Annotated in this window: 50 protein-coding genes; 17 read left to right on the plus strand and 33 right to left on the minus strand. The window is 63.0% G+C overall.

The genetic code is table 11. The features are described 5' to 3' along the window. The 6 genes from hisD to WCY17_RS11110 all read right to left on the minus strand — a co-directional run. Positions 1-1,020, minus strand: a 1,020-nt coding sequence (hisD, locus tag WCY17_RS11085; protein ID WP_372702253.1) for a histidinol dehydrogenase, incomplete at its 3' end; no start/stop codon positions are given. 75 nt (positions 1,021-1,095) lie between these two features. Further along, positions 1,096-1,848, minus strand: a complete 753-nt coding sequence (locus WCY17_RS11090; protein WP_372702254.1) for an ABC transporter permease — start codon at positions 1,846-1,848, stop codon at positions 1,096-1,098. Continuing rightward, the gene (locus tag WCY17_RS11095; protein ID WP_372702255.1) at positions 1,848-2,606 is read right to left on the minus strand and encodes an ABC transporter ATP-binding protein; all 759 of its coding nucleotides are present in this window, start codon (positions 2,604-2,606) and stop codon (positions 1,848-1,850) included. The genes WCY17_RS11090 and WCY17_RS11095 overlap by 1 nt, the downstream gene beginning before the upstream one ends. 27 nt (positions 2,607-2,633) lie before the next feature. Next, positions 2,634-3,650, minus strand: a complete 1,017-nt coding sequence (locus tag WCY17_RS11100) for an ABC transporter substrate-binding protein (RefSeq protein ID WP_372702256.1) — start codon at positions 3,648-3,650, stop codon at positions 2,634-2,636. 55 nt (positions 3,651-3,705) lie between these two features. After that, on the minus strand, positions 3,706-4,290 hold the full coding sequence (locus WCY17_RS11105; RefSeq protein WP_372702257.1) for a UbiX family flavin prenyltransferase: 585 nt from the start codon (positions 4,288-4,290) through the stop codon (positions 3,706-3,708). Then, positions 4,277-5,614, minus strand: coding sequence for a UbiD family decarboxylase (locus tag WCY17_RS11110; RefSeq protein ID WP_372702258.1), 1,338 nt, complete (start codon positions 5,612-5,614; stop codon positions 4,277-4,279). The genes WCY17_RS11105 and WCY17_RS11110 overlap by 14 nt, the downstream gene beginning before the upstream one ends. A 172-nt stretch (positions 5,615-5,786) precedes the next feature. Here WCY17_RS11110 and WCY17_RS11115 point away from each other — a divergent pair, with 172 nt between their 5' ends. The 5 genes from WCY17_RS11115 to WCY17_RS11135 all read left to right on the plus strand — a co-directional run bounded on the left by WCY17_RS11115 (position 5,787) and on the right by WCY17_RS11135 (position 12,281). Beyond that, a complete protein-coding gene (locus WCY17_RS11115) occupies positions 5,787-6,359 on the plus strand; it encodes a TIGR02444 family protein (RefSeq protein WP_372702259.1) in 573 nt (190 codons plus the stop codon). A gap of 347 nt (positions 6,360-6,706) precedes the next feature. Then, the gene (locus WCY17_RS11120) at positions 6,707-8,809 is read left to right on the plus strand and encodes a hydantoinase/oxoprolinase family protein (protein WP_372702260.1); all 2,103 of its coding nucleotides are present in this window, start codon (positions 6,707-6,709) and stop codon (positions 8,807-8,809) included. 12 nt (positions 8,810-8,821) lie between these two features. Next, the gene (locus tag WCY17_RS11125) at positions 8,822-10,528 is read left to right on the plus strand and encodes a hydantoinase B/oxoprolinase family protein (protein ID WP_372702261.1); all 1,707 of its coding nucleotides are present in this window, start codon (positions 8,822-8,824) and stop codon (positions 10,526-10,528) included. 6 nt (positions 10,529-10,534) lie between these two features. Beyond that, positions 10,535-11,335 (plus strand): putative hydro-lyase, encoded by an 801-nt coding sequence (locus WCY17_RS11130; protein ID WP_372702262.1) that lies wholly within the window; start codon positions 10,535-10,537, stop codon positions 11,333-11,335. 31 nt (positions 11,336-11,366) lie between these two features. Further along, positions 11,367-12,281, plus strand: a complete 915-nt coding sequence (locus WCY17_RS11135) for a branched-chain amino acid transaminase (RefSeq protein WP_372702263.1) — start codon at positions 11,367-11,369, stop codon at positions 12,279-12,281. On the opposite strand, the gene WCY17_RS11140 is transcribed toward WCY17_RS11135, so the two are convergent. After that, the gene (locus WCY17_RS11140; RefSeq protein ID WP_372702264.1) at positions 12,271-12,444 is read right to left on the minus strand and encodes a hypothetical protein; all 174 of its coding nucleotides are present in this window, start codon (positions 12,442-12,444) and stop codon (positions 12,271-12,273) included. The two genes, WCY17_RS11135 and WCY17_RS11140, sit on opposite strands and share 11 nt — an antisense overlap. Here WCY17_RS11140 and WCY17_RS11145 point away from each other — a divergent pair. The 4 genes from WCY17_RS11145 to WCY17_RS11160 all read left to right on the plus strand — a co-directional run bounded on the left by WCY17_RS11145 (position 12,443) and on the right by WCY17_RS11160 (position 16,402). Then, positions 12,443-12,934 (plus strand): TRAP transporter small permease subunit, encoded by a 492-nt coding sequence (locus WCY17_RS11145; RefSeq protein ID WP_372702265.1) that lies wholly within the window; start codon positions 12,443-12,445, stop codon positions 12,932-12,934. The genes WCY17_RS11140 and WCY17_RS11145 overlap by 2 nt on opposite strands. Before the next feature lie 48 nt (positions 12,935-12,982). Continuing rightward, positions 12,983-14,275: a TRAP transporter large permease gene (locus tag WCY17_RS11150; protein WP_372702266.1), complete on the plus strand. Its 1,293-nt coding sequence runs from the start codon at positions 12,983-12,985 to the stop codon at positions 14,273-14,275. A 51-nt stretch (positions 14,276-14,326) separates the two neighbouring features. Further along, positions 14,327-15,385 carry a TRAP transporter substrate-binding protein gene (locus WCY17_RS11155; protein ID WP_372702267.1) on the plus strand — a complete coding sequence of 353 codons (1,059 nt, stop codon included), beginning with the start codon at positions 14,327-14,329 and terminating at the stop codon, positions 15,383-15,385. 186 nt (positions 15,386-15,571) lie between these two features. Then, positions 15,572-16,402, plus strand: a complete 831-nt coding sequence (locus WCY17_RS11160) for a GntR family transcriptional regulator (protein WP_372702268.1) — start codon at positions 15,572-15,574, stop codon at positions 16,400-16,402. Between the two features lie 13 nt (positions 16,403-16,415). Here the strand turns inward: WCY17_RS11160 and WCY17_RS11165 are convergent, their stop codons facing one another. The 7 genes from WCY17_RS11165 to WCY17_RS11195 all read right to left on the minus strand — a co-directional run bounded on the left by WCY17_RS11165 (position 16,416) and on the right by WCY17_RS11195 (position 25,574). Beyond that, positions 16,416-18,164, minus strand: coding sequence for a thiamine pyrophosphate-binding protein (locus WCY17_RS11165; protein WP_372702269.1), 1,749 nt, complete (start codon positions 18,162-18,164; stop codon positions 16,416-16,418). After that, positions 18,130-19,281 (minus strand): acyl-CoA dehydrogenase family protein, encoded by a 1,152-nt coding sequence (locus tag WCY17_RS11170; RefSeq protein WP_372702270.1) that lies wholly within the window; start codon positions 19,279-19,281, stop codon positions 18,130-18,132. The genes WCY17_RS11165 and WCY17_RS11170 overlap by 35 nt, the downstream gene beginning before the upstream one ends. 23 nt (positions 19,282-19,304) lie before the next feature. Continuing rightward, a complete protein-coding gene (locus WCY17_RS11175; protein ID WP_372702271.1) occupies positions 19,305-19,820 on the minus strand; it encodes a MaoC family dehydratase in 516 nt (171 codons plus the stop codon). Then, positions 19,799-20,653, minus strand: coding sequence for a CoA ester lyase (locus tag WCY17_RS11180; protein ID WP_372702272.1), 855 nt, complete (start codon positions 20,651-20,653; stop codon positions 19,799-19,801). Before WCY17_RS11180 ends, WCY17_RS11175 begins: the two co-directional genes overlap by 22 nt. Positions 20,654-20,677: 24 nt before the next feature. Next, positions 20,678-21,913 carry a CaiB/BaiF CoA transferase family protein gene (locus WCY17_RS11185; protein WP_372702273.1) on the minus strand — a complete coding sequence of 412 codons (1,236 nt, stop codon included), beginning with the start codon at positions 21,911-21,913 and terminating at the stop codon, positions 20,678-20,680. Beyond that, the gene (locus tag WCY17_RS11190; protein ID WP_372702274.1) at positions 21,910-23,379 is read right to left on the minus strand and encodes an MmgE/PrpD family protein; all 1,470 of its coding nucleotides are present in this window, start codon (positions 23,377-23,379) and stop codon (positions 21,910-21,912) included. The genes WCY17_RS11185 and WCY17_RS11190 overlap by 4 nt, the downstream gene beginning before the upstream one ends. Positions 23,380-23,924: 545 nt before the next feature. Continuing rightward, the gene (locus WCY17_RS11195) at positions 23,925-25,574 is read right to left on the minus strand and encodes an AMP-binding protein (protein ID WP_372702275.1); all 1,650 of its coding nucleotides are present in this window, start codon (positions 25,572-25,574) and stop codon (positions 23,925-23,927) included. A 135-nt stretch (positions 25,575-25,709) separates the two neighbouring features. Between WCY17_RS11195 and WCY17_RS11200 the strand changes: the two genes are divergently transcribed. The 3 genes from WCY17_RS11200 to dctP all read left to right on the plus strand — a co-directional run bounded on the left by WCY17_RS11200 (position 25,710) and on the right by dctP (position 28,683). Next, positions 25,710-26,207, plus strand: coding sequence for a TRAP transporter small permease subunit (locus WCY17_RS11200; RefSeq protein ID WP_372702276.1), 498 nt, complete (start codon positions 25,710-25,712; stop codon positions 26,205-26,207). After that, positions 26,197-27,519: a TRAP transporter large permease subunit gene (locus WCY17_RS11205; RefSeq protein WP_372702277.1), complete on the plus strand. Its 1,323-nt coding sequence runs from the start codon at positions 26,197-26,199 to the stop codon at positions 27,517-27,519. The genes WCY17_RS11200 and WCY17_RS11205 overlap by 11 nt, the downstream gene beginning before the upstream one ends. Positions 27,520-27,588: 69 nt before the next feature. After that, positions 27,589-28,683, plus strand: a complete 1,095-nt coding sequence (dctP, locus tag WCY17_RS11210) for a TRAP transporter substrate-binding protein DctP (RefSeq protein WP_372702278.1) — start codon at positions 27,589-27,591, stop codon at positions 28,681-28,683. Here dctP and WCY17_RS11215 read toward each other — a convergent pair. From WCY17_RS11215 to WCY17_RS11305, 19 genes are all read right to left on the minus strand, one after another. Continuing rightward, positions 28,664-29,653: an NAD(P)H-dependent flavin oxidoreductase gene (locus tag WCY17_RS11215; protein WP_372702279.1), complete on the minus strand. Its 990-nt coding sequence runs from the start codon at positions 29,651-29,653 to the stop codon at positions 28,664-28,666. The genes dctP and WCY17_RS11215 overlap by 20 nt on opposite strands. A gap of 89 nt (positions 29,654-29,742) precedes the next feature. Continuing rightward, positions 29,743-30,468 carry an ABC transporter ATP-binding protein gene (locus tag WCY17_RS11220; protein WP_372702280.1) on the minus strand — a complete coding sequence of 242 codons (726 nt, stop codon included), beginning with the start codon at positions 30,466-30,468 and terminating at the stop codon, positions 29,743-29,745. Between the two features lie 6 nt (positions 30,469-30,474). Then, entirely contained in the window at positions 30,475-31,233 is a 759-nt protein-coding gene (locus tag WCY17_RS11225) for an ABC transporter ATP-binding protein (RefSeq protein WP_372702281.1), read from the minus strand. 83 nt (positions 31,234-31,316) lie between these two features. Continuing rightward, positions 31,317-32,258, minus strand: a complete 942-nt coding sequence (locus WCY17_RS11230; protein WP_372702282.1) for a branched-chain amino acid ABC transporter permease — start codon at positions 32,256-32,258, stop codon at positions 31,317-31,319. Between the two features lie 20 nt (positions 32,259-32,278). Further along, a complete protein-coding gene (locus tag WCY17_RS11235) occupies positions 32,279-33,178 on the minus strand; it encodes a branched-chain amino acid ABC transporter permease (protein ID WP_372702283.1) in 900 nt (299 codons plus the stop codon). Between the two features lie 207 nt (positions 33,179-33,385). Beyond that, complete coding sequence (locus WCY17_RS11240) at positions 33,386-34,675, minus strand: ABC transporter substrate-binding protein (RefSeq protein WP_372702284.1); 1,290 nt, start codon at positions 34,673-34,675, stop codon at positions 33,386-33,388. A 168-nt stretch (positions 34,676-34,843) separates the two neighbouring features. After that, a complete protein-coding gene (locus tag WCY17_RS11245) occupies positions 34,844-35,866 on the minus strand; it encodes a carbon-nitrogen hydrolase family protein (protein WP_372702285.1) in 1,023 nt (340 codons plus the stop codon). 99 nt (positions 35,867-35,965) lie between these two features. Further along, on the minus strand, positions 35,966-36,646 hold the full coding sequence (hisG, locus tag WCY17_RS11250; protein WP_372702299.1) for an ATP phosphoribosyltransferase: 681 nt from the start codon (positions 36,644-36,646) through the stop codon (positions 35,966-35,968). Positions 36,647-36,768: 122 nt separating this feature from the next. After that, positions 36,769-38,019, minus strand: coding sequence for a UDP-N-acetylglucosamine 1-carboxyvinyltransferase (gene murA / locus WCY17_RS11255; RefSeq protein ID WP_372702286.1), 1,251 nt, complete (start codon positions 38,017-38,019; stop codon positions 36,769-36,771). Positions 38,020-38,049: 30 nt separating this feature from the next. After that, the gene (locus WCY17_RS11260) at positions 38,050-38,295 is read right to left on the minus strand and encodes a BolA family protein (RefSeq protein ID WP_372702287.1); all 246 of its coding nucleotides are present in this window, start codon (positions 38,293-38,295) and stop codon (positions 38,050-38,052) included. A 3-nt stretch (positions 38,296-38,298) separates the two neighbouring features. Continuing rightward, positions 38,299-39,087, minus strand: a complete 789-nt coding sequence (locus WCY17_RS11265; RefSeq protein ID WP_372702300.1) for an ABC transporter permease — start codon at positions 39,085-39,087, stop codon at positions 38,299-38,301. Continuing rightward, on the minus strand, positions 39,087-39,878 hold the full coding sequence (locus WCY17_RS11270) for an ABC transporter ATP-binding protein (protein WP_372702288.1): 792 nt from the start codon (positions 39,876-39,878) through the stop codon (positions 39,087-39,089). The genes WCY17_RS11265 and WCY17_RS11270 overlap by 1 nt, the downstream gene beginning before the upstream one ends. Positions 39,879-39,974: 96 nt before the next feature. Continuing rightward, positions 39,975-40,616, minus strand: a complete 642-nt coding sequence (locus WCY17_RS11275; protein ID WP_372702289.1) for a phospholipid-binding protein MlaC — start codon at positions 40,614-40,616, stop codon at positions 39,975-39,977. Positions 40,617-40,675: 59 nt separating this feature from the next. Next, the gene (locus tag WCY17_RS11280; RefSeq protein WP_372702301.1) at positions 40,676-41,476 is read right to left on the minus strand and encodes a VacJ family lipoprotein; all 801 of its coding nucleotides are present in this window, start codon (positions 41,474-41,476) and stop codon (positions 40,676-40,678) included. 265 nt (positions 41,477-41,741) lie between these two features. Beyond that, a complete protein-coding gene (mlaD, locus tag WCY17_RS11285; protein WP_372702290.1) occupies positions 41,742-42,206 on the minus strand; it encodes an outer membrane lipid asymmetry maintenance protein MlaD in 465 nt (154 codons plus the stop codon). 87 nt (positions 42,207-42,293) lie between these two features. Continuing rightward, positions 42,294-43,082 carry a lipid asymmetry maintenance ABC transporter permease subunit MlaE gene (gene mlaE / locus WCY17_RS11290; RefSeq protein ID WP_372702302.1) on the minus strand — a complete coding sequence of 263 codons (789 nt, stop codon included), beginning with the start codon at positions 43,080-43,082 and terminating at the stop codon, positions 42,294-42,296. A gap of 29 nt (positions 43,083-43,111) precedes the next feature. After that, positions 43,112-43,933, minus strand: coding sequence for an ABC transporter ATP-binding protein (locus tag WCY17_RS11295; RefSeq protein WP_372702291.1), 822 nt, complete (start codon positions 43,931-43,933; stop codon positions 43,112-43,114). A 90-nt stretch (positions 43,934-44,023) separates the two neighbouring features. Continuing rightward, the gene (locus WCY17_RS11300; RefSeq protein ID WP_372702292.1) at positions 44,024-44,947 is read right to left on the minus strand and encodes an ABC transporter ATP-binding protein; all 924 of its coding nucleotides are present in this window, start codon (positions 44,945-44,947) and stop codon (positions 44,024-44,026) included. A gap of 13 nt (positions 44,948-44,960) precedes the next feature. Further along, on the minus strand, positions 44,961-46,184 hold the full coding sequence (locus WCY17_RS11305) for a FecCD family ABC transporter permease (protein WP_372702293.1): 1,224 nt from the start codon (positions 46,182-46,184) through the stop codon (positions 44,961-44,963). 133 nt (positions 46,185-46,317) lie between these two features. On the opposite strand from WCY17_RS11305, the gene WCY17_RS11310 reads away from it, so the two are divergent. From WCY17_RS11310 to WCY17_RS11330, 5 genes are all read left to right on the plus strand, one after another. Beyond that, positions 46,318-48,999 carry a 3-hydroxyacyl-CoA dehydrogenase/enoyl-CoA hydratase family protein gene (locus tag WCY17_RS11310; protein ID WP_372702294.1) on the plus strand — a complete coding sequence of 894 codons (2,682 nt, stop codon included), beginning with the start codon at positions 46,318-46,320 and terminating at the stop codon, positions 48,997-48,999. A 14-nt stretch (positions 49,000-49,013) separates the two neighbouring features. Continuing rightward, positions 49,014-50,204 (plus strand): acetyl-CoA C-acyltransferase, encoded by a 1,191-nt coding sequence (locus WCY17_RS11315; protein WP_372702295.1) that lies wholly within the window; start codon positions 49,014-49,016, stop codon positions 50,202-50,204. A gap of 95 nt (positions 50,205-50,299) precedes the next feature. Continuing rightward, the gene (gene pgi, locus WCY17_RS11320; protein ID WP_372702296.1) at positions 50,300-52,003 is read left to right on the plus strand and encodes a glucose-6-phosphate isomerase; all 1,704 of its coding nucleotides are present in this window, start codon (positions 50,300-50,302) and stop codon (positions 52,001-52,003) included. A gap of 99 nt (positions 52,004-52,102) precedes the next feature. Next, a complete protein-coding gene (locus tag WCY17_RS11325) occupies positions 52,103-52,660 on the plus strand; it encodes a transcription termination/antitermination protein NusG (protein ID WP_372702297.1) in 558 nt (185 codons plus the stop codon). Positions 52,661-52,986: 326 nt separating this feature from the next. Beyond that, the coding region (locus WCY17_RS11330) for an ESPR-type extended signal peptide-containing protein (RefSeq protein WP_372702298.1) at positions 52,987-54,046 on the plus strand (1,060 nt) is incomplete at its 3' end.

Here is a 54,046-nt window from a genome sequence, read left to right on the forward strand (position 1 = left end):
CTGCGGATCGGCCACCGAGAGTTCGAGGTGTTCGGGTGCGATGCGGTTGACGAGCTCGCAGGCCTGGGCCAGGTCGCGCACCTGGATCAGCGCGCCGCGCCCCGCCAGGCTCTGGCGCAGGATGGCCAGCCGCGGCTGTTCGGGCAGCAGCCGTTCGATGGCCGCATGCACCGCATCCAGATAGGCGCCATCGGGGCACAGCAGGATCGCCTGCGCCAGCTCGTCGTGCTCGGCCTGCGAGAAGAGATCCATGGCCAGCCACTCGGGCGGCGTGCTGCCGTCGGCCACGATGAGGATTTCGGACGGCCCGGCGATCATGTCGATGCCCACCGTGCCGAACACGCGCCGCTTGGCTTCGGCCACGTAGGCATTGCCCGGGCCGGTGATCTTGTCGACCGCCGGGATGGTGGCCGTGCCGTAGGCCAGCGCGCCCACCGCCTGCGCCCCGCCCACGGCAAAGACCCGGTCCACCCCGCCCACGGCGGCAGCGGCCAGAACCAGCGGATTGCGCGCGCCACCCGGCGTGGGCGTGACCATGATCAGCTCGGCCACCCCGGCTACCTTGGCGGGGATGGCATTCATGAGCACGGAAGACGGGTACGCGGCCTTGCCCCCGGGCACATACAGCCCGACGCGATCGAGCGCCGTGACCTGCTGGCCGAGCACCGTGCCATCGGCCTCGGTGTACGTCCAGGTGTGCGCGACCTGGTGTTCGTGGTAGCGCTGGATGCGCTCGGCCGCCGCCTGCAGCGCGGCACGCTGCGCTTCGGGCAGGGCCTGCAGGGCTGCGTGGCAGTCGGCCAGCGGGATTTCGAGCCCGGCCATGTCATGCGCCGCGACCTGATCGAAGCGCCGGGTGTATTCCAGCACTGCGGCATCGCCGCGGGCGCGCACGTCTTCGAGAATCTGGCGTACGGCGGTTTCCATGGCCTGGTCCTGGGCCGCGTCGCGATCGAGCAGGGCCGCCAGCGCGGCATCGAAACCAGGCGCCCGGGTATCCAGGCGGTGAATCACGGACATGATGAAGGCAACGGTTGCATACAGGGGTCCATTATCTCAGATAACGCCTGTCGTGGCGTGGCCTGCGCAGGGCCTTCACCGCTCGCGCCTGGACGGCTGCCACTTCAGGAACAGGCGTTCGAACAGCCCGATGGCGGCAATGCCCAGCGAGGTGAATATCGTGATCGACAACAGGGCGGCGAACACCAGCGCAATATCCATGTTGAACTGGCCCGACAGCACCAGGTAGCCGATCCCCATGTTGCCGCCTATGAATTCGCCGACGATGGAGCCAACCAGCGCAAGCGGGAAGGCCACTTTCAGCGCATCGGTGATGTACGGCAGCGCATGCATGAGGCGCACCTTGGTGAACATCTGCCAGTTGCTGCCCCCGGCCAGCTTGGCCAGGTCGAGAATATCGTCGTCGATCTCATTGAGCCCGGTGAGCGAGTTGACGAAGATCGGAAACAACGCAAGCAGGAACGCCAGGATGATCTTCGAGTCCGGACCCAGCCCGAACCAGATCACCAGCAGGGGGGCGATGGCAATTTTCGGAATGCCGTTGAAGGTGGCCAGAAACGGCAGGATGATGGATTTCGCGCTCTTGACATACACCACCAGCAGCGCCAGCAGAATGCCGACCACCACGCCGATGCCCAGGCCCAGCAGGGTCGTGCCGGCCGTGATGGCCAGGTTGGCGACCTGCAGCCAGAAGGTTTCCATGAAGCGCGCCCAGATCTCCGTCGGCAGCGGCAGTATGTACGACGGGATGTCGGAGTACGGCAGCAGGTACTGCCAGATCAGCAGCAGAATGGCCACAAAGACAAGGATTCTGATCGAGTTCTGCATCAGCCTTCCCACCTGGTGCCGATATCGCTGCGAATCCGCGCCGACAGTTCGATGAATGCAGGCTCGGACAAGGTGTCCACCGTGCGCGGCCGTGGCAGGTCGATCGGAATGATCTCGCTGATTTTCCCCGGCCTGGCCGTCATGACGACCACGGTATCCGACAGCAGTATGGCCTCGGCGATGCTGTGGGTGATGAAGATCACCGTGTTCCGGTTGGCCTCCCAGAGTTCCTGCAGCTTGAAGCCCAGCACCTCGCGCGTGAGCACGTCGAGCGCGCCAAAGGGCTCATCCATGAGGATCAGCGGCGGGTTCATCAGCAAGGCCCGGCAGATGGATGCGCGCTGCTGCATGCCGCCCGACAGCTGATGCGGATAGTGGTCTTCAAAGCCCTTCAGGCCGGCCATTTCGAGCAGTTCGAGTGCGCGCTGCCTGAAATCGGCCGGCCTCTTGTGGCCCAGTTCGGCCACGAAGAACACATTCTCCATGACCGTGCGCCACGGCAGCAGGACAGGACTCTGAAAGACCATGCTGGATTGCCGGATCGGGCCCGTGACTTCGTTTCCAGCCACCATGATGCGCCCGGATGTGGCCGGAATCAGGCCCGAAATCAGCCGCAGCAGCGTCGATTTCCCGCAGCCGCTGGGCCCGACGATGGACACGAAGGAATTGGACGCGATATCCAGCGTGATGTCGGTGAGCGCGGTGACCTGCGCGCCGAACCGCTTGGATACCTGTTCTATGGATACCAGGTTGGACATCGGGGTCTCGTCAGCTGCCGCAAGTGCCTACTGGCCCGCCGGCATGGCAAAGACCTGATCCACGCCCAGATCGGCTACATCGAGATTCATGGCCTCGGCCACCATCTTGATGGTCGACTCTGCGCGGTCACGCGTGATCGTGCCGTAGCCATGTTCTTTCATGTAGCCGGTATTGATGCCGTGGGCGGCCTGCTGCCATTGCCGCAGCACGGTATCGTAGTTCAGCGTCGGGTTGTACTTGATCATGATTTCCGCCGCCTTTTCCGGGTTCTCCAGCGAGAAGGTGACGGCCTTCTTCATCGAGTCGTACAGGCGCTGCGCCTTCTCGGGCGACTCGCTCAGGGTCTTGTCGCTGGCGATCAGGACATAGCCATAGGCATCGAAGCCGTTTTCGGCAAACGACAGGAAATGGGTGTCCTTGCCCTGCTTGGCGGCAATCACCTCGAAGGCCGGCACGTCGCCGTCGCTCGAAGCCGTGAACAGGTCGGCCTGGTCGCTGAGCACCAGCGAGATATAGACGCTGGGGTCGGCGCTCAGCCAGTTGACGGGCAGTTCGCTCATGTTCTGCAGGCGCAGGATGATGGGCAGGATCACCCGCACGCTGTCGGCGCCCGAGGCGGCGATGCGGGCGTCTTTCAGCGAAGCCAGATCCGGGTACGGCTTGGTCGAGGCCAGGCCCATCGTGGATTCGTCCATGTAGATCATGAACGTCTTCACCTTGGCCCCCTTGGCCACCGCCTGCACGACCGGTGCTGCATCGGCCATGCCGAAATCCGCCTTGCCGCTGTCTATGGCCGCGATCACCGCACCGCTGCCGGCCGCGGGCAGTGCATTCACCTTGAAGCCGGCGTCATCGAAGTAGCCGTTCTCGATGCCCACGAAGTAGGGCGCATGCCGGCCATGGAAGGCGTAGTTGGCGAGCAGGTCGATCTTTTCTTTTTCCTGCTTCGTGTCCGTGTTGGCCGCCTGCGCGGAGGCCATCCCGAAACAGACGCTGAGGGACGCCGCCAGAATCGCGGCTTTGGATAAGGTCTTCAGATTCATGCGAGTTCTCCTGTGATGGGCTGCGTTCCGGCAGCATTGTACGGATGGGGCGTTGTCATTTTTCAGCCTGCAGGCCGGACCATCTGGGGATGGCCTTCGTATCGATATCGAACAGGTCCAGGGCACGGGCCACGCTGTGCGTGATGACCTCATCCAGGCTCGTGGGTTTCGTGTACAGCGCCGGCACGGGCGGCATGACGATCGCACCGGCCTCGGTGACGGCCGCCATGCTGCGGATGTGGCCCAGATGCAATGGGGTTTCGCGCAGCATCAGCACGAGCCGGCGCCGTTCTTTCAGGGTCACATCGGCGGCGCGGGTGAGCAGCGACGAGGTGATGCCCGTCGCGATCTCCGCCATCGAGCGCACCGAACAAGGCGCAATCAGCATCCCTTCGGTGCGGAACGAGCCACTGGAGATCGAGGCGCCGATGTCATTGACATGGTGCAGGACCGTGACCTTTGCCTCGAGATCGGCCGGCCGCAGCCCCAGTTCATGGAACAGCGTCAGTTGCGCCGATTTGCTGATCACCAGATGCGTGGCAATGCCCTGCGCCTGCAGCATTTCAAGGGCGCGCACGCCATAGATGGCGCCCGAAGCCCCCGAGATCCCGACGATCAGGCGTCTGTCAGCGCTGCGCATGGGGTGCGATCCAGTCTGCCAGCCGGATGTTCTCGACCCCCTTCAGGCGCTTGCGTTCGAATTCCTTTTCCCGGCCCCAGGGGATGGTGGCATCGATCAGCAGCCGGCCCCAGTGATCCTTTTGCTCATCGCGGTAGAACGACGGCGTGTCCGGAATGATCAACGTGTCCTTGTCGGGCCGCGAGCGGGTGAGAATGGCCCACATCACGTCATTCATGTCGTGGATGTCCACGTCTTTGTCGACGACGGTGATCACCTTCGCCCACGTGGGTTCCGCGCCGATCACGGCCAGCATGACCTGGCGGGCATGGCCTTCGTAGCGTGGATCGATCTTCACGATGGCATGCGACACGAACGGCTGGCAGGCGACATCGATGATGCCGGGCAGGCTGGCATTGAGTTTCTGGTAGATATTGGCAGAGATCGAAAGATCCAGGGCCAGCACTTCTTCGGATGAACCGCACAGTATGCTGTGGAATATGGCGTCCTTGCGCACGCTTACACCCAGCACTTCAAAGACGGCGTTGGACCCCTCGGGCGTATAGTACCCCATGAATTCGCCAAACGGCCCCTCGGGGCGGCGCACGTTCGGCAAAAACCGGCCCTCGATCACGATCTCGGTTTCCACGGGCACTTCGAGGTCGATGTGCCTGCACGGGCGCATGGGGATATCGCGGTTGGCCAGCCGTGCGGCCACGTCCAGTTCATCCACATCGTAGGGCAGCGGCGCGGCGGCCGACAGGAACAGCGTGGCGGGCGGGCCGATGAGCATGGCGGCTTCCAGCGGTTCGCCCCTTTTTTCTGCAATCTCGTGGTAGATGGTCAGGTGGTGCTTGGGTGCGAGGCGGCAGCGCAGTTCCTGGTCGCTGATGTACATGGATCGGTGGAACGACAGGTTGCCCACGCCGGTGTCCGGATCCTTGGCGATGAACATGGCCGACGTGAAGTACGCGCCGCCGTCGAGCTCGGAATAGGTGATCAGGGGCAGATCGCTGAGCCTGCATTCAACGTACTCGGGGAGATCGCCTTCGGCAGGCCGGGGCCGGTGCCCCGACTCGGCCGCGCCCAGGGAAGACAGGTTGTTCCATTCTTTGCAGAAGCGGGCCGGATCGATGCCGATCAGTTCGGCGAGCCGCTCGCGCGTGCCATAGATGTTGGTCAGCACCGGGAACTTCGTGCCCTTGACGTTCTTGAACAGGATGGCCTTGCCGAGCTGGTCCTGTATCACCTTCGTGACCGCCGCCAGCTCATGCGTGGGGTCGACCTCGCGGTCGATTTCTATCAGGTCGCCCCGGGCTTTCAGGGCATTCATGTAGTCACGCATGGCGATTCCTTGTCCGGCCTTTCATGGTCTGTGTGGTGTGTGAATGCCCCGGCATACGGCGGCATCGGTGTACTGGATGACCAGCCGCCCGATTGTATACACTGCGTGATGGCAGAGAAACTTCACCACGCTGAGTGTAATGGATAATGTCGATTGCATTTCGAGCCATTGGATGTTTGCGCTCGACCTGTATGCGCGCGCCGGCGTAGCCGATGCCTGCCTGGCCCTGCAGGATGAGGCCGGGGTCGATGTCTGCCTGCTCCTCATGGCCCTGCTGGCCGTGCGCGTGAAGCAGCGGCCCCTGTCCTGTGCAGAAATCCAGGCGGCCGATGACGCCATCGGGCCCTGGCGGGCAGAGATCGTGCACCCCTTGCGTGCCATGCGCCGCCGTCTGAAATCGGGGCCGTTGCCCGCGCCATCCGATGCCACGGGCCGCTTTCGCGAAACCATCAAGGCCTGCGAGCTGCAGGCCGAGCGCCTGCAACTCGAGGTGCTGGCCGCCCATTTCGATACGCTGCCCCACGGGGGGTCCGAAGCGCTGCCGGTGGATGGGCCGCTGGTCGCCACGGCCAGGCGGGTCGTCGAACATTGCGCGGCCCGGCACCCGCAGGCCCCAGGGCGCGGGCATGCCCCGGCGCCGAAGCCCGCCGCCCGGGCAACCAGAACGGCTGGGCTGGCCCCGGATCTGCAGCGCCACCTGCGGCACGTTGCGCAGCAGGCCGCTGGCGTCGGGCTGCGGCAATAGCCGTACCATTCAGGGATTCGTCTCCAGACCGGCATCAATTGCTGGGGATCGGCGCGTTGTTGCGCTACGCCCGGCACCTTGATGGACATGGACCACATCGGTTCCTGCGCCATGTTTTCCTTTTTTGACGGCTATTTGCACCAGCCAATGTCAGCGTCGACGCGCCCTCCGGAGCTGTCCTGAAAGGCCGCGGAAAATTTGTTGACACTCGTGGATCTGCATGTTAATTTGTACGGACCAATCAAATATAAATATGACAGACCGTGCATTATGAACGGCAGCATTAACGCCTAGTAGTGCGCAAAATGTCCGGTCAAAGACATGTCGAATTCTCCATGGAGACTGACTTGAGCAACAAAGGCAAGAATTATCGTCTGGGTTTCGATACCGGTGGCACGTTTACCGACTTCGCACTATTTGATGAGTCCGGCAGCACATTGCATGTTCACAAGGTCCTGAGTACCCCCCAGGATCCCGCGCTTGCTGTCATCTCGGGCATCGAGGATCTTGTCAAGCGACTCGATATCGACGCAGCGCGGGATCATCTGACCATCTACGGTGCAACAACGGTCGTGACCAATGCGGCGATAGAGCGAAGAGGGGCCCTGACAGCCCTGCTGGTTACAGAGGGTTTTCGGGATATTCTCGAGTTCCGTCGTGAACAGCGCTATGACATTTACAACCTGTTCATGGAATTGCCCGAGCCGATCGTACCGCGCCACCTCGTCTACGGCATCAAAGAGCGCGTGAATGCTGATGGGGATGAGGTCACCCCACTGGATAAGGGCTCGTTGGACGACGCCATTGCCAGAATGAAAGAAGAAGGTGTGCGCTCGGTGGCCGTTTGTTTCCTGCATTCCTACGTCAATGACGCACATGAGAGGCAGGTTCGTCAATTGATCGAAGCGGCTCTGCCAGGTGTGGATGTGACGCTGTCCTCTGAACTGGTTCCCGAGATGCGCGAGTTTGAGCGTGCCTCGACGACTTCCCTCAATGCGTATACCCTGCCGTTGCTGCGAGAGCACACCGGAAGCCTGCGAAAACATCTGGCAGCACTCGGCTTCAAGGACGACTTTTACCTCATGCTTTCGAGTGGCGGCATCCTGAACTCGGAACTGGCAAGCAAGATCCCGGTGAAAGCCATCGAGTCGGGGCCTGCGGCGGGTGCTATCGCATGCACATATTACAGTTCATCGATGGGGTATCCGAACATATTGTCCTTCGACATGGGAGGAACGACGGCCAAGCTGTGCGTCATCTCCGAAGGGCAGCCTTCCGTGACGAATAAATTCGAGGTTGCCCGTGTCGCGCGTTTCGAACGGGGCAGTGGGCTGCCTGTGCGCATCCCGGTGATCGACATGATTGAAATCGGTACGGGCGGCGGATCGATTGCCCGAATCGACAATCTTGGTCTGATCCAGGTGGGGCCACGCAGTGCAGGGGCAAGCCCCGGCCCGGTATGCTACGGCCAGGGGGGCACTGCACCGACCGTGACAGACGCCAACCTGATTCTAGGCTACCTCAATCAGGAATATTTTCTTGGCGGCAGCATGAAATTGGATCATGCCGCGGCGCGCAAGGCGATACAAACGGACATCGCAGAACCCTCGGGCATTGCTCTCGAAGAAGCCGCATGGGGCATATATGCCATTGCTACTCAGAGCATGGTGCGCGCCGCCGCAGTCCACGTTGTCGAACAAGCAAAGGATCCACGAAATTTCACCATGATCGCCTTTGGAGGTGCCGGGCCTCTGCATGCTTGTCGGGTGGCCAAGTCACTGGGCATCGGCACCGTAATCTGTCCCTATGGTGCCGGCGTCACGTCAGCGGTGGGGCTGCTGGTCGCGCCATTGGTGATCGATTTCGGCTTTACCCGCAGAATGCCGCTCTCGAATCTCGAGTGGGATCATGTGCAGGCGATCTATCAGGATCACGAGGAGGCAGCCCGGCAGCAGATCATACAGGCCGGTGCTGACCCCGATCGGATTACCGTGACACGCACCTGCGACATGAGGTATGTAGGTCAAGGTTATGAAATATCCGTATCGTTTCCGGCCTCTGTTGAGAAGCATTCCGTTGCCGATGTGCTGCTGAATGCCTTCCACCAGGAGTATAGAAGGATTTTTGGGCGTGAGATCGAGGGTGTGCCGGTTGAAGTATTGAATTGGCGTGGTGCCGTGCGCGCAGAATCGCCGTCGTTGGCACTTCGTTCTGCGACCAGATTGGGATCACAGAACCTGCAGGATGCACGTCGTGGGATGCGGAAAGTCTACATGCCCGAACAACAGGGCTATGTGGATGCCCCCGTATACAACCATGACCTGCTGCCATCCGGAGCCGTGTTCGAGGGGCCGGCGATCATCGAGCAGAAGGAATCAACAACCGTTGTCATTCCCGGCAGCAGCGTCCGCGTTGATGAACAGCTCAATCTTATCATTCAGTTGGACTAGGTGGGACAGGCAATGGCTTACGATCCAGTAACTTTGAAAATGATGTGGGACCGCCTCATTGCGGTGGTTGATGAGGCGGATACAGCACTAGGCCGCATGGCATTTTCCACTGTCGTTCGCGAGGCGCATGATTATGTCACTGTCTTGCTCGATGCCTCGGGCAGATCAATTGCGCAATGCACATACAGCATCCCGTCCTTCATTGGCACATTGCCGACTACTGCACGTCATATTTTGGCGCGCATACCGCCGGACACCCTGCAGCCCGGTGATGTAGTGATCACAAATGATCCGTGGCTGGGCACTGGGCACCTGCCCGACATTACAATGATCTCGCCGATTTTTTATCAGAACCGGTTGATCGCGTTTGCGGGTAACGTGGCTCATATGCCGGATATCGGGGGTCGCGCATTTTCTGCCGACGCAAGAGAAGTTTTCGAGGAAGGGTTGCGTCTGCCACCCATGTTTCTGTATCGGGCGGGGCAGCCCGCCACAGAACTGTTTTCCATCATCCGGTACAACGTTCGGGTACCAGAGCAGGTGTTTGGCGATCTGGAAGCAGGCCGCAGCGCCAATGAGGTGATGGCCCGTCGCCTCGCGGAATTTCTCAAGGATTATCGGCTGCCTGATCTTCAGGAGCTGGGTGAAGAAATGTTCACTCGATCTGAAAATAACATGCGTGAAAAGATTGCCGCATTGCCCGACGGAGAATATCGCAACGCTTTGATCATGGATGGTTTTGACCAGCCATTGAAAATCAACACCAAAGTTGTGATCAAGGGCGACCAGATAGAAGTCGACTATACCGGCAGCTCACCCCAGATCGATCGGGCCATGAATTCGGTTCATAATTATACGTACGCCTATACCGTATATCCGCTCAAATGCATCCTGGATCCCGATACGCCCAACAATGAGGGGTCATTTCGTCCTCTGACGATATCGGCGCCCGAAGGAAGCTTCCTGAATCCCCGGCTGCCTGCTGCCGTCAACGGGCGGCATCTGGTCGGTCACCTGCTCAGCTTTGCAATTTACGGTGCGCTCAAGGACATCGTTCCCGAGCGCATACTGGCCGATGGCGGCTGTGCTCCCTCGTGGGTGCTGGTTCTCAATGGGCAGCATGAAAACGGCCAGGCATTTTCAAGTTTCATGTTTTTTGCAGGTGGTCAGGGGGCGAGAGACGGTATGGATGGGCCAGCCTCGCTGCATTTTCCGACCAACATATCATCCGTTCCTGCCGAACACATGGAGGCCACCTGTCCGGTACGGATCGAGTTCCGTGAGCAGATCCCGGACTCGGGTGGGGGTGGCAAGTGGCGTGGTGGCAACGGTGTGCGCCTCGTATTGCGCAGCCTGGCCACGGGGCCCTGCGCTGTGACTTTGCAATGTGAGCGCATCCATCATCCGCCAAAGGGATTGTTCGGCGGGCGCGATGGGGCGGCTGGGCGAGCCATGCTGAACGGCCGTCCTGTAGACAGGCCGAAGGAACAGTTCATTCTGCATCCCAATGACGTTCTCATGCTCGATCTGCCCGGCGGCGCAGGTTATGGCAATCCGCTGGAGCGGAATCCTGAATCTGTGCTGGCGGATGTCAGGGCAGGCACTGTGAGTGAGAAAAGTGCCAAAGAGGTCTATGGGATATTTCTGGGTTCGCGCGGGCAAGGTGTGGATCTGGAGGCGACCGAGAACCATCGTGCCAGCGTACGCACGCAATCATGAGGTGACATGATGAATAAGGCGCAGCTGCAGGGTCTTTCCATTGAACAGATTCGTAAACACATTCGTGACGGAGCCTATACCGGTGACACCATGGGGGTGGCCGATGGTCATGTACAGGCCAATCTGGTCGTTTTGCCCAAAGAGGTGGCATTTGATTTTCTTGTGTTCTGCCAGCGAAACCCGAAGCCGTGTCCCTTGCTAGACGTGACTTTGCCTGGATCGCCGGTTCCGGAACTGCTGGCCCCCGGCGCCGATATTCGCACCGATATCCCGCGCTACAGGGTATTTCGCCACGGCGAACTGGTCGATGAGCCAACAGATATCCAGTCCTATTGGCGCGATGACCTCGTCGCTTTCCTGCTGGGTTGCAGTGCAACCTTCGACAATGCGCTCAGAAATGCGCACATGCCCCTGCGCTTCCTGGATCAGGATACGATCCCGCCAGTATTCGTGACAAATGTGCAGTGCAGGAAGGCAGGGTCGTTCCATGGGCCGATTGTGGCCACGATGCGTCCCATCCCCAATGATCTGGTTGTCAAGGCGGTACAGCTTTCCGGACGGTTTCCTTCGGCACACGGTACCCCCATACAGATCGGGTATCCAGAGAGAATTGGCGTTTCTGATCTGTCAAACCCGGACTACGGTACGCCGCTTCCTTTGAAACCATCCGAAGTTCCCGTGTTTTGGGCCTGCGGGGTGACGCCCCAATCGGTTGCCATGGCTTCCAGGACCGAATGGATGATTACACATGCTCCGGGCCATATGTTCTTGAGTGACAGGCACTATGAGCAGGATGCCGTTGTCTGAATGATTCTGTTCAATCGAAAAGGAATATGAAATGAAGGAAAGGATGGTATATCTCAATGGGGAAATCGTTCCCTATGAAAAGGCGACGGTGCCCTTGCTCAACACGTCTTTTCGGTACGGCGCCATGGTTTTCGAAGGGCTGCGAGCGTATTGGATACCACAGTCGGGGACACTGAACATTTTCAGACTCAAGGAGCATGCTGCGAGACTGCTGGAATCGATCAAATTGATGCGCTTCGAAGAGACTTATACATCGGAACAGATCGAGCGGGCCGTGATCGATTACCTCGCAGCCCTGAAACCAGCACAGGATGTGCATATCAGGCAGATGGTCTTTCTTGACAGTGAGGAGTTCTATTATGCAAGAGGCCCCTTGCAAATGGCCGCGGTGGCCGTACCCATGGGCAGGCGCCGCGGCTTTGAAAAAGGGATCAACTGCAACATCTCTTCCTGGCGGCGTATTTCAGATCAATCCATCCCGCCACGCATAAAATGCGCCGGAAATTATCAGAACAGCAGATTGGCACATATAGAATCCATTGAGTCAGGCTATGACTATCCGCTGATCATGAATGATCGGGGCAAGGTATCCGAAGGCGCGGGTTCGGCCGTGATGCTGGTTCGGCATGGTGCCCTGGTGACGCCTCCGGCAACCGCGGACATTCTTGAATCGATCACTCGTGCAACCTTGCTCGAGCTGGCCAGAGACAGGCTCGGCCTGAGCGTGGAGGTGCGCGAGGTCGATCGTACGGAGCTGCTTCTGGCTGAAGAGGTTTTCCTCTGTGGTACCGCAGAGGAAGTCGTACCCGTCGTGGGAGTCGATCGTGTAAGGATAGGGGCTGGCGTACCCGGGCCAATCACCTGCCAATTGCAGGAAGAGTTATTGGCGGCAGCGCGTGGAAATGAGCAGCACTACGCAGATTGGCGCACCCAGGTCACTTTCTGATTATCAGGCTTTCCCTTGGTGCCTGAATGCGCAACACAGATGCATGACTTGCCGCGGGACGATCAATGAAATCAATCGATAAAACCTGTATTGGCTTGGTCAGCAGGGTGCTGGCCTGGGTTGCTGGCTTTCTCATATTGGCATCCGCATTGATCGTCTCCATGGACGTACTGACCAGAAGTGTACTGCGGCTGACGTTCTTTCAGAGCTTTGAACTCAGCAGCTATGCGTTTGCGGCGTCAGTATCCCTTGGATTGGCCTTTACGCTGATCTCGCGCATGCATATACGTATTGAAGTGGTCTACGTATTGTTCAAGCCCTGGATGCGTGCCTGTCTGGATCTCGCTGCAATACTGACACTTGCCGGAACTGCTGTCGTATTTGCGTGGTTTGCGTTCCAGACGGTCTGGTATTCCTGGTCGATCAATTCCCACTCCAATACAACGCTGGCAATGCCTCTGGCATTGCCGCAAGGCATTTGGTTTGGCGGGCTGGCCTGGTTTGCCATCACTGCCGTCTGGTTGTTCGCACGAGCCGTTCTCAACTTGATCCGGAAAAGACCACAGGCGATATCGCGTGAGATCGGAGTGTTGGCGTTACAGGAAGAAATTGATCAATCTGAAATTACTCTGGATCATTCGAAGAATGAATAGCAGATGATCGACGGCCTGTGAAACATCCGTCATGAAAAGAGAGCGTCCATGTTACTCGTCGCCCTGGTTCTTCTTCTCGTTTTTATCGCGGCAAGCCTGCACGTGGCAGTGGCGCTGGGCCTGCTGGGTTCGGTACTTGCCGAACTATACAGCCCATTCCCTGTCTTCAGGGCATTGGGTGAACTGGCGTGGAGTTCCAGTACGAATTTTCTGCTTCTGGCGGTGCCGCTTTTCATCATGATGGGCGAGTTGCTGCTGCGTTCTGGCCTCACCGAGAAAATGTACGAGTGCCTTGACGCATGGGTGGGCAGGATCCCCGGTGGCCTGATGCATACCAACGTGGCTGCGTCCGCGGTTTTTGCGGCGACGTCTGGCTCCAGCCTGGCCACAGCGGCAACAATCGGTACAGTGTCGATTCCCAACATGCGGACGCACGGTTACAACCCGGCTCTTTTTCTTGGGTCCATCGCTGCCGGGGGCACACTGGGCATCCTGATTCCACCCAGTATCAACATGATCCTTTACGGCAGTTTGTCGGACACGTCCGTTTCGGCACTTTATCTTGCCTCGTTCATACCGGGCTTTCTGCTCGCTGCCTCCTTTTCAGTCATCATTGCTTTCATCTGCATGATGAAACCGGCCTTTGGCGGTACACCGATCCGGGCATACAGCTGGAAAGAGCGCATTCACAGCTTGATACACCTGGGTCCGCCTCTCCTGCTGTTTCTGCTCGTTGTCGGATCGATCTATGCCGGCCTTGCTACTCCCACCGAAGCGGCGTCCTTGGGTGTCGTTGCCACGCTGATATTCACGTTCATGCGCGGACGCCTGTCCATCGATGTTCTGTTGCGGACTTTCGAGGCGACCGTGAAAACGACCTCGATGATTCTGCTGATTGTCGTGGCGGCGCTGTTCCTGAATTTTGTACTTTCGACACTGGGTCTGACGAATGTCATCGTGCAGTCAGTGGCTGGCCTGGAATGGCCGCCCTTGGGTGTTCTGATGGCAATCATCGCTCTGTATCTCGTGCTCGGATGCTTTATCGAGACCATCACGTTGATGATTGCAACCACGCCGTTGGTGGTCCCTGTCATCAAGAGTATCGGCTATGACCCGATCTGGTTTGGCGTGGTGTTCGTCATCCTCATCGAAGCGGCGCTCATCACTGCGCCGATCGGAATGAACCTGTTCGTCGTTCAGACCATCCGTGGCGAAGGGCCATTCAGGGATGTCATGCTGGGCTCTTTGCCATTCTTGCTGATGATGTTCGTGATGATCGGCTTTCTGATTCTTTTTCCGGACTTGGCCCTCTTGATGCCAAGACTGTTCAACACAGGCTGAGCATCCGTGCATTCTGCAGGTTGTGATAGGCCGAAATAAAGGAGACGCACCATGAACAAGAATTTCATTGTCGCCATCGGATTTGCGGTTGCAGGCCTGCTGGTTGCTGCACGCCCGGCCGTGGCCGAGAACATGCCCAAGGTTGAGCTGTCCGCAGTCGGAAACCTCGGCATCACTACGCAATACAACCAGATCGAAGCACCCTTTTGGACCGAATGGATCCCCGAGGCAACGGGCGGCGCAGTAACAGCAACGGTTCGCCCCTGGAATGAAATGGGCCTGACCGGCCAGGAAGTGTTCCGGCTTTTGCGGCTTGGCACCTATGATGTCGGAAATACCGTGATGGGGTTCCTGGCGGGGGACGCGCCCATTCATGAAGGCACGGACCTACCCGGGTTGACGTCTACCATAGCCGAGTTGCGCGAGGTCACTGACGCATTCAGGCCCGTTCTGGAGGAATTCTATGCAAAAGACAATCAGGTCAAGGTTCTCGCGCTGACGTCGTATCAACGCCAGATATTGTACTGTCGCGACGATCTCAAGGGTCTGGCTGATCTGAAAGGACGGAAAATCAGGGTTGGGGGCACCTCACAGGCGGACTTCATCGGCTATTTTGGTGCGACCGGCATTCCCATGCCGTTTGCCGAGGTGCAGCAGGCGCTCGCCACCGGTGTTCTGGATTGTGCAATTACAGGCACGCTGGGCGGCTACAAGGCAAAGTGGAATCAACCAGCGAAATACCTGTACAATTTACCGATCAGCTGGGCCAGTTCCATTCAAGGCATGAATATCAATGCCTGGAACAGGCTTTCGCCTGAAGAGCAGACCATACTGATGCAGCAGGTTCGAAAGCTCGAAGAGGCCATTGATGAGCAGAATGTGCGCGAAGATGAACTGGGCATTCAGTGCAATACTGGTGGCCCGTGCTCAGAGGGCCCGGCTTCGGACATGAAATTGATCCCGGTGTCCGATGAGGATGTCGAACTGAAGCGCGAAGTATTGCTCAACGTGGTGCTGCCGAAATGGGCGCAGCGCTGTGGTGACGCGTGCGCCGACTCGTGGAATCAAACCGTTGGCAAAATCCTGGATCTCCAGGCCAAGGCCAAGTAAACACCCGCTGGATGCCCCGGTGTGAGCCCAGGCTGGCTGGTGCCGGTCGTACTGACGATACATGCGGCAGCACGACCGGCCAATTCATGAATCAGCAGCGCATGTGGCATCGACCCCCGAACGATTTCAGGCAAATCGGCCGCATGGCAGCAGGGCGCGGGCAAGGTGTGTATTTGGAGAAAAGGCATGATAGAACGATTGATGAAGGACACCACGTCCAGTCAAAAATCTGGTGATGAGCAACATTCCCAGGGCAATGATATTGCGTCGATGATCGGCAAGGGAAATCAGATGCCTGATCCAGCACAGCCACGTTATGCTCAACTTGCACGCCAATTTACTGCCGCGATTGCCGATGGCCGGTATCCGATAGGTTCGCAGTTGCCCACCGAAATGGAGATCTGCAAACAGCTGAATCTCAGCCGATTCACCGTGCGCGAGGCCATCCGGGTTCTGGTGGATCGTGGCCTTGTCGTACGGAGGCCGAGAGTTGGCACCATTGTGATCGCAACCCCGAATGAAAGCCGTTACACCGTGGATCTGTCGTCGATCAAGGATCTGTTCCAGTATGCACAGCACACGGAGCTGACCCTCTCTGACATACGGCGCGAACTGGTTGAAGAATCCACAGCCCTCAGATTGGGGCTTCCTACCGATGAGGCCTGGGTGTGTGCCACGGGTGTGCGCAGCGACACAGAAACTTCGATACCGTTCTGCGTGACGCATCTGTACATCAATCCACGTCTGAGCGGTATAGAGAAAAAGCTCCGCAAGCGGCGAATTGCGGTTTATTCGCTGCTTGAAAAGGAGTACCAGGTCCGCATCAAGCGTGTGGAACAGGAACTGCAAGGCGTTATCTTCTCTACCGAAGATGCTGCCTTGCTGGGCATAGGAGAATGCCATGCAGGCCTCAGGATAATCCGCCGCTATTTTGATGGCAGCGGTCGGCTGCTTGAGGTCGCCGACAATATACATCGCAGCGATCGATTCAATTACCGCATGCATCTGTCTCGCTGAGGGTATTTGCCAATCACTCGGAAGAGCGGGTGTCGACCACGAGCTCGATGAGCAGAAGCCCCTTGCCCTGCCAATCCTTCATCTTCTGCCTGAGGAGTGGCAGGTCTCCCACTTTTTCAACCTTTATGCTGCTGGCCCGCAAAGCGGTTGCAATGTCAGAAAAATTTGGCTGTTTCATCAATGTCAGATCGGGGTCGCGCCCACACTCGATGAATTTGTGATACTCGGCACCGTAGGCTCCATCATTGCATACGACGACGATCACGTTCAGCTGTTCATTCTGGATGGTCTGCAGTTCTGCCATGCCTGCATTCATCATTCCGCCGTCACCAACAACGATGATCACCGTCGAGTCCGGCTTGGCCAATGCGGCACCGACCCCATGGCCAAGGCCAATGCCTATGCAGCCATAACTCAGACTGGGTATGAAGTCGCGGGCATCGTCGACAAAAATATTGTGCCAGGCACTGTACTTGTAGCGTCCACCTTCGGTTACCAGGATCCTTGCGCCCAGGCTTTCGTCAATGACCTGCATCGCTTTGTCGTAGGTGAGAAAGCCAGGTTCATTGAATTCCGGATTTTGCAATGTCCGGGGCAGCCGGATGGCATCCTGCGCCCGGATCACCACCTCTTCCTGGGCAAAGCCCGAGCCTTCTACCTCCGCCTCGTCCAGCCAGTGAATGATGTAGTTGATGGCCGATTTCAGGCCAACAGTGAGGGTTACGTCAGGAACGACATATTTTCCCACATCGAGGCTCATGTTGTTGAAGCATACAATTCGCTTGTCGTTCAGGTAGGCCCCTTCGCCCGTGGTGTACGTATTGAGACTGGCGCCAAACGAAATGATGCAATCGCTGGCCAGGATGGCATCGATGGCTTCGGTTCTGCACGAGATACCCATCAGACCCAGGTAACCGGGTGCGCCATGGACATGATCCTTGGCGCGCAATGTCGTCATGATGGGTGCATCGATCCGTTGCGCCAGCGCCAGCAGTTCTTGCGTGGCATCTTCCATGACGGCGCCGTGGCCCATCAGGATGATGGGGCGTCGGGCAGTGGCGATGATCCCGATGGCCTGATCCCACGCCTCTCCGGGCTCAAGTGCGATGCTTGTCTGCTGCAGTTTCAGGGTGTATTGCCTGTACGGAATGTCTGCCGCCGCAAATAGATTGTACGGTGGCAGTTCGTGGACTATGGGGCGTTTTTCCGAATACGCTCTTTGAAACGCGCGCACCAGGCTGGCCTGGACGTCGTGCATGTTGTCCGGGCTCTCGAAGCCGGCGCCCGCTGCAATCGCAAATGCGCGCTGATCGACAGACTGCATGTAGCCGCGCAGATCATCTCTGCCCTGGCCTGTCAGCAAGACCATGGGGTGATGGGCCCTGACCCCTTCAATCAATGATGTCATTGTGTTCGTGAAACCAGGCCCGCAAGTCGTCGTCGCAACCCCCACGCGCCCTGACGTGCTGGAATATCCCAGGGCCATCTGCGTGGCGCCTGCCTCGGAAGCTGCTTTGACATACTTGCCGCCCTCGGCAACGAAGCGATACATGACGTACATGTTGACTTCGCCCATGACGCCGAAGACTGTATCGACGCCCAGATCCCGCAATGTTTTGCCAACCAAATCATGCACATTCATCTGATATTGACCTCGAAATTTTGGATGATTCAAATACCGTATGCGTTCATGCGCCCGGGCGGTGCCCGGACAGTGAATCGCATGTTCAAATCTTGTTGCGTGCCACCAGTTGCCTGGCAATCACCTGCCGCAGTATTTCGTTTGTTCCTTCGCCAATGCACATCAACAAGGCATCGCGGTAATAGCGTTCGATCTCGTACTCCACTGAATAACTGTAGCCGCCAAAGATGCGCATGGCTTCTTCTGCGCAAAAGGCACCTGCTTCCGAGCCCGACAGCTTGGCCATGGCAGCCTCGAGATCGCAGCGTTCACCGCGATCGAATTTCGTTGCGGCTTGCTGAATCAACAGTTTCGAGGCTTCTGCACGGGTGGCCATGTCTGCAAGCTTGAGCTGTATGGCCTGGTGCTGGCAGATCGGCTTGCCAAAGGCGGTTCGCTCCTGGGCATAGGCCAGGGCCAATTTCAAGGCGCCTTCAGCAATTCCAGCGCCTCTTGCGGCCACATTGATTCGCCCCAGTTCCAGCCCGCCAGCAACCTGGGCAAATCCTCGCCCTTCCACCCCCCCCAACAGCTTGGTACAGGGCACGTGATAGTCGACGAATGTCAGCTCGCACGTGTCAATCGCACGGTAGCCCATTTTTTTCAGCTTCCCCACTACGGTGAAACCAGGGCCCTTGTCGGCGATCAGCAGGCTCATGCCGGAATGTGCAGGCTTTGCATCAGGGCTTGTTTTTACGAGAAGCAGCGTGCCGTCGCCATGCATGCTGTTGGTGATCCAGGTCTTGGCACCATTGACCTCGTAGTGGTCGCCAATACGTCTTGCAATCGTACGGATTGCCTGCAGGTCTGTCCCGGCATTGGGTTCTGTCAGACCGATGCTGCCACGATACGCACCACTGGCCATGCGGGGCAGGTATGCCCGTTTCTGTTCTTCCGTACCATTGCGTTCTATGGCAGATGCCATGATCAGATGCGAGTTGAAGATGCCGCAGGGCGCCATCCACACGGACGCGACCTTGATCACGATCTGTGCATAAGTCCAGGCAGAAAGGCCCAATCCACCATATTGCTGGCTGATCGTCGCGCCGAAAAGCCCCATTTCCTTCATCTGCTCGACGATTTCGTGTGGGTATTCGTCGGCCAGGTCGAATTTGCGCGCAACGGGTTTCAATTCTTTGTGAACCCACGTCTCGACGGCATCCACAAATGCCTGCTGCTCATCATGGTTGAAATTCATGGTCATACAGGATCCCGACAGGTTCAGTAATTGACTTGGTCTTCTACGCTATGGCCTTTTTTTGCTATCAGCATCGTACGACTGAAGGTGCAGACGGCTTTCCCGTGCTGATTTGTGCCGATGGTCTGGACGGTGACGATGCCCGCATTGGGTCGAGAAGTGGATTCGCGCTTGGCCATGACCTCAGAGGCTGCGTATAAGGTATCGCCTGCGAATAGTGGATGGGTCAAACGGATGTCAGTCCAACCCAGATTCGCGATGGCCTTCTGGCTCACGTCGCTGACGCTCATGCCGACCATCAGGGCGATGGTCAATGGGCTGCAAATGATGCATTTGCCGAATTCGCTGGCTTTGGCATATTCCTCATCGAAATGCATGGGATGTGTGTTCATGGTCAACAGGGTGAACCAGATATTGTCGGTTTCCGTGATGGTGCGCCCCGGACGATGTTCATAGATGTCACCCACTTCGAATTCCTCGTAGTGGCGCCCAAAGGACTCCCGGTAATGCTGTTTGCCTATTGTTTTGAATGCCTGCATGGTATTGCCTCTCCTGTTTGGTCCATCAGTCGTCGTGCACGTTCGATGATCGGCCGGTCTACCAGTTTGCCGTCTACGCGCAGTGCGCCGATCTGTTCGTTTTTTTCAACCGCCACCAGGATTTGCCGGGCCCACTCGATTTCGGTCTGAGGCGGCTGGAAGCATGTGTTGACGATGTCGATTTGCCGGGGATGGATGCACAGCTTTCCTGTGAACCCCATCTGTCGCGCTCGGACGGTACTGGCGGTGAGGGCCGCCTCGTCTTCCAGTGCGACAGTGACACCGTCGATGGGGCCCGGGCGACCGGCAATGCGCGAAGCGAGAACAAGTTCAGAACGAGCCGAGAGCAGCCCGAGGCCGTCGTTCTCTATGCCCAGATCCAGCATGAAATCGACCGAACCGAAGGCAAGCCGGGTCACTTGTGGACACGCAAGCAACGTCCGGCAATTGGTCAGGCCTTTGGCCGTCTCGATAAGCGCAATGATGGGCATCGAACTGCCCAGGATGGTGGCGAGCGCTTCGATAGCATCCACGTCTTCAGCCTTGGGCAGCATGATCGCCAGAGGCGGTGATCTGCGCAGCATGGCCAGGTCCTGCCTGAAACACTCAGTTTCGACGCCATTGATTCGAACGATGCAATCCGCGCTTTTCGCCAGATAATCCGTTACGGCTGAACGAGCAAAGTCCTTTTTTTCGGTCGATACACCGTCTTCGAGATCCAGGATGGTGGCATGGGCCCCTGATTGCCTGGCCTTGTCGAATCGTTCTGGACGGTCGCCGGGAACGAACAGCAGGGACCGGGGGGTCAGGACTGCGTTGGATTGTTGGGGCATTGGGCTGCCTTGCATTAGAAGGTTCTAGGTCGTGATGATTTTCCTGGCGCGGAACTCTTCTATCTCTTCATGAGAAAATCCAGCCTCATGCAGCAATTCGAGATTATCCGCACCAAGAGCAGGTGCCTCCTTTCTGGGCAGGGCTGTATCACTGAATCGAATGGGGTTTGACAGCAGGCGCATGTCCTGGCCATCCGTTCGTTCGAAACGTTGCACCATATTCCGTTCCTTGATGAACTCGGCTTCAAGGGCGGTTTGTATGTCGAGCACGGGCGCGATGGGGATCGTTCCTGACAGCCGCTTCATCCATTGCGCAGTTGACGCTGTCATGAACACCGAATCCAGCAGACTGGTCAGTGCCTGGCGATTCTGCAGTCGGTCCTGGAATGTGCGGAATCGCTCATCAGTTGCCCACGCCTCCCGGCCGAGAGCGTGGCAGAGCAGCGGCCAGAATTTCTCTTTGTTGCACATCACGAAGATCCAGCCATCTTCCGTGGGGAACAACTGGCTGGGTACCAGGCTGGGATGGCCAGAGCGTGGCGCTCGATCAGTGATTGCACCCGCATTCAGATACCAGGTCGCCGGATAGTTGAGGTTGTGGATGGAGACGTCGAATAGCGATGTATCGACATCGGTGCCGACTCCGGTTTCGCGTGCGCTGCAGATGGCCGCCAGCAGGCCGAACGCAGCGACCAGCCCGGTCATCAGGTCGACAATGGAGAGGCCATAGCGGGTTGGGGGGCCATCCGGTTCGCCCGTCAACATCATATGGCCGGCTTCGGCTTGCATCAGATAATCGTACCCAGGCCAGGAAACCCGCGAACCCTCGCGACCATAAGCAGACAGGTGGGTGCAGACGATGCGCGGATTGAAGTCTTTCAGTGCTTCATAGGTCAAACCGAGTTTTGCGGGCAAATCGCCGCGCAGATTGTTGATTACCGCGTCGGCCTGCGTCACCAGACGCTGAAAGATGCGCAGGCCTTCGGGCTGTTTCAGATCGAGTGTCAGGCTGCGCTTGTTGCGATTGAAGGTTTGATAGAAATGGCTGTCTTGAGCGCCGAAGAAATGGGGGCCGACGTAGCGCCCCACATCACCTCCGCCGGTCGGGTTTTCTATCTTGATCACTTCTGCTCCGAGATCAGCCAGGTAAGAGGTGCCAAATGGACCGGCGCCATACTGTTCAACGGCAAGGATACGCATGCCGGCCAATGGAGGTGTCCGGTGCGATCCGGGGTTGTCAGGCATCGAAGCGTGATTCATGAGAAGGTACCCTGATTGGAAACATGCGGGAACGGAAGGGCGGTCAAGAGAGTATCCAGGGCCCGGACATCACTTTGGACATCGATTGACAGGATGGATTCTTCAAGCGCCTGGACACGTTCGCCTGGAAATGAAAGCCCGGCATTTGCCCGAAATTTGGCACGAATCTCGGCGCCGTCCATGGGACGGTCTGCATGGCCGCGATTGATGGCTTCACGATGGACGAGCGTCGTGCCATCGTCAAAGAACACCCTGACTTCTCCTGTGAAATGACGGGGGAAGGTGGTGGACGGATCCGGCGTGCAATCAATCAGCTGCATCAGCGCCCTGGCATCTGGATCACGCACTGCGTCGGGTGCGAGATCTGCCAGCCCGAGATGTCCACGTAGAAGGCCGCAGGCCACGGCATAATGCATGCTGAACTTGGCTTCATAATCCGATGACGGGGTGCGCTTGATATCGACTGGCTCGCAGACGGACGACATCACGCCGTGGGGCACGCGGGCCTCGATGCGGCGGATGGCCTGTACCTTCAGGCCACTGCGCGCCATTCGGCCATGCAGTGCAATCGCGGCATCGGCACAGCCGTGGTTGAAATGGCAGACAGGAAAAGGCTTTACGCCGATGCTCATCAACTGCCATGTGGAGCCTTGATCGGCAGTGATTTGATCGAGATGGACTCGAGCCATGTTGGATGCCCCCAGAAAGGCACGATACAGGCCGAAGCGGCCCTCGTAGACTTTGTGAGGTGTTGGAATCGGTTGGCGTGCCATGATTGCACATGCAATGCCCGAACTGGCCGCCCAGCCGGGATGCATGCGTTTGGTCCAGGCGCCGTCCTCGACGAACTGGAGCGTGCCTCCAGCCATGGAAAGTGCAAATCCTTGTGCGCGTTCGAGCCCCTGCCTGTCCAGACCCAGCAGCCCGGCACATGCAACAGCGGCGGCAAATACACCAACGGTCACCGTTGGATGGAAGCCGCATTCATGAAAAAGGCCTGGGGCTGCAGAAGCGAGTCGGGAGCCGATCTCGAGGCCGAGGATATAGTAGTGCAGCATACGTTGACCCGACACGGCATTCTGGGCGCCAAGCGCCATTACCGCCGGCAGTACCGCCGCACTCAGGTGTGCAATACCCGTGATGTGTGTGTCATCGAAGTCGAGCCCGTGCGCCAGTACACCATTGAGCAACGCCGCATCCCGCATCGGCAAACGCAGGGATTGGCCGATGATGGCACAACCGGCGCCGTCAGTTTTTACGCCGCTCAGTTCTGTGATGGCATCAATGTAGCGTTGCGTGAAGTCTTCCGGCTGTGCGGCGAGTGCGCAACCCACTGCATCCAGCATCAGATTGCGGGCATGGTCCACTATCTTCGGGGGAACATGGTCAAAAGATAGATCGGCAGCGAACGCAGCGATCTGGCTTGAGATGGGAGCCCCAAAGAGATCTGAGCCTGTCTGGTCCATAGTGTGAATTCGTGAATGAATCGTCGTTGAGTGACGTGCGGTACGTATCAATTGTATGGACAATATAAAGAAGACTACTTGTCCTGTCAAATAGAATCTGCATCGGATCACGCGCCCTTCATGCTGGCAGTGCCTCCGGATTCCATCACGTCGACTCTCAATTTTTGGTTTATGGTCCGTATCGATGGTGCCTGCTTGGACCCAGCCGATTGCGATATGCACGCTGTGCGGCAAAAGAGATTCGACGGCGAAGTCTCACTGAATTGTCCGTATTAAATTTCTTGTTTGGCCCTGAATTAAGCGCTGAGGCCTGGCGTCCGGACATTCAGAACGGCTGGGCTGGCCCCGGATCTGCAGCGCCACCTGCGGCACGTTGCGCAGCAGGCCGCTGGCGTCGGGCTGCGGGCGCGGTAATGCCGGCGGACGGCCGAGCCCGTATGCAATCACCGGCGCGCCGCCAGGCCCGCGTGCAATCGCCCCGGGTTGGCATCTGCCCCTCGTGAAGAACGGGGTTTGCGGGGCTTTCGATCAGCCCGCGCGCTTCTTCAGCCCGCGCGCTTCTTCAGCGCGCGCAGGTCTACCATGCCCGGCTGGCCGCGCGGGTCGCTGCCAGGCGGGAAGATGCGGTGTTTCTGGATCTTCTGGGTGCCCGTGGTCGGGATCTGATCGGTGAACCACCACCAGCCGGGCGCCTTGTAATAGGCCAGCTGGCGGTGGCAGAAATCGAACAGCTCGCGGGCCAGGCGTTCGCGCTCGGCTGGCGTATCCGGTGGCGGGCCTGCATCCGGCTTGAGCACCACGCAGGCCAGGACCTCGGCTTCGCGGATTTCGTCGGCTACGGCCAGCACCGCCACCTGCTGCACCCGGGGGTGCAGCAGGAGCAGGGCCTCGACCTCGGCGGCGGCGATGTTCTCGCCCGCGCGCCGGATGATGTTCTTGTCGCGGTCCAGGAAATGCAGCATGCCATCTGGATCCCGCGTGACCACGTCGCCCGTGTGGAACCAGCCGTTGCGCCAGGCCTGTTCGGTGGCCTGCGGGTTGTCCAGGTAGCACGAGAAAAAATCCTTGCGCGGCGTGGCCGCAGAATAGCGGATCACCATCTCGCCTGGCGTGCCGTCGGCCACCGGACGGTCTTCGGCATCCACCACCTGCACTTCCAGGCCGGGCATTGCGCGCCCGAAGGCCCGCGTGCCGCGCTTGCGTGGCGCGTGGTGATCGCTGAGCGTACGCACCATCTCGGTCATGCCCCAGATCTCGACCAGCGGAAAACCGAAGCGTTCCTCGAATACCGCATGCAGCTGGGGCTCGACCCCGGCGCCGTAGCCCAGGCGCACCGAATGCTGCCGATCGAGCGCGCTTTCGGGCTGCTTGAGCAGCATGGGGATGATCACCCCCAGATAGTGCACGATGGTGGCCCGGCAATCGCGTACATCCTGCCACCAGCGCGATACCTGGAAGCGTTCGGGCTGGATCTGGCAGTTGCCCGTCAGCAGCATGCAGTAGAACGACAGGATCGAGGCGTTCACGTGAAACAGCGGCAGCGGGTTGTACAGGCGTTCCAGGCCCGGGCGGATGCTGACCAGCCCCCGCTGGCGCGCGTACCAGTCGCCCGAGGCCAGTTCGTAGCGGTGCGACAGCACGCAGCCCTTGGGGCGGCCCGTGGTGCCCGAGGTGTACAGGATGCTGGCCGGGGTGTCGTGCGTGGCGCGGGTGGCTTCGCGTGCCCGGCGGGCCGGGGGCAGGGCCTGCTCGAACTGCGCCAGCGTGATGACCGGCGGCTGGTGGCGGCTTTCGGCCAGGCACTGGCGCACGAAACCCAGGCTGTCATCGTGCGTGAGGATCAGATCCAGCTGCGAGTGCTCGACCAGGTAGACCAGTTCGTTGGCCCGGTAGTCGGGGTTGATGGGCACGCAGCAGATGCCGAGGCTGTTCATCGCCAGCTTGTGCTCGATGTGCTCGGGCCGGTTGGCCAGGAACAGCCCGATGCGATGGGGAAAGCCGTAGCCCGCATCTTCGTAGCGTGCCGCCAGTGCCAGCATGCGCCCGGCCGCCTGCGCGAACGTCAGCGTGCAGCCCTGCGGGTGATAGCTGCGTTGCGGGTGTGCGGGCACGACCAGCAGCGGCGCATCGGCATAGCGCGCGGCTGCTGCCCGCACCGCCCGGTCTACGGTCCAGTCTTCCTGAATCTGCAGCATGTCCGGCCTCCCGGTCGGGCGCCCTGTTACAGGGGTTTTCCCGCAAAGTTGCTGAATTCACGCATCATTCTTCGATTGTAACGGTATCATTCGATTCAAAATGCATATAAATGATACTGCATAAGGGGGGCACCTATGCTTGTCCGTCTGATCGACCAGACCAACGAAGTGGTGGGCCGGCTGGTGTCCTTCGTGGCCGTCGTGTTCGCCGTGCTCATCATCTTCGACGTGATCATGCGCTACGTGTTTCATGCACCGACGCGCTGGGGCTTTGATGTCACCAAGCAGCTCTACGGCTTCTATTTCATCATGCTGGGCGGCTACGCGCTGCGCCACAAGGCGCACGTGCGCGTCGACCTGCTCATCGAGAAAATGTCGCCGGCGGTGCGTCGCTGGGTCGAGATCCTCGGCTATCCGATCTTCTTCTTTCCCTTTGCCTGGGTCTTCTTCAGCAAAAGCTACGAGTTCGCCCTGCGCTCCTGGACGCAGGGCGAACTCACCTACGGCTCGGTCCAGCTGCCGGTCTATCCCCTGAAGATCGCCATGGCGCTCGCCGCGCTGCTGCTCCTGCTGCAGGGCATCGCAGAATTCATCAAGCTGCTCACCTCCAAGGCTGCCGACCATGTCGCCTGAATATCTTGCGCTCATCATGGCCGGCCTGCTAGTGGTCGGCCTGTTCATGGGCCATCCGCTGGCCTTCGTGCTGGGCGGCACCGCCGTGCTGGGCGCCTTCATCGCCGGCAAGCCCATGGTGCTGGGCATCGTCGTCAACCGCATCTTCGGCGAAGTGCTCGACAACTTCACCCTCATCGCCATCCCGCTGTTCATCCTCATGGCGCGCTTCCTGTCGGATTCCGACGTGACCGACAAGATGTTCGAGGCCCTGCGCCTGCTGATGGCGCGCGTGCGCGGCGGCCTGGCGCTGGCCGTGGTGCTGATTTCCATCCTGCTCGCCGCCACCACCGGCATCATTGGCGCCTCGATCACCGTCACCGGCGTGATGGCCATGCGGCCCATGCTGCGCTATGGCTACGACAAGCGGCTGACCGCCGGGGTCATCGCCGCCTCGGGCTGTCTGGGCATCCTCATCCCGCCCTCGATCATGCTCATCCTCATGGCCAGCTACTCACCGCTCTCGGTGGGCGAGCTGTTTGCCGGCGCCCTGATCCCCGGCGTCATGCTGGGCCTCATGTATGCCCTGTATGTGCTGCTGCTCGCGCGCTTTCGCCCGGACATGGCGCCTGCCGTGCAACTGGACGAGCGCATCAGCAACAAGGCCCTGTATGTCATGCTGCTGGTCGAGGCCGCACCACCGCTGCTGCTCATCCTGGGGGTGCTGGGCACCATGCTGGCCGGTATCGCCACGGCCACCGAGGCCTCGGCCGTGGGCGTGTTGCTCGCGCTGCTGATCGTCATCGTGCGCGGCAAGTTCCGCTGGAAGACCTTCTTTGGCGCGGTCTACGAAACCGGGCGCACCTCGGCCATGATCCTGTTCATCGTCGTCGGGGCCACGGCATTCACCGGCGTGTTCAATATCACCGGGGGCCTGTCGGCCGTGCAGTCGCTCATGCGCGGGCTCGATATGGCGCCCTGGATGCTGCTCACGGTGATGATGCTCATTATCTTCGTGCTCGGCTGCTTCCTCGACTGGACCGGGATCGTGCTGCTGTCGTTTCCCATTTTCCTGCCCCTGATCCAGGAACTCGGCATCAGCATGCTGTGGTTCATCATCCTCATGGCCGTGGTGCTGCAGACCTCGTTTCTCACGCCGCCCTTCGGCTACGCCTTGTTCTACATGCGCGCCATCGCACCGCCCGAGGTGCGCATGGCCGACATCATCGTGGGCGTGGTGCCCTTCATCCTCATCATCATCTTCATGAGTCTTGTCCTGGCGTTTTTCCCGGAACTGGCGACCTGGCTGCCCGACAGGCTGTACGTCAAATAGCCCGTGCCGGTTTCAAAGCGGGTGTGTCGCACCCTATCCGAACGCGACTGCTTTCCAAGGAGACTGGCAATGAAATTGTCTGCAAGCATACTGTCCACACTGGTGGTGTCCGCCGTGTTCGCGACCCCGGCGGTGGCCCAGAAACAGACCTGGACCATGACCAGCACCTGGCCATCGTCGCTCGAACTGATGCAACTCGACAAGCACTGGGTCGACCTGGCCAACCAGCTCGCTGGCGACGAACTGAAGATCGACTTCTTCGAGGGCGGTTCGCTGGTGCCGTCGGGCGAAGTGTTCGGCGCGGTCGAGTCCGGCACCATCCAGGCCGCGGGCGACTGGCCCGGCTACTGGGCCGGGCGCGACCCGGCCTTCTCGCCGCTGGGTACGCACACCAGCCTGTTCAATGCGGTTGACTACATCAACTGGATCAAGGAATGGGGCGGTGACGAACTCTTCAACGAGGTCTATGGCAAATACGGCATGGTCTACCTGCCGTACGGGGTGACCAACAACGAATCCGGCTTCCGCACGCTCCAGCCCGTGCGCAATCTCGACGACCTGAAAGGCAAGCGGCTGCGCCTGTCCGGCCTCGAGCAGGGCAAGGTGCTCGAGCGCCTGGGCGGCAACCAGGTCTCCATGGCCGGCCAGGAACTCTACCAGGCCCTCGAACGCGGCGTCATCGACGGGGCCGAATTCTCCACCCCCAACGTCGACGTGTCCGCTGGCCTGCACCAGGTCACCAAATACTGGGCCACGCCCGGCTGGCACCAGTCTTCATCCATGTTCGGGGTCATGATCAACAAAGAGGCCTGGGACAAGCTCTCGCCCGAGACCCAGGCCAAGCTGAAGATCGCCGCCGACGCCAATCTGCTGTGGTCCATGTCGTACACCGAGAAGCGCGCCATCGACGGCTACCAGACGTTCGCCGACGCCGGCATCGAGATCAACCGCATGGATGACGAATCCCTGGCCACCATCCAGAACATCTCGAACGAAGTCATGGTCGAAGTCGCCTGCAGCGGCCCGCTGGCGGCCAAGGTGTATACCAGCCAGGTGCAGTACCTGGCCGATTACAAGGGCTGGCGCGAGGCCTCGGCGCCCTTCAACCTCGGGCGCTCGCCCGATGGCCCCGACCTCGACAAGCTCAAGGCCTGTCTGAAGTAAGCCGGGTGGCAGGCCCTGCGAGGCAATCCAGGGCCTGCTGGTTGATCTGCTCGATCAGCGTGTCGACCGATTCGATCGAGTGGATCAGGCCGGCGGCTTCGCCAAAGAACACCCCGGTCTGCTCTGCGTCGCCCTCGGCAAACCCCTTGCGGTAGATCGGCCCCACGGTGGCGGCCTCTTTGCGCAGCGCGTCTTCGTGGCCGTGCCAGCGGCGCGTGAAGGCATTCTGCCTGATGCGCGCCGTGAACTCGATCGGCCAGGCGATCTGGCGTGCGATGTCGGCCACCTGCGTGCGGATCGTGCCATCGCCATCGGCCTCGAGCAGCGCCGCGCGGTGCCCGTCGTGCACCAGCGAGTCGGACGAGGCCCAGAAGCGCGTGCCCATGAGCACGCCTTCGGCCCCCAGCATCAGCGCGGCCGCCAGGCCGCGGCCGTCGGCAATGCCGCCGGCTGCCACCAGAATGCTGTCGGGCGCGGTCGCGCGGATATAGTCGGCGGCCTCGGGCACCAGCGTCATCGTGCCGCGCACCGCGCCGTGCCCGCCGGCCTCGCTGCCCTGGGCCACGATCACATCCGCGCCGATGTCGGCCGCATCCATGATGTGCCCCATGTTCTGGCACTGGCAGATGATGCGGGCGCCGGCTGCGCGGATCTCGTCCACGAAGGGCCGCGGGTCGCCGAAGGACAGCATCACCGCCACCGGCCGATGCTTGAGCACGTCGGTCAGCATGGACGGCGACTTGCGCAGGGACCACGTGATGAAGCCCACACCTACCGGCACCCCTTGCGCCAGGGCGAACTGCTCTTCGAGCCAGGCCGGATCACCGTAGCCCCCGCCTATGATGCCCAGCCCGCCCTTGCGGCTCACTGCCGCCGCGAGCCGGCCCCCGGCGGCAAACGCCATGGGTGCGGAAAGAATCGGATACTGAAGATTGAAGGTTCGGGTCAGTCGGGTCTCGAGCTTGGGCATGATGGCTCCGCATCAGAATGGGTGACCCCATCATCATACGCCGCGTGCTGCAGCCCGGGGTCATTGGCGTGCCGGGTTCAGCGCCGCTGTCAGGCGCCCACGAGGCCTGTACCGGGGCCCCTGGCCCCAGGCGTGGCGACGGCGGCCTGCAGCGGCGCCACGCTGACCTCGCCGCGTTCGATCACGTAGGCACGATCCGCCATCTCGACCAGCAGGCTCGGGTTGGATTCGGCGATCAGGATGGTCAGGTCCGGGTACCGGGTGCGCAGGCCGGTCAGGCTTTCCGCGTAGCGCTTGGCCACCGCCGGGGCCAGGCCCTGGAAGGGCTCGTCGAGCAGCAGCAGGCGCGTGCCGCAGACCAGCGCCCGTGCCAGGGCCACCATTTTCTGCTGGCCACCCGAGAGTTCACCGGCGATGCGCTGCGTCAGGTTCGGGATGTCCGGCAGTGACTGGCAGATACGCGCGAAGGTCTGCTCGAAATCGGTCGTGCGCATCTGGTTCGCCCAGGCCCCCAGGCGGATGTTGTCCATGACCGTGAACTTGCCGATCAGGCGGCGATCTTCGGGGACATAGCCAATGCCCAGGCCCGCCCGGGCATGAACCGGCAGCTGATGCATGGGCTGACCATCGAAGCTCACCTGGCCCGCGGTGACCTGGGTGAGCCCCATGATGGTGCGCAGCAGCGTGGTCTTGCCCGCGCCGTTGCGGCCGATCAGAGCCACGGTTTCCGCTGCCTGCAGCGTCATGTCGATATGGCGCAGGATCTGGCTGGTATGGATGGCGACATCGACGGCCTCGAACGATAAACGGGTCATGGCGGCTTATCCTGTCACCCTCTGGCGCACGTCTTCGTTGTGCATGATGTCGGCAAACGCGCCCTCGGCAATGATCTGCCCGCTGTCCCAGGCCACGACCCGGTCCATGTAGCGCTCGACGATCTCCATGTCGTGTTCGACGATGATGGCGGTAACCCCGCTGTCGCGCAGGATCGGCATCAGCGTGTCCATGATGACGAACTTGTTGGCCGAACTCACGCTGCTGGTGGGTTCATCGAGCAGCAGCAGGCTGGGCTCCAGCGCCATCGCCAGGGCGATATCCGACAGTTTCTTCACCCCTTCGGGCAGTTCGCTGTTGACTATGTTCGCGTAGTCGCCCAGCCCGAAAGTATCCACGATCGTATCGGCCTTGCGGCGGTAATCAGGCTGGAACACCGTGCGCAGGCTCCAGAAGCGGTTGCGGCAGGCCACCCCGAGCACGATGCTCTCGAGCACTGTCTTGTCGAGAAACAGCTGCGGATGCTGGAACGCGCGGGCAATGCCCAGACGCGTGATGGCGCGCGGCGACAAGTGGGTGATCGGCTGGCCCCGGAAACGGATGGCGCCGGCGGCCGGGCGAATATAGCCGGTGCACAGGTTCAGGAACGTGCTCTTGCCCGAGCCGTTCGAGCCGATCACCCCCAGCACCTCGCCCTGGCGCACCGTCAGGTTGATGTCGTCGGCCGCCGTGACCCCGCCGAAGCGCACCGAGATGTGGGACGCTTCGAGCAGAACGGTTGCGGTGGTGTCGGATGTGGTGGTCATGGCAGACAAGGGCGACGATCGGTGATGGGGTGCATGCGGGTCGGGAACCCGGTCGGTGCCGGCGGCCGGGGCGCTCGGCGGGGCTAGGGGGATCGGGCGCCCGGCTTCCTGCGAAACAGCGTCCACAGGCCGTCAGGCATGTACATGATGATACCCAGCAGGATGATGCCCAGGATCAGTTGCCAGGCATCGACCACGTAGCTGCTGATCAGGTTGCGCAGCAGCACGAAGGCCAGCGCCCCTATGCTGATCGCCGTGAAGCTGCCGGCCCCGCCGAAGATGGCCACGATCAGGAATTCGGCCGAGAGCGTCCAGTAGGCGAGCTCGGGCGTGACGTGGCTGGTGCTGTAGGCGATGATCATGCCGCCCACCCCCGCAAACCCGGCCGAGATCACATGCCCGGCCAGAAACACCTGGCGGGCGGAACGACCCAGGTATTCGAGGCGCGTTTCGTTGGTACGGATCGCCCCCAGCGCCGAGCCGGGTGCCGAACGCATGTATTTCTCAAGAAACAGGATGCCCAGCACCAGAACCACCACGGCCAGATAATAGATGGCCCAGGCGGTGTCCGGGTTGCTGAACTTGTGGCCCAGGAACGTGGGCCGCAGAATCCCCTTGCCATCGCTGCCACCGGTGATGTCGTAGAGCTTGAGCAGCAGCGTGAAGCCCACCATGGAAAAGGCCAGGTTCAGCATGCCGTAGAAGATCCCGCGGTATCTGGACAGAATGGATCCCAGGATCAGCCCCAGCACCATGCTCGCGGCGAGCGCCAGCACCAGGGTGAGGAACACGTCGGTGACATGCTGCTTCTGGGCCACCGCGACCGTGTAGGCGCCAATCGCGTAATACAGGGCATGGCCAAAGGACACCTGGCCCGAGCGCAGCAGCAGGCCCAGCCCCAGCGCCGGGAACGCCATGCTCACCGCCAGCAGCAGGATGGCGCGCAGCGAGATGTCGAACAGCGGCACCAGCGCCAGCACGGCGATCACCAGCAGCAGGGCGAGGTTTTCGGAGTTGAGCTTCATGATTCATCGAGCGCCATTGTTCACAGCCGTGCCAGTTCTTTCTTGCCGAACAGCCCATAGGGCTTGACGATGAGGATCAGGGCCATGACCAGATAGGGGATCACATTGGTGAATTCACTGTACATGTACACACTGGCGGAATACGCCAGACCGATGATCAGCGAGGTGAGTGCCGTGCCGAAGAAATTGCCCAGGCCAGCCGTGGCCACAATGGCAAACGACAGCACGATCACCTCGGCGCCTATGCCGGGCACGATCGAGGTCGAGGGCGAAGCCAGCGCGCCGGCCAGGCAGGCCAGAAACGTACCCAGAATGAAGGTGTAGGTATAGATCTTCCGGGTATTGATGCCCAGCGTGGACGAGATCTCGGTGTCTTCGATCACCGCCTCGATGATTTTCCCTGTTTGCGTACGCCTGAAGAACAGCATCAGGCTCGCCAGCACCAGCAGTGCCACCAGCGGCAGGAAAACCAGCTGGTAGCGCGTGTAGAAGATGCCGGCGACATCGATGGTGCCCATCAGTACCAGCGGCGCATCATAGAAGTAGGGCCGCACTCCGAACAGCAGCTTCTGGCCGTCTTCGAGGATCATGAACACCGCGAACGTGCTCAGGATCTGCAGCACGTGCTCTTTGCCGTACATTCGGGCCAGCACCAGCCGCTCGACGATCCAGCCCAGGATGATGCCGGCCACCACGGCCACCAGCAGCAGCACGATGAAATTCAGCCAGCTACCCGACGGGCCGATCAGATACTGCCCGAGCAGCGAGGCGCCATAGGCCCCGATGGCATAGAACCCGCCATGGGCGATATTCAGGATGCGCATCACCCCGAAGATCAGGCTCAGGCCGACCGCCAGCAGGAACAGCACCGAAGACATGGCGATCCCGTCGAGCAGCGACAACAAGGCGATCTGGTTCACGATGGTCCTGTAGCGGAAAACATGACGAATACCAGCGACCACGGCCCCACACCGGGTAGCGGGCGCCACACCCCGGCGCCTGCTCGGCGTTCGGCGCCGACAGCCTGTACCGGTGCGGCCCCCCGGCTGCGCATGCCGTGCGCCGGGGCGTCATGCACCGGAATACGGCACACCGGGGCACGGCGTGCCCCGGTGCAGCATACGACCTTACTTCGCGATGGTGACTTCATCGAGCAGCTTGGGCGACAGCGTCTTGGCCCACTCGGCCGTGGTGGTACCCACCGGCGGCGTGATGAGTTCGGCCGGGATATATGTCATCTGTTCGAGGATCGGGAAGCTGTAATCGGGCGACTTGACCGTGACGCCGATGATCTGGTCTTCGATCGCCTGGTGGTCGGGCCGTATCGCCAGCTGGCCCGTGAAGTTGTCCAGCACCAGGCCATCCATGCCTGCGAGGAAGCCCTTCTTGAGATTTTCAGGGGTGCCATCCCAGCCCTTGTCGAGCGCCTGCTCGAGGGCCGTGACCGACTGGGCCATGTGATAGGCCGGGAAAATCGGATAGTGCCCCGTCTTGGCCTTGAAGTCTTCCACGAACTTGGTATGTTCGGGGTTGTTCGCCGTACGTGGCCCCAGGAACCAGCTGTCGCCGCGTGCACCGATGATCGCGCCTTCGGGGAAGGCATCACCGAGTTCCTGCAGGGCTGATTCGCCATTGGACGATACCAGCGTGCTGTTGTTGAACAGTGAACGGGATGCGGCCTGCTTGATGAACGTGTTCATGTCGCCCCCCCAGAGGGTGGAAAACACGATGTCGGGGCGCAGCGCCGAGAGCCGCGAGATTTCGCTGGAATAGTCGGAAGAGCCCAGCTTGGGAAAGAGCTCGGCCACCACCTCGATGTCGGGATCGAGCGCTTCCATTGCCGTCTTGAAGGATTCCCAGTTGTCGCGCCCGAATGCGTAATCGGGGTTGATGCCGGCGATCGTCTTGATGTCCGGGTTGTGCTTGAGCGTGTACAGTGCGATGGACACGTTGTTGGGCGGCGTGAAATCACCCGTTCGGTAGATGTAGTCGAAATCGTTTTCCTCGAAGATGCGGTGCGTGCCGCAATCCCACAGAATGGCGGGCATCTCGAAATCTTCGATGACCGGGGCCAGGGCCAGGCAGGTGGAGCTGGACAGCCCGGCGATCATCAGATCGACCTTGCCGGCCGTGGCCAGTTGCTTGTACTGGGCGACCACGTCGTCGATGCCCTTGGCTTCGTCCAGATAGATGAGCTCGACGGGCGCGCCCTTGATGCCACCCTTCTTGTTGATTTCTTCAACCAGCAGGTCGGCGGCATCCTTGGCCGGCACGCCGAACACGGCCCCTGGCCCGGACAGGAACGTGGTGACGCCGATGCGCAGGGGTTCGTTGGCCTGGGCCGAACCCAGCCCCAGACCGAACGACAGGGGAACGGCCAGTGCGGCTGCAGCGGCCTTGAGTGCAAAGTGCTTCATGTGGTGTCTCCCAATTGGCCATGTACGGCCATCACATTATGTTCTGCATGAAGCCCCTGGGTGGACCCACCCTGTGGCTTCCGGGTGCCCCCGGCCAGGCTGCCGGCCCGGGGCATGAATCACTGCATCCCGGCGGTATGGCGCCGCACCGCCTGGCGTACTTCGACTTCAGGGTGTGCCGGCCGCGCTGCTGCCCGCCGCGTCGTCTTCGGGGGCCTTGTCCTGGGCTGGCGCCGGAGCCTCGCGATGAATGAGTACCACCGGCATCTTGCGCACCCCGCCATCGAACAGCACCCGGTTGACATCGGGCCGGGCGTAGTGGCCCACCGTGTCGATCAGGTGCTTGGCGTCGGGAATCTGGCCCAGATCGATGTCGGCATAAGCAATGCCTTCCTGGTCTTCGATGCAGGCCAGGACTTCGCCAAAGGGCGAGTAGATGGCCGCCACACCGCCGCCCACGGCCAGCTTCGCGCCCAGGCCCGGGTCGAGCTTCTTGTAGAACTCGACCTCTTCTGCGCCAATGCACGAAGACGAGGCGATCACGAACATTTGCCCTTCGATGGCTGCAAAGCGCGATGTGGTCTTGATGACCGCAGTGCGGTCGCGCGGCTGGCTTTTCAGGTTGTTGCCGGGCCAGTTGGCGATGTGCACCTGCTCGTGCTTGCTGTACAGCGTATAGCGCGCCAGGGGCATGATGTTTTCGTAGCAGATCAGCCCGCCGATGCGCCCCAGCGAGGTCTCGTGCACCACCAGGTCGCTGCCGTCGCCGCGCCCCCAGAGGGTGCGCTCTTCGCCCGTGGGGATGAGCTTGCGGCGGCAACTGATGAGTTCACCTTGCTCGTTGATGAAGGCCTGCGAGTTGTAGACCGTGCCGTGATCCTTTTCGTTGATACCGATCACGATGAACACGTTCTTTTCTTTTGCCTTCTGGCACAGGCGCTGCATGGCCAGGCCATCGAGTTCGACCGACTGCTCGTAGAGCCGCTTGTACAAGTGCCCGCGTTCGACGTTGTTGACGGCCATCCAGATCCACCACGGGTACAGGGGCAGGAATGTTTCTGGAAATGCAATCAGCCGTGCCCCTTTGGCAGCGGCTTCGTCGACCATGCTGCAGCATTTTTCCACCGTTCTGTTCAGATCGAACATGTACGGGGATGCCAGTACTGCCGCGGCCTTGTAGGTTTCAGCCATGTGGTTTCTCCATCAACCTGGGTGTATAGAATCCTTGGAGCATGTTATCAGATGAGTGGCGTGGCTGAACATGGCCGGGCACCGCTCATTGGGTACCGCTCAGCCCAGCTGCGCCGACGCCCGCGCAAACGCATCCAGGTACGGCTGCAGCGCTGCGCCGCGCATCTTCAGCGCGGCCTGGTTGATGATCAGGCGTGAGGACACCGGGCGGATCTCCTCGACCTCGACCAGACGGTTGGCGCGCAGCGTATTGCCCGAGGACACCAGGTCCACGATGGCATCGGCCAGCCCTACCAGCGGCGCAAGTTCCATCGACCCATACAGCTTGATGATGTCCACGTGCACGCCCTTGCCGGCGAAGTGCTCGCGTGCCGAGCGCACATATTTGGTTGCGATACGCAGGCGCGAGCCCTGGCGCACCGCGGCCTGGTAATCGAAGCCCTCGGGCGTGGCTACGCACAGGCGGCACCGGGCGATGTTCAGGTCGATCGGCTGGTACAGCCCGCCGGGGTGCTCGGCCACGTGCTCGTAGAGCACATCGTGCCCGGCGATGCCGAAATCCGCCGCGCCGTACTGCACGTAGGTGGGCACATCGGAGGCGCGCACGATCAGCAGGCGCAGTGCCGGGCTGTCGGTGGGCAGGATCAGCTTGCGCGAGGATTCGGGTTTCTCGGGCACGCCCACCCCGGCGGCCGCCAGCAGCGGCAGGGTTTCGTCGAAGATGCGGCCCTTGGACAGCGCCAGCGTCAGCGGTGTGGCGTTCCCTGCATTTGGCGACAGGCCCACTTGCGCCCCTGCAACGGGGCCAGGGCGCAGGCCCGCCTGTGCGCCCGCGCCCGAGTCAGCGCCGGGGCCGGGGCCAGCGCCTGGGTCGGCCTGTGAAGCCGTGTCGGGATGAGTATTCAAGACAGCCTCCGGATGTCTGCGCCCAGCGCCTGCAGCTTGTGCTCCATGCACTGGTAGCCGCGGTCCAGATGGTAGATGCGCTCGATGGTGGTCTGCCCGCGTGCGGCCAGGCCGGCAATCACCAGGCTGGCGGAAGCGCGCAGGTCGGTTGCCATCACCGTGGCACCCAGCAGTTCGGCCACGCCCGTGACCACTGCCGTATGCCCGTCGATCTCGATCTCGGCACCCAGGCGGCAGAGTTCCTGCACATGCATGTAGCGGTTCTCGAAGATGTTCTCGGTGATCACCGCAGTGCCCTCGGCCAGCGTATCGAGTGCCATGAGCTGGGCCTGCATGTCGGTCGGGAAACCCGGGTATTCGCTGGTGCGAAAGCCCGTGGCCCGCGGGCGCCCGCGCATGCGCGCGCGGATCCAGTCGGGCCCCGTCGTGATCTCGAGCCCGGCATCGCGCAGTTTGTCGAGCACCGCGCCCAGTGTCTCGGGCGCGGCGTCGCGCAGCGTGATATCGCCCCCGGTGGCGGCCACGGCGCACAGAAAGGTGCCGGTCTCGATGCGATCGGCCACGATGCGGTGCCGGGCGCCGTGCAACTGCGCTACCCCCTGCACCACGATGCGGTCCGTGCCGTGGCCTTCGATGCGCGCGCCCATGGCAATCAGCAGGCGCGCCAGGTCGGTGATTTCGGGCTCGCAGGCGGCGTTCTCGATCACCGTGCGCCCTTCGGCCAGCGTGGCTGCCATCAGCAGGTTCTCGGTGCCCGTCACCGTGACCATGTCGGTCACGATGTCCGCGCCCTGCAGCCGCCCCGCGTGGGCCACCACATAGCCGTGCTCGATGCGCACCTGCGCGCCCATGGCCTGCAGGCCGCGGATGTGCTGGTCCACCGGCCGCTGGCCGATCGCGCAGCCGCCGGGCAGGCTGACGCGCGCCTGCCCGGTGCGCGCCAGCAATGGCCCCAGCACCAGGATCGAGGCGCGCATGGTCTTGACCAGTTCGTAGGGGGCCTCGTGGCCCGTGAGCGCATCGGCCTGCAGATGCACCTGTGAGCCTTCACGCTGCGCCTGCACCCCCAGGCGCTGCAGCAGCGTGAGCATGGTGTCCACGTCGCGCAGCGCCGGCACGTTGTCGAGCACCAGCGGCTCGGCCGTGAGCAGCGCCGCGCACAGGATGGGCAGCGCCGCATTCTTGGCGCCGGAGATCGACACCTCGCCCTGCAGCGGCCGCCCGCCGCAGATCAGCAGCTTATCCATGCGGCCTTCCGGGTGGGCAGCCAGCCGGCCTCATGGGCGCTCGGCTTCGTATTCCGCCGGGGTCAGCGTGCGCATCGACAGCGCGTGGATTTCTTCGCGCATGCGCTCGCCCAGCGCCGTGTAGACCACCTGATGACGCGCCAGCGTGCGCTTGCCCTCGAACAGGGGGCTGACGATCACGGCTTCGAAATGGGCACCGTCACCGCGCACCTCGAGGTGGGTGCAGTCCAGGTGGTCGGCAATGTACTGGCGGACTTGTTCGGGAGTAGGCTGCATGGGTCAGCTCCGCAATTTGTAGCCCCGGGCCAGCAGGCGCAGGGCAAACAGGCTCAGCAGCACGGCCACGGCCAGCACGATGGCCAGGCCGCGCCAGGGCGAGACATCGGACACGGCAAAAAAGCCGTAGCGAAACCCGTCGATCATGTAGAACACCGGGTTGAAACGCGACACGGTCTGCCAGAACGGCGGCAGGCTGTAGATGGAATAGAATACGCCCGAAAGAAACGTGGCGGGCACGATCAGAAAGTTCTGGAACGCGGCCAGCTGGTCGAATTTTTCGGACCACAGCCCGGCGACCAGCCCCAGCGTGCCCAGGATCCAGCACGACAGCACCGCGAACACCAGCATCCACAGCGGCGCCTGCACGGGCAGCGCCACGAAGAACAGCGCCACCACCCAGATGCACGCCCCCACGGCCAGGCCGCGCACCACCGAGGCCATCAGGTAGGCCGCGAAGATCTGCCGGTGCGAGAAGGGCGGCAGCAGCACGAAAATCAGGTTGCCCGTGATCCGGCTCTGGATGAGGGACGAGGATGGATTCGCAAAACTGTTCTGCAGCATGCTCATCATCATCAGCCCGGGGATCAGGAAGGCCGTGTACGGAATGGCGTCATAGACCTGCACGCTGTCTTCCAGCACGTGCGAAAAGATCAACAGGTACAGCAGGGCGGTGACCACCGGCGCCGCGATGGTCTGCAGCCCCACCTTCCAGAAGCGCATCAGCTCTTTGTGCAGCAGCGTGGGAAAGCCCGAGCCCAGCACCGGGCGCGCTTGAGACAGGGGACGGATCACAGTTCGGCCTCGAGTACGGAGTCATCGTGCATGATGCGCACGAACGCGTCTTCCAGATCCGACCCGCCCCAGCGCGCCATCAGCGCCCGGGTGGTGTCGAGCGCCACCACATGGCCGTGCTTGAGCATGGCCACCCGCCCGCACAGCGCTTCGGCCTCTTCGAGGTAATGCGTGGTCAGCAGGATCGTGTGCCCGGCGTGGTTGAGCCGCGTGATGAATTCCCAGAGATTGCGGCGCAGGTCCACATCCACCCCGGCCGTGGGTTCGTCGAGGATGATCACCGGCGGGCGGTGCACCAGCGCCTGGGCCACCAGCACGCGCCGCTTCATGCCGCCCGAGAGCGCGCGCATGTTGGTGTCGGCCTTGTCGAGCAGGCCGAGATTGTCGAGCACTTCGTCGATCCAGTCATCGTTGCGGCGCAACCCGAAGTAGCCCGACTGCAGGCGCAGCGTTTCGCGTACGGTGAAGAACGGGTCGTAGACGATTTCCTGGGGCACCACGCCCAGCGACTGGCGCGCACGCCTGAAATCGTGCACCACATCGTAGCCGCACACGCGGGCCTCGCCGCTGGTGGCATGCGCCAGCCCGGCGAGAATCGAGATGATGGTGGTCTTGCCGGCGCCGTTGGGCCCCAGCAGACCAAAGAACTCGCCCTCTTCGACGGTGAGATTCACGTGGTGCAGGGCCTGGAAGCCCGGGCCGGGTGCGCGGCCGCGCAGGCGGTCGGCCCACGAGCGCGGTGGCGGGGCGTAAGTCTTGGAGACGTCGTGCAGGTATAAGGCGGGCATGGATGTATGGGGGGGGGCGGCGGATGAGGTGCAGCACCATCTGCCATTATATCGTGTCAGGGATTTCCACTAGCGAGTGCCCGCGCCCGGCCTGCATCAATTGCGTTTTTTCAGCGCCTCGATCAGGCCATCCACCCCGCTGCGGTTGATTTCGTCGGCAAACTGGTTGCGGTAATTCTGGATCAGCCAGATCCCTTCGACGTTCAGGTCATACAGCTTCCAGCCCGCGTCCGTGCGGGCCATGCGGTAGTCTACCCCGATCGCTGGCGCATTCGATTGCGAGATCGTCGTGCGCACCACCGCATCATCGGCCTTGGCGTCGCCGCGAAACGGCAGCAGCGAGATCGTGGTGCCGGACGTGACTTTGGTGAACGCCCCGCTGTACGTGCGGATCAGCGTACCCGTGAACGCATCCACCAGGCCGGCCTTCTGGGCAGCGCTGGCCTCGCGCCAGTACCGGCCGGCCGCCAGGCGCGTCATGCGCTCCATGTCGACATACGGCAGCGCGTATTCGCGCACCAGGGCCGTGATGGCCGTGGTATCGCCCGCCAGTGCCTTCGGGTCGGCCTTGACCGCCGCCAGCATGTTGTTGGCCACGGCGCCCAGAAAGACGTTGGGTTCGGCGTGCGGGTCCACCGCTTCGGTGCCGCTGGCCAGGCCCGGGCCCGTCAGGGCCAGGGCCCCGCCCAGGAAACACAGTGCGAACAGGCGGCGGAAAAGATTCTTGAAACGTGTCATGGCATTTTCTGGTTGGCAAAAGGCCCGGCCCGGCGATCTCGCGAGGCGCGCCTTGTGGTTCATTCTTCGGGGGGCAGCAGATCCGGGTCTTCATAGACCGGCAGATAATCGTCACCTGCGGCACCCAGCGCTTCGGCCGTGGAGGCGTGCTCGCCCGCCCGGCGGCTGTCGAGCATGGCCTTGCGCCGCTGCAGGTAGGCATCGCGGATGAAGCTGTACTTGTCGAGGGCGATCTGGTCGACCAGTTTTTCATCTTCGAGCAGGCTGGCCCGCGCATCCACCAGGTACAGGCCGATGAGCGAATTGCGCACCGGCACGTCATTGATGGCGAACACGGCCGAGGTGATCGTGCCCGGCGCCGCCAGCGTGACCAGGGTACCCGTGCCGTCGCGCACGGAACTGGCGCCCAGGAACGGCAGCACCAGGTACGGGCCGGAATTGAAGCCCCAGACGCCCAGCGTCATGCCGAAGTCATTGGGGACCTTGCGCGCCCCGTTCATCGACGCCACGTCGATGCAGCCGCCCAGGCCGACCGTGCTGTTGAACAGCACCCGCCCGAAGGTGTCGACGAAATCGCGCCCGCGGCCCTGCAGGAAACTGTTCACCCCCGACCAGACATCCCCCACGTTGCCGAAGATGTTGTGGATGCAGGTGCGCACCGGGCCGGGCACCACGGCGTTGTAGCCCGTGGCAATGGGCTTGAGCGTGTAGCGGTCGACCGTTTCGTTGAACTGGAACATGCCCCGGTTGAACGACTCGTAGGGGTCTTCGGGCGGCGGATTGGGGACGTGCGCGCAGGCCGTGAGCACCACCACGCTGGCCAGCGCCAGCGCCGTGCGCAGCCCGCGCCGCGGGCGCAGCCCGGGCAGCCCGGCCGGCGCTGCCGATGATGGCCCCCGCCTGGCGGGGCCGGCGTGTTCGGCGCGGCAGGTATCTTTGCCACGGCCGGCACTTTGGTCACGGCAGGCACTTTGGCCATGGCAAGCATTTTTGCCATGGCAGGCGTTCTTGCCACGGCCGACGTTCCGGCCATCGGCGTTCCGGCCATGATGGACGGAGGCTGCAGAAACAGGAGTCATCATCTTGTTGTTCATTGTATGGTGCTTGTTTTCCGGCTGTGGCGGCTTATTTGCCCGCGCCTTCGGCCGAACTGTACAGGAACTTGCTGATCAGGTCTTCCAGGACCACGGCCGACTGCGTGAACCCTATCGTGCTGCCATTGGCCAGATTCTTGTCATCGCCCCCCGGCGTAAGCCCGATGTACTGCTCGCCCAGCAGGCCCGACGTCAGGATGGCCACCGAACTGTCGGCCGGGAACTCGTACGCCGATTCGAGATCCATGCTGACCAGCGCCTGGAAGCGCTGGTTGTCGAAGCCGATGGACGACACCCGGCCCACCACCACGCCACTGCTCTTGATGGGGGCCCGCACCTTCAGGCCGCCCACGTTGTCGAAGTATGCCTGTACCTTGTAGGTGGATGCAAAGGTGAACGAGCTCATGTTGCCGGCGCGCAGCGCCAGGAACACCAGGGCCAGCAGACCCAGCAGGATGAACAGGCCGACCAGAAAATCGGTTTTATCACGAGTCATGAGCGTTGCTTCCGTTGTGGATCATTGTGCATGGTGCCGGCCATGCAGCAGGCCAGAATAGGGTGCAGGCGGATGAGGGCGGGCGGATCATTGGGCGAACATCAGTGCAGTCATCAGAAAATCAAGCCCCAGCACCGCCAGGGCGCCATCGACCACCGTGCGGGTGGTGGCGCGCGAGACGCCTTCTGGCGTGGCGCGCGTCGTCCAGCCCTGGTAGAGCGCGATCAGCGTGACCACGGCGCCAAACACCACGCTCTTGATCACCCCGTTCAGCACATCATCGACCACGTCGACCCCGCTTTGCATCTGCGACCAGAACGCGCCCGGGTCGATGCCGATCAGGATCACGCCCACGAACCAGCCGCCCAGCACCCCCACCATGGAGAAGACCGCCGCGAGTATGGGCATGGCGATGACACCGCCCCAGAAACGCGGGGTGAGCACCCGGCGGATCGGATCCACGGCCATGACCTCCATCGCCGCGAGCTGCTCGCCCGCCTTCATCAGGCCGATTTCGGCCGTGAGCGAGGTGCCGGCACGGCCCGCAAACAGCAGCGCCGTGACCACGGGCCCCAGTTCGCGCGTGAGCGACAGCGTGACCAGCAGGCCCAGCGCTTCTTCGGAGCCGTAGCGGTTCAGCGTGTAATACCCCTGCAGCCCCAGCACGAAGCCCACGAACAGGCCCGAGACGCCGATGATGAGCAGCGAATGATTGCCGATGAAATGGATCTGCTGCGCCGTCAGGCGCGGCCGGCGCAGCACCACGCCGCTGCGCGCCAGAATCTGGGCAAACAGCCGCGCAAACGCGCCCAGGCCCATGATGAGCTCGATGAGCCAGCGGCCCAGGGCCCGGACCTGGCGCACGCCCGCCTGCATGACAGACCCGTTGGGTTGCGGTGACGGGCTCATGGGCGCCCTTTGCCGGCCAGCCAGCGCTCGAACGCCGGCGTGTCTGGATAATGGAACCCGATCGGCCCATCGGGCCGGCCCTGCAGGAACTGCTGCACGTAGGGGTCATCGGACGCCTGCAGGTCGGCTGGCTGGCCGTTGGCCACGAAGCGGCCCTGGCCAATCAGGTAGACCTGGTCGGCAATGGCAAAGGATTCGACCACATCGTGCGTGATCAGGATCGAGGCGCAGCCCAGCTGGCTGGTGAGCGTGCGGATCAGCTGCGCCGTGATGCCCAGCGAAATGGGATCGAGCCCGGCAAAGGGCTCATCGAACAGCAGCAGCTCGGGTTCGAGCACGATGGCGCGCGCCAGGGCCACGCGCCGTGCCATGCCCCCGGAGATTTCGGAAATGCGCAGGTGCGCCGCCTGGCGCAGGCCCACCGCCTGAAGTTTGTCGAGCACCCGCTCGAAGATCTGGTGCTCTGAAATGCACGTGTGCTCGCGTAGCGGAAACGCAACGTTTTCGAACACGTTGAGATCCGTGAACAGCGCGCCGGCCTGAAACAGCACCCCCATGCGCTGGCGCACCTGACGCAGGGTTTCGCCCTGCAGCCGGGCCATGTCCTGGTCGAACACCCGCACCGTACCCTTTTGCGGCACCAGCTGCCCGGTGACCGCGCGCAGCAGCGTGGTCTTGCCCGAGCCCGAGCCGCCCATGAGCGCCACCACCTGCCCCGGCAGCACGCGCAGCGAAATCTCGCGCAGCACGGTGAAATCGCCGTAGCCCAGCGACACGCCATCGAACAGGACCAGAGGAGAGGGGGTACTCGTTGCCATGGCAAGGATTGTACTAGAGACCTACACGCCGGCTACCCACCGATATGCGGGGTGTGGCGCGCAGGATGCAGAGGCCGCTCAGGTCAGATGTCATACCAGCGGGCCATCCACCAGCACCCGGGGGATGCCGCGCGAACAGCGCTCGGTGCGCGCGCGCACGCCCCAGACGCGTGCCAGGGTGTCTGGCGTCAGCACGGCTTCGGGTGCCCCCTGGGCCACCAGGCGCCCGGCCTGCAGCAACAGGCAGCCCTGGGTGTACTGCAGCGCCACGTTCAGGTCGTGCAGCACAATCAGGGTCAGGCAGCCGCGCTCGCGGGTCTCGGCCGCCAGCAATTGCATGACCTGGGCCTGATGGCGCAGGTCCAGCGCCGAGAGGGGCTCGTCCAGCAACTGGATGGGCACCTCGCGCACCAGCACCTGCGCCAGCCCGACCAGCTGGCGCTGCCCGCCCGACAGGGTATCGAGCGCGCGCAGGGCTAGGTCGCCCAGCCCCAGCCGCGCCAGCACCGCCTGGGCTGCGCGCAGCGAGGCCGCCCGGCCGTGCAGGCGGCCGCGCTGCCAGTCGGCCACCAGCAGGGCCTCGAGCGCGCGCAGCGACACGGCCGGGGGCAGATCCTGCGGCAGATAGGCCACCAGGCGTGCCCGGGCCTCGGCGCCCAGGCGCAGCAGATCCACGGCGTGCTGCGGCTCATGGGGCCGCTGTGCCTTGGCGCCCGTCAGTTCATGGAGCTGCTGTTCCCCGGCGCCCATCAGCTCATGGGGTCGGTGTTCCCCAACGCCCCGCAGATCATGAGGCCGCTCCACCTCAACGCCCTGTGGTTCATGGCGCACCTGCGCCCCGGCGCCCTGCGTGGCGCGCACCTGCCCGGCCAGCGCCCGCAGCAGGCTCGTCTTGCCGCTGCCGTTGGGCCCCAGCACGGCGATCAGCTGCCCGCCGGCCAGCGGTTCCGCACTCAGGTCGTGCAGGATCGTGCGCCCGCCCAGATCCAGGCGCAGGTTACGGATGGTGAGCATCAACGGCCCCGCGTCACAAGGGCCTGCGCCACAACAGCACCAGGAAGAAGGGCACCCCCACCAGCGCGGTCACGATGCCGATGGGCAGCACCAGCCCCGGGATCAGGCTCTTCGAGGCCAGGGCCGCGAGCACCATCACCAGGCCGCCCAGCAGGGCGCTGCCGGGCAGATAATGGCGCTGGTCCTCGCCCAGCAGCAGGCGCGCCATATGGGGTGCCATCAGGCCCACGAAACCGATGGTGCCCGCAAAGGCCACGGCCAGCGCGGCCAGCAGGCTGATGCGCAGCAGGGCGCGCTGACGCAGGCGCGCCACAGGTATGCCGAAACTGGCCGCACGCGCTTCGCCCAGGCGCAAGGCCGTGAGCAGCCGGGCGTCGTACAGCGACCAGGACAGCATGGCCGCCACCGCCAGCAGCAGCGTGCCCACCACCGGCCAGGTGGCCTGTTCGAGGCTGCCCATGGTCCAGAACACCAGCGCCTGCAGGGCCTGGCTGCTGGCCGCGAACTGCAGCAGCGAGAGCACGGCATTGAAAGAGAACACCAGCGCGATGCCGAACAGCACCAGCCCGCTCGTGCTCAAGCCGCCCCAGCGTGCCAGCGCATCCAGCAGCAGGGCCGCCAGCATGGCGAATACAAAGGCATTGACGGCCACCATCCAGGCCTCCGGTACCCCTGGCAGCGACCAACCCAGCACCAGGGCCAGCGCCGCCCCCAGCGCGGCGGCCGAAGCCACCCCCAGGGTGAACGGGCTGGCCAGCGGATTGTCCAGCACGGTCTGCATCTCGGCCCCGGCCAGACCCAGCGACAGGCCCACCGCCAGCGCCATCAGCGCGTGCGGCAGGCGCAGCTCCCAGACGATCACCCGGATCACGTCCGGCACCTCGGCCGGCTGCCAGAGTGCCTGCCAGAACGATGCCAGCCCCAGGCCCGCCGGCCCCGTCAGCACATCGGCCGCCAGCGCCGGCACGAGCGCCAGCGCCAGCAGCGCCAGTGCCAGCCAGCGCCGCCGCAGCAGCGCCTGATAGCCCTGCGCCAGGGCTGTGGCGTCCGGTGGCGCGCCCGGCGCACCGGGCGGATCGCGCTCGGATCCCGAAGCGGAAGGATAGGACAGGCGGTTCATGGCGTGATCATACCGGCAGATCGCGGCTGCGGTTGCGGCTGCGGCTGCGGCTATGGGCGTGGGCGTGGGCGTGGGCGTGGGCGTGGGCGTGGGCGTGGGCGTGGGCGGGCCGTGCACGACCACGGCCCCTGCGCCGGGCGCTGCGGCCCGGCGCACCGCACCGCGTGTACCGGTCGTGCCCGCCCGGCGCGGGTTTGGTCGCCCGGGCCCACATGAGCGACAATGAAAGCAAACGCACCGGGACATCGCCATGCAAAACCCATCTTCCATCGCCATTCCCCGCCACATCCGCCGGGTGGCCGTATGCGGCGCCGGCGTCATGGGCGCGCAGATCGCCGCCCACTGCGCCAACGCCGGCCTGCCCGTGATTCTTTTCGACCTGGCCAGCCCGCCGGCTGCGCCCGGCACCGCGGCGGCTGCCGCAGGCGCCGCGAAAACCACGGGCCCTGCGATGGCTGCCACGAGCGCCGCAAAAGCCACAGACACCGCAAAAGCCACAGGCGCCGCTTTGCGCGCCCCGGCATCGGCCATCGCCGCACAGGCCCTGGCCCGGCTGGCACGCCTCAAGCCTGCCGCGCTGGGCGTGCCCCAGGCCGTCGAAGCCATCCGGCCGGCCAATTACGAAGACGACCTGGCCCTGCTGGCGGGTTGCGATCTCATCATCGAAGCCGTGGCCGAGCGCCTGGACATCAAGCGCGACCTCTACCACCGTATCGCGCCGCACGTGGCCGCGCATGCCCTGCTGGCCAGCAACACCTCGGGCCTGTCGCTGGCGGCGCTCTCGGATGCCCTGCCCGAGGCCTTGCGCACCCGCTTCTGCGGCGTGCATTTCTTCAACCCGCCGCGCTACATGCCGCTGGTCGAACTCATCCCCACCGCACACACCCGCCCCGAACTGCTCGATGCGCTCGAAACCTTTCTGGTGGGCCGCCTGGGCAAGAGCGTGGTGCGCGCTCACGATACGCCCAATTTCATCGGCAACCGCATCGGCGTCTTCGGCATCCTGTCGGTCTTCCACCATACCCAGGCGTTCGGCCTGCCCTTCGATCTGGTGGATGATCTCACCGGCACACGCCTGGGGCGTGCCAGGTCGGGCACCTTCCGCACAGCCGACGTGGTCGGGCTCGACACCCTCGCGCACGTGATCCGCACCATGCAGGATCAGCTGCCCGATGACCCCTTCCATGCCTGCTTTGGCGTGCCGCCCGTGCTGCAGGGCCTGCTCGATGCCGGCGCCCTGGGGCAGAAGACCGGCGCCGGCTTCTACAAGAAAGAAGGCAAGGCCATCCTGCGTCTGGATCCCGCCAGCGGCCAGTACGTGGCCAGCGGCGCCCGGGCCGACGACACGGTGCGCGCCATGCTGGCCCTGCCCGATCCGGCCGAACGGCTGGCCGCGCTGCATGCCAGCGAGCACCCGCAGGCGCGCTTCGTCTGGGCCGTGCTGCGCGATGCCTTCCACTACAGCGCGCTGCACCTGGGCGAGATCGCCGCCTCGGCGCGCGAACTCGACAGCGCCATGCGCTGGGGCTTTGGCCATGCGCTGGGCCCCCTCGAACTCTGGCAGGCCGCCGGCTGGCAGGCCGTGGCCGGCTGGATCGCCGATGACATCGCCGCCGGCCAGGCGCTCAGCAGCGCCCCTCTGCCGGCCTGGGTCACCCAGGGGCCCGTCTGGCAGGCGCAGGGCGTGCACGGGGCGGCGGGGTCGTTCAGCCCGGCGCGCACGGCCTGGGTACCCCGCAGCCGCCTGCCCGTGTACGCACGCCAGGTCGGGGCCGAGCGTCTGGTGGGCGAACCCCCCGCGCTGCAGCCGCGCATCGTGTTCGAGACCGATGCCGTCCTGGCCTGGACCCTGCCGGCCGGGGGCGCGGCCACGGGTCGAGCCGGATCATCCGGCACGGTGCCCGGCTCCAGCGTCGCCGCCACAGGCCCATCCGATACCGCGGGCGGATCCAGCACTGCCACGGGCCCGGCCGGCGCCAGCGTCGCCGACATCGCCACCGCGACCGATGACGTGCTCATCGTGTCCTTCAAGACAAAAATGCACACCCTGGGGCCCGCCGTGGTCGATGGCGTGCTGCAGGCGCTCGAGCGCGCCGAACGCGATTTCGCCGCCCTGGTCGTGGGCCAGCTCGCCGAGCCCTTCTCGGCCGGGGCCGACCTCAAGGCCATGCTGCCTGCCTTTGCCAGCGGCGGCCCGGCCGCCATCGAACCCTTGCAGCGCGCCATGCAGGATATGACGGCGCGCCTGGCCAGCGCCCAGGTGCCCGTGGTGGCCGCGCTGGCCGGCCTGGCCCTGGGCGGTGGCTGCGAACTGGCCCTGCACTGCGCGCGGCGCGTGGCCCATTTCGAAACCTGGATGGGCCTGGTCGAAGTGGGCATGGGCCTGGTGCCTGGCGGCGGCGGCCTGGCCTGGGCAGCGCGCCGGGCGGCCGAACTGCAGGCCGAAGCGGCGCCCGATGCGCCCCTGCTGGCAGTCCTCAAGCGTTTCATGGAAACCATCGCCACGGCGCGTGTGTCCACCTCGGCGCTGGATGCCCGCGCACTGGGCTGGCTGCGGGCCAGCGATCCCATCGTCATGCAGCGCCACGAACTGCTGCACGTGGCCGTGCGCGAGGCGCGCCAGATGGCCGACGCGGGCTGGCACCCGCCGGTGGCGGTGCCCTTCCCGGTGGCCGGGCGCGACGCCATCGCCACCCTGCGCGCCCAGTTGCTCAACCTGCAGGTGGGCGGCTTCATCAGCGAATACGATGCCCACGTGGCCACTGAAGTCGCCCGCGTGCTGTGCGGCGGCGATCTGGACCCCGGCAGCCGCGTGGATACCGCCTGGATGCACCAGCGCGAGCGCGAGGCCTTCCTCGGGCTGCTGGCCCATCCCAAGACCCAGGCCCGCATCGCCGGCTTCATCCAGACCGGCAAGCCCGTGCGCAACTGAGACAGGAGCCGGACATGAGCACTCTGCACACCGCTTACATCGCCGCCGCCATCCGCACCCCCATAGGCAAGGCGCCGCGCGGCATGTTCGCCCACCAGCGGCCCGACGAACTGCTGGCCACCACCCTGCGCGGCCTGCTCGCGCAGGCGCCCGGCCTGGACCCGGCGGCCATTGAGGACGTGGTCGTTGGCTGCGCCATCCCCGAGGGGCCGCAGGGCCTGAACGTGGGCCGTGTCGCAGCCCTGCTGGCCGGCCTGCCCGTATCGGTGCCCGGGGCCACCATCAACCGCTTCTGCGCCTCCGGGCTCACGGCCATCTCGATCGCGGCCGACCGCATCCGCGTGGGCGAGGCCGACGTGCTCATCGCCGGCGGGGTCGAATCCATGAGCCAGGTGCCCACGCTGGGCGTGAGCACCAGCTTCAGCCCGCAGATCTTCGACGAACACCTGGGCATCGCCTACGGCATGGGCGCCACCGCCGAGCAGGTGGCCGAGCGCTGGCAGGTCAGCCGCGCCGACCAGGACGCCTTTGCCCTGCGCTCGCACCAGCGCGCCCTGGCGGCCCAGGCCGCGGGCGAATTCAGCGACGAGATCCTGCCGGTGGACATCATCCGCCGCACGCCTGACCTGGCCAGCGGCCAGGTGCACGAAACGCAGCGCCGCGTGGCGCTCGACGAAGGCCCGCGCGCGGACACCAGCCTCGAGGCCCTGGCGCGCCTGCGCCCGGTCTTTGCCGCCCATGGCAGCGTCACGGCCGGCAACAGCTCGCAGACCTCGGATGGCGCCGGCGCGCTGCTGGTGGTCTCCGAACGCGCCCTCAAAACCCACGGCCTGACCCCGCTGGCGCGCTTCGTCACCTTCGCCGTGCGCGGCGTGCCGCCCGAGATCATGGGCATAGGCCCAAAAGAAGCCATTCCGCTCGCGCTGCGCCAGGCCGGCCTGCAACTGGCCGACATGGGCTGGATCGAACTCAACGAAGCCTTTGCCGCGCAATCCCTGGCGGTGATCCGCGACCTGGGCCTGGATGAGGCCGTCGTCAACCCCATGGGCGGGGCCATTGCGCTGGGCCATCCGCTGGGCGCCACGGGCGCCATCCGTTCGGCCACCACCGTGCATGCCCTGCGCCGCCACGCCCTGCGCTACGGCATGGTCACCATGTGCGTGGGCACCGGCATGGGCGCGGCCGGCATTTTCGAGCGCTGCTGAAATCCGCAGCTGCGGCACGCCGTCCATGCCACTGGCCCCACGCCTGCCCCTGCGCCTGCCCCGCGCCCACCGTTGCTGACCAGGTACCGCCCATCATGTCCGCGCACAATCCGCCGCCCACCGCATTGCCCCCCCGCCTGGACGCACTGCCCGAATGGCAGCGCTTCGTGCAGGCGGCGCGCCAGGCCAGCCCGCAACCAGACCGTCTGGATCTGATCGAAACCCATGGCCTGACGCTGGACTCCAGCGGCCAGCGCCATTCCGACGCGCTCATCGCCGCCGGGCAGGCCCTGCTGCAGGCGCGCGGCTTCGAGCAGGCGCGCGCCCGGCTGCTGCGCGGCGAAGTGGTCAACCTCACCGAAGAGCGGGCCGCCTGGCACAGCCTGCTGCGTGCCCCCTCGCTGCCCGAGGGGACTGGGCTGGTGCGCCCGGACGCCCAAGCGCCCTTCGACGAGCGCGAGCGCGTGGACGGTTTCGTGCGTCGCGCCGACGCCGAACGCCGCTGGCGCCACATCGTGCACATCGGCATCGGCGGCTCCGACTGGGGCGTGCGCCTGGCCGTCTCGGCCTTTGGCTACGCCGGCACCTGGCGCGACGTGCGTTTCGTCGCGAACATCGATGGCCACGCCATCGAAGGCGGGCTCGCCGGGCTGGACCCGCGCCACACCCTGGTCGTGCTGGCCAGCAAATCATTTGCCACCGCCGAAACCCTGGAAAACGGCGCCCGCGCCCGCGAGTGGCTGCAGGCCGCCGGCCAGGACCCGGCCGCGCATATGGTCGCCGTCACCGCACGCCCCGACCGCGCCCGCGCCTGGGGCGTGCCCGAAGCGCACATCTTCCGCCTCTGGGACTGGATCGGCGGGCGCTTCTCGATCTGGTCGGCCGTCAGCCTGACCACCGCCCTGGCGGTCGGCAGCGAAGTGCTGGCCGGCCTGCGCATGGGCGCGGCCGCCATGGACGAGCACTTCGCCCAGGCACCGCCGGCGCACAATGCCCCGGTGCGCATGGCCCTGGCCGGCGTCGTCAACCGCAGCGTCCTGGGCCATGGTTCGCTCAACATCGCCCCGTACGACTCGCGCCTGGCCAACCTGGTGCCTTACGTGCAGCAGCTCGACATGGAGTCCCTGGGCAAATCGGTGGACATCCACGGCCGCCCCGTGGGCGTCGCCACCGGGCCCGCCGTCTGGGGCATGCCCGGCACCGACGCCCAGCACACCTTCTTTCAGTGGCTGCACCAGGGCAGCGACGGCGCCCCCGTGGATTTCATCTTCTGCCGCAGCGCGGATCACCAGTGGCCCGGCCACCACCGCCAGCTCGTGGCCAACTGCCTGGCCCAGCGCGAAGCCCTGATGCGCGGCAAGACGCTGGCCCAGGCGCTGGACGAATGCCGTGCCCAGGGCCTGACCCATGCCGAAGCGGCCCGCCTGGCCCCCCACCGCGTGCACCCCGGCGGGCGCCCCAACCACCTGATCGTGCTGCCGCGCCTGACACCCTACAGCCTGGGCGCGCTGCTGGCCCTGTACGAGCACCGCGTCTTTACCCAGGCCGTGATCTGGGGCATCGACGCCTTCGACCAGTGGGGCGTCGAATACGGCAAAGGCCTGGCCGACAGCATCCTGGCCGAGATCGACCCGCAGCGTGCGGCTGCGGCGGCCGCGCCGGCGCCGGCTGCGTCGACGGTCGGGGCCGGGCACGTGCCGGCCCGTGCGGCTGCTGCGGTGCCCGAGCACGACCGTTCCACCTGCCACTGGATACAGGCCCTGCGTTTCAACTTTCCTTTCAATGAGGAACAAGCATGACGGAATACGCACTTGTTCCCGGGGACATCACTGCGTCTACAATCGCACGCTCTTCCTGACCGACAATGCGAAAGCCGATTTATCGGAAATCTGGTCTGAATGCCTAAATTGCCCACTGAACTGCCCACCGTATGGTATGTCGTGCACAGCAAGCCCCGGCAAGAGGAGATTGCCCGGGTGCAGCTCGAACGCCAGGCCTTCGAAGTCTACCTGCCCCTGTTCCGGGTCTTTGCCAAACCCGGCCGACGTACCCGGGCGGCGGCGTCCACACCAGGGCGCCCGGTCCAGCCCACCACCTACGAGCCCATGTTCCCGCGCTACCTGTTCCTGCGCCCCACCCGCGCCACACAGTCGCTGGCCGTCGTGCGCTCCACCGTGGGCGTCAGCCGCCTGGTGCTGTTTGGCCACCAGCCAGCCCTGCTGGCCGATGATGCCGTAGAGGCCATCCGCCAGGCCGAGGCCCTGCGCAATACCGCGCCATTGGATGCCATCAGCCCCTACAGGCCCGGCATGGCCGTGCGCCTGCTGGACCCTGCCCTGGCCGGGCTGGATGCGCTGGTGCATTCCGTCTCCCGAGATCGCGTGACCCTGTTGCTGGAAATCCTCGGCCGCCCCCAGCACGTACAGGTCGAATTCGCGCACATCGCACCGCGCTGAGCCGCGCACGCACCGAGTGCGCCCGTCATCCCCGTGGACGAAATGCTGCCTTTTGCCTTTTGGACAGCTTGCTGCGCTGGGCCTGCTGCCCAGGCTGGCGGCGACCCAAGGGTAAACCCCCCCGCGTTCAGGGGTACTGCACAACACGAAACGTGATATCTTCATGCGTCAATGTTTCGTGGGGATCCGTTGCTTTGTCGCAAAAATGCCATCGCATATTGACACAACGGAAGTAATGCAGAAAGATGTCTCAGACTGTGCCAGAAGATGCGCATCTGGGCTGTTGTCGTTTCATTGCAAAAATCATCATTAATCGGGGTAAGGGCATGAACAAAATCTACAAGACGATCTGGAATGAGGAGACTGGCAACTTTGTAGTCGTGTCCGAACTCGCCAGTGCGCGCGGCAAGCGCACTGGATCCAGTCGCACTCGGCTCGCAGTGGCCAGCGTGGTCCTGGCCGGTGCCGGCCTGGTCGGGGGGACTGGGGCGGCGTTGGCGGCCAATGTTGCGGTTCCAGGGAGCGCGAGTGTCAATGGCAACGATGGCGTAGCGGTCGGCGAGGGCGCAACGGTAAACGGCGACAGCAGCGTAGCGGCCGGTCATGGCGCAAACACGAATGGTGACAACAGTGTGAGCATAGGCACTGGTGCCGGGGTGAATGGTGGCGCCAGCATCGCCATTGGTGAGGCTTCACATGTAAATGGCAACTGGAGCGGTGCCTTTGGTAATGGTGCCACTGTGACAGGCAACAGCAGCAGCGCGGTGGGCAGTGGCGCTACCGTGACAGGCGATCACAGCGGCGCGTTTGGCAATGATGCCAGTGTGACAGGCGCCAGCAGCGTGGCTGTTGGGCACGGTGCCCATGTGTCGGGCGACGGATCCTTTGCAGGTGGGAATGGCGCGCAGGCAACTGGAAATAGTGCGACGGCGCTGGGGATTGGTTCCAATGCGCAGGGTGTGGGTACAGTAGCTGTTGGCCCCGGGGCGCAGGCTACAAATAATTTCGCCATTGCAACTGGCGTAAGCGCCGCAGCCTCGGGTATCGACAGCATTGCCACTGGGCGTGACTCGAAAGCTACAGGCGCGCAGAGCATTGCCACGGGCCTCAACGCCGAAGCCTCGGGCGAGAACAGCGTAGCCACGGGTGTGGGTGCGGCTGCATCGGCTGACAATGCCTATGCCGCCGGTACTGGCGCCAGTGCTTCAGGTGAAAATTCCACGGCGATTGGTGTACAGGCCAGTGCCAGCGGTGCCAGTAGTGCGGCAGTTGGCGATGGTGCCCAGGCCACGAAAGATGGTGCCTTTGCCGGGGGTGCGGGTGCCACGGCAGATGGTACGGACTCGACTGCTCTGGGGATTGGTGCCCAGGCGAGTGGCGACGGTA

The organism is Castellaniella sp., assembly GCF_041677825.1.
GTDB lineage: Bacteria > Pseudomonadota > Gammaproteobacteria > Burkholderiales > Burkholderiaceae_B > Castellaniella.

Excerpts from the sequence above, each read along its gene's own strand:
- WCY17_RS11090 (WP_372702254.1), bottom strand. The coding sequence starts at position 1,848 with ATGCAGAACTCGATCAGAATCCTTGTCTTTGTGGCCATTCTGCTGCTG.
- WCY17_RS11095 (WP_372702255.1), bottom strand. The coding sequence starts at position 2,606 with ATGTCCAACCTGGTATCCATAGAACAGGTATCCAAGCGGTTCGGCGCG.
- WCY17_RS11100 (WP_372702256.1), bottom strand. The coding sequence starts at position 3,650 with ATGAATCTGAAGACCTTATCCAAAGCCGCGATTCTGGCGGCGTCCCTC.
- WCY17_RS11105 (WP_372702257.1), bottom strand. The coding sequence starts at position 4,290 with ATGCGCAGCGCTGACAGACGCCTGATCGTCGGGATCTCGGGGGCTTCG.
- WCY17_RS11110 (WP_372702258.1), bottom strand. The coding sequence starts at position 5,614 with ATGCGTGACTACATGAATGCCCTGAAAGCCCGGGGCGACCTGATAGAA.
- WCY17_RS11115 (WP_372702259.1), top strand. The coding sequence starts at position 5,787 with ATGTTTGCGCTCGACCTGTATGCGCGCGCCGGCGTAGCCGATGCCTGC.
- WCY17_RS11125 (WP_372702261.1), top strand. The coding sequence starts at position 8,822 with ATGGCTTACGATCCAGTAACTTTGAAAATGATGTGGGACCGCCTCATT.
- WCY17_RS11130 (WP_372702262.1), top strand. The coding sequence starts at position 10,535 with ATGATGAATAAGGCGCAGCTGCAGGGTCTTTCCATTGAACAGATTCGT.
- WCY17_RS11135 (WP_372702263.1), top strand. The coding sequence starts at position 11,367 with ATGAAGGAAAGGATGGTATATCTCAATGGGGAAATCGTTCCCTATGAA.
- WCY17_RS11145 (WP_372702265.1), top strand. The coding sequence starts at position 12,443 with ATGGACGTACTGACCAGAAGTGTACTGCGGCTGACGTTCTTTCAGAGC.
- WCY17_RS11140 (WP_372702264.1), bottom strand. The coding sequence starts at position 12,444 with ATGGAGACGATCAATGCGGATGCCAATATGAGAAAGCCAGCAACCCAG.
- WCY17_RS11150 (WP_372702266.1), top strand. The coding sequence starts at position 12,983 with ATGTTACTCGTCGCCCTGGTTCTTCTTCTCGTTTTTATCGCGGCAAGC.
- WCY17_RS11155 (WP_372702267.1), top strand. The coding sequence starts at position 14,327 with ATGAACAAGAATTTCATTGTCGCCATCGGATTTGCGGTTGCAGGCCTG.
- WCY17_RS11160 (WP_372702268.1), top strand. The coding sequence starts at position 15,572 with ATGATAGAACGATTGATGAAGGACACCACGTCCAGTCAAAAATCTGGT.
- WCY17_RS11170 (WP_372702270.1), bottom strand. The coding sequence starts at position 19,281 with ATGAATTTCAACCATGATGAGCAGCAGGCATTTGTGGATGCCGTCGAG.
- WCY17_RS11175 (WP_372702271.1), bottom strand. The coding sequence starts at position 19,820 with ATGCAGGCATTCAAAACAATAGGCAAACAGCATTACCGGGAGTCCTTT.
- WCY17_RS11180 (WP_372702272.1), bottom strand. The coding sequence starts at position 20,653 with ATGCCCCAACAATCCAACGCAGTCCTGACCCCCCGGTCCCTGCTGTTC.
- WCY17_RS11185 (WP_372702273.1), bottom strand. The coding sequence starts at position 21,913 with ATGAATCACGCTTCGATGCCTGACAACCCCGGATCGCACCGGACACCT.
- WCY17_RS11190 (WP_372702274.1), bottom strand. The coding sequence starts at position 23,379 with ATGGACCAGACAGGCTCAGATCTCTTTGGGGCTCCCATCTCAAGCCAG.
- WCY17_RS11195 (WP_372702275.1), bottom strand. The coding sequence starts at position 25,574 with ATGCTGCAGATTCAGGAAGACTGGACCGTAGACCGGGCGGTGCGGGCA.
- WCY17_RS11200 (WP_372702276.1), top strand. The coding sequence starts at position 25,710 with ATGCTTGTCCGTCTGATCGACCAGACCAACGAAGTGGTGGGCCGGCTG.
- WCY17_RS11205 (WP_372702277.1), top strand. The coding sequence starts at position 26,197 with ATGTCGCCTGAATATCTTGCGCTCATCATGGCCGGCCTGCTAGTGGTC.
- dctP (WP_372702278.1), top strand. The coding sequence starts at position 27,589 with ATGAAATTGTCTGCAAGCATACTGTCCACACTGGTGGTGTCCGCCGTG.
- WCY17_RS11215 (WP_372702279.1), bottom strand. The coding sequence starts at position 29,653 with ATGCCCAAGCTCGAGACCCGACTGACCCGAACCTTCAATCTTCAGTAT.
- WCY17_RS11220 (WP_372702280.1), bottom strand. The coding sequence starts at position 30,468 with ATGACCCGTTTATCGTTCGAGGCCGTCGATGTCGCCATCCATACCAGC.
- WCY17_RS11225 (WP_372702281.1), bottom strand. The coding sequence starts at position 31,233 with ATGACCACCACATCCGACACCACCGCAACCGTTCTGCTCGAAGCGTCC.
- WCY17_RS11230 (WP_372702282.1), bottom strand. The coding sequence starts at position 32,258 with ATGAAGCTCAACTCCGAAAACCTCGCCCTGCTGCTGGTGATCGCCGTG.
- WCY17_RS11240 (WP_372702284.1), bottom strand. The coding sequence starts at position 34,675 with ATGAAGCACTTTGCACTCAAGGCCGCTGCAGCCGCACTGGCCGTTCCC.
- WCY17_RS11245 (WP_372702285.1), bottom strand. The coding sequence starts at position 35,866 with ATGGCTGAAACCTACAAGGCCGCGGCAGTACTGGCATCCCCGTACATG.
- murA (WP_372702286.1), bottom strand. The coding sequence starts at position 38,019 with ATGGATAAGCTGCTGATCTGCGGCGGGCGGCCGCTGCAGGGCGAGGTG.
- WCY17_RS11260 (WP_372702287.1), bottom strand. The coding sequence starts at position 38,295 with ATGCAGCCTACTCCCGAACAAGTCCGCCAGTACATTGCCGACCACCTG.
- WCY17_RS11270 (WP_372702288.1), bottom strand. The coding sequence starts at position 39,878 with ATGCCCGCCTTATACCTGCACGACGTCTCCAAGACTTACGCCCCGCCA.
- WCY17_RS11275 (WP_372702289.1), bottom strand. The coding sequence starts at position 40,616 with ATGACACGTTTCAAGAATCTTTTCCGCCGCCTGTTCGCACTGTGTTTC.
- mlaD (WP_372702290.1), bottom strand. The coding sequence starts at position 42,206 with ATGACTCGTGATAAAACCGATTTTCTGGTCGGCCTGTTCATCCTGCTG.
- mlaE (WP_372702302.1), bottom strand. The coding sequence starts at position 43,082 with ATGCAGGCGGGCGTGCGCCAGGTCCGGGCCCTGGGCCGCTGGCTCATC.
- WCY17_RS11295 (WP_372702291.1), bottom strand. The coding sequence starts at position 43,933 with ATGGCAACGAGTACCCCCTCTCCTCTGGTCCTGTTCGATGGCGTGTCG.
- WCY17_RS11300 (WP_372702292.1), bottom strand. The coding sequence starts at position 44,947 with ATGCTCACCATCCGTAACCTGCGCCTGGATCTGGGCGGGCGCACGATC.
- WCY17_RS11310 (WP_372702294.1), top strand. The coding sequence starts at position 46,318 with ATGCAAAACCCATCTTCCATCGCCATTCCCCGCCACATCCGCCGGGTG.
- WCY17_RS11315 (WP_372702295.1), top strand. The coding sequence starts at position 49,014 with ATGAGCACTCTGCACACCGCTTACATCGCCGCCGCCATCCGCACCCCC.
- pgi (WP_372702296.1), top strand. The coding sequence starts at position 50,300 with ATGTCCGCGCACAATCCGCCGCCCACCGCATTGCCCCCCCGCCTGGAC.
- WCY17_RS11325 (WP_372702297.1), top strand. The coding sequence starts at position 52,103 with ATGCCTAAATTGCCCACTGAACTGCCCACCGTATGGTATGTCGTGCAC.